The 57,671-nt window shown below is 65.6% G+C and carries 43 protein-coding genes and 1 tRNA gene (1 of these 44 cut by a window edge); 37 read left to right on the top strand and 7 right to left on the bottom strand.

What is annotated here, in order from left to right:
• Positions 1-168: 168 nt before the first annotated feature.
• The 19 genes from LZ017_RS10995 to LZ017_RS11085 all read left to right on the top strand — a co-directional run bounded on the left by LZ017_RS10995 (position 169) and on the right by LZ017_RS11085 (position 26,613).
• Entirely contained in the window at positions 169-1,830 is a 1,662-nt protein-coding gene (locus tag LZ017_RS10995; protein ID WP_241396863.1) for a 3-(methylthio)propionyl-CoA ligase, read from the top strand.
• A gap of 84 nt (positions 1,831-1,914) precedes the next feature.
• On the top strand, positions 1,915-3,162 hold the full coding sequence (locus tag LZ017_RS11000) for a branched-chain amino acid ABC transporter substrate-binding protein (RefSeq protein ID WP_241396864.1): 1,248 nt from the start codon (positions 1,915-1,917) through the stop codon (positions 3,160-3,162).
• A 202-nt stretch (positions 3,163-3,364) separates the two neighbouring features.
• On the top strand, positions 3,365-4,324 hold the full coding sequence (locus LZ017_RS11005; RefSeq protein WP_241396940.1) for a branched-chain amino acid ABC transporter permease: 960 nt from the start codon (positions 3,365-3,367) through the stop codon (positions 4,322-4,324).
• Between the two features lie 4 nt (positions 4,325-4,328).
• Positions 4,329-5,699 (top strand): branched-chain amino acid ABC transporter permease, encoded by a 1,371-nt coding sequence (locus LZ017_RS11010; RefSeq protein WP_241396865.1) that lies wholly within the window; start codon positions 4,329-4,331, stop codon positions 5,697-5,699.
• Positions 5,696-6,481, top strand: a complete 786-nt coding sequence (locus LZ017_RS11015; RefSeq protein WP_241396866.1) for an ABC transporter ATP-binding protein — start codon at positions 5,696-5,698, stop codon at positions 6,479-6,481. The genes LZ017_RS11010 and LZ017_RS11015 overlap by 4 nt, the downstream gene beginning before the upstream one ends.
• A 21-nt stretch (positions 6,482-6,502) precedes the next feature.
• Positions 6,503-7,198, top strand: a complete 696-nt coding sequence (locus LZ017_RS11020; protein WP_241396867.1) for an ABC transporter ATP-binding protein — start codon at positions 6,503-6,505, stop codon at positions 7,196-7,198.
• A gap of 164 nt (positions 7,199-7,362) precedes the next feature.
• Entirely contained in the window at positions 7,363-9,459 is a 2,097-nt protein-coding gene (locus tag LZ017_RS11025) for a 3-hydroxyacyl-CoA dehydrogenase NAD-binding domain-containing protein (protein ID WP_241396868.1), read from the top strand.
• Positions 9,460-9,472: 13 nt separating this feature from the next.
• Positions 9,473-10,648, top strand: a complete 1,176-nt coding sequence (locus LZ017_RS11030) for an acetyl-CoA C-acyltransferase (RefSeq protein ID WP_241396869.1) — start codon at positions 9,473-9,475, stop codon at positions 10,646-10,648.
• Positions 10,645-11,076, top strand: coding sequence for a PaaI family thioesterase (locus LZ017_RS11035; RefSeq protein ID WP_241396870.1), 432 nt, complete (start codon positions 10,645-10,647; stop codon positions 11,074-11,076). The genes LZ017_RS11030 and LZ017_RS11035 overlap by 4 nt, the downstream gene beginning before the upstream one ends.
• A 317-nt stretch (positions 11,077-11,393) precedes the next feature.
• Positions 11,394-13,058, top strand: a complete 1,665-nt coding sequence (locus tag LZ017_RS11040; RefSeq protein ID WP_241396871.1) for a methyl-accepting chemotaxis protein — start codon at positions 11,394-11,396, stop codon at positions 13,056-13,058.
• A gap of 93 nt (positions 13,059-13,151) precedes the next feature.
• Positions 13,152-14,972: an acyl-CoA dehydrogenase gene (locus LZ017_RS11045; protein WP_241396872.1), complete on the top strand. Its 1,821-nt coding sequence runs from the start codon at positions 13,152-13,154 to the stop codon at positions 14,970-14,972.
• Positions 14,973-14,986: 14 nt separating this feature from the next.
• Positions 14,987-15,778: an SDR family oxidoreductase gene (locus LZ017_RS11050; protein ID WP_241396873.1), complete on the top strand. Its 792-nt coding sequence runs from the start codon at positions 14,987-14,989 to the stop codon at positions 15,776-15,778.
• Positions 15,779-15,818: 40 nt separating this feature from the next.
• The gene (locus LZ017_RS11055; protein WP_241396874.1) at positions 15,819-16,301 is read left to right on the top strand and encodes a PaaI family thioesterase; all 483 of its coding nucleotides are present in this window, start codon (positions 15,819-15,821) and stop codon (positions 16,299-16,301) included.
• A 306-nt stretch (positions 16,302-16,607) separates the two neighbouring features.
• Positions 16,608-19,376, top strand: coding sequence for a TonB-dependent receptor domain-containing protein (locus LZ017_RS11060; protein ID WP_241396875.1), 2,769 nt, complete (start codon positions 16,608-16,610; stop codon positions 19,374-19,376).
• Positions 19,377-19,775: 399 nt separating this feature from the next.
• Positions 19,776-22,613 (top strand): TonB-dependent siderophore receptor, encoded by a 2,838-nt coding sequence (locus LZ017_RS11065; protein ID WP_241396876.1) that lies wholly within the window; start codon positions 19,776-19,778, stop codon positions 22,611-22,613.
• Between the two features lie 186 nt (positions 22,614-22,799).
• A complete protein-coding gene (locus LZ017_RS11070) occupies positions 22,800-23,819 on the top strand; it encodes an NADP-dependent oxidoreductase (protein ID WP_241396877.1) in 1,020 nt (339 codons plus the stop codon).
• A gap of 8 nt (positions 23,820-23,827) precedes the next feature.
• Positions 23,828-24,274: a GNAT family N-acetyltransferase gene (locus LZ017_RS11075; protein ID WP_241396878.1), complete on the top strand. Its 447-nt coding sequence runs from the start codon at positions 23,828-23,830 to the stop codon at positions 24,272-24,274.
• 57 nt (positions 24,275-24,331) lie between these two features.
• Entirely contained in the window at positions 24,332-25,228 is an 897-nt protein-coding gene (locus LZ017_RS11080; protein ID WP_241396879.1) for an SDR family oxidoreductase, read from the top strand.
• Between the two features lie 68 nt (positions 25,229-25,296).
• Positions 25,297-26,613 carry a TIGR03862 family flavoprotein gene (locus LZ017_RS11085; RefSeq protein ID WP_241396880.1) on the top strand — a complete coding sequence of 439 codons (1,317 nt, stop codon included), beginning with the start codon at positions 25,297-25,299 and terminating at the stop codon, positions 26,611-26,613.
• On the opposite strand, the gene LZ017_RS11090 is transcribed toward LZ017_RS11085, so the two are convergent.
• Entirely contained in the window at positions 26,589-27,239 is a 651-nt protein-coding gene (locus LZ017_RS11090) for a TetR family transcriptional regulator (protein ID WP_241396881.1), read from the bottom strand. The genes LZ017_RS11085 and LZ017_RS11090 overlap by 25 nt on opposite strands.
• A 44-nt stretch (positions 27,240-27,283) precedes the next feature.
• On the opposite strand from LZ017_RS11090, the gene LZ017_RS11095 reads away from it, so the two are divergent.
• The 15 genes from LZ017_RS11095 to LZ017_RS11165 all read left to right on the top strand — a co-directional run bounded on the left by LZ017_RS11095 (position 27,284) and on the right by LZ017_RS11165 (position 45,275).
• Positions 27,284-28,927: an acyl-CoA dehydrogenase family protein gene (locus tag LZ017_RS11095; protein ID WP_241396882.1), complete on the top strand. Its 1,644-nt coding sequence runs from the start codon at positions 27,284-27,286 to the stop codon at positions 28,925-28,927.
• Between the two features lie 29 nt (positions 28,928-28,956).
• A complete protein-coding gene (locus tag LZ017_RS11100) occupies positions 28,957-30,468 on the top strand; it encodes a class I adenylate-forming enzyme family protein (RefSeq protein ID WP_241396883.1) in 1,512 nt (503 codons plus the stop codon).
• Positions 30,469-30,551: 83 nt separating this feature from the next.
• Positions 30,552-32,882, top strand: coding sequence for a Tex family protein (locus LZ017_RS11105; RefSeq protein WP_241396884.1), 2,331 nt, complete (start codon positions 30,552-30,554; stop codon positions 32,880-32,882).
• A 178-nt stretch (positions 32,883-33,060) separates the two neighbouring features.
• Positions 33,061-35,268, top strand: coding sequence for a TonB-dependent siderophore receptor (locus LZ017_RS11110; protein WP_241396885.1), 2,208 nt, complete (start codon positions 33,061-33,063; stop codon positions 35,266-35,268).
• A gap of 1 nt (position 35,269) precedes the next feature.
• Positions 35,270-36,370 carry a patatin-like phospholipase family protein gene (locus LZ017_RS11115; RefSeq protein ID WP_241396886.1) on the top strand — a complete coding sequence of 367 codons (1,101 nt, stop codon included), beginning with the start codon at positions 35,270-35,272 and terminating at the stop codon, positions 36,368-36,370.
• Positions 36,371-36,475: 105 nt separating this feature from the next.
• Complete coding sequence (locus tag LZ017_RS11120; protein ID WP_241396887.1) at positions 36,476-36,991, top strand: glycine zipper 2TM domain-containing protein; 516 nt, start codon at positions 36,476-36,478, stop codon at positions 36,989-36,991.
• Positions 36,992-37,256: 265 nt separating this feature from the next.
• The gene (gene thrS, locus LZ017_RS11125) at positions 37,257-39,176 is read left to right on the top strand and encodes a threonine--tRNA ligase (protein ID WP_241396888.1); all 1,920 of its coding nucleotides are present in this window, start codon (positions 37,257-37,259) and stop codon (positions 39,174-39,176) included.
• A 93-nt stretch (positions 39,177-39,269) separates the two neighbouring features.
• The gene (gene infC, locus LZ017_RS11130; protein WP_308194070.1) at positions 39,270-39,815 is read left to right on the top strand and encodes a translation initiation factor IF-3; all 546 of its coding nucleotides are present in this window, start codon (positions 39,270-39,272) and stop codon (positions 39,813-39,815) included.
• A gap of 256 nt (positions 39,816-40,071) precedes the next feature.
• A complete protein-coding gene (rpmI, locus tag LZ017_RS11135) occupies positions 40,072-40,275 on the top strand; it encodes a 50S ribosomal protein L35 (RefSeq protein ID WP_029001830.1) in 204 nt (67 codons plus the stop codon).
• A 25-nt stretch (positions 40,276-40,300) separates the two neighbouring features.
• Positions 40,301-40,657, top strand: coding sequence for a 50S ribosomal protein L20 (gene rplT / locus LZ017_RS11140; protein WP_241396890.1), 357 nt, complete (start codon positions 40,301-40,303; stop codon positions 40,655-40,657).
• Positions 40,658-40,762: 105 nt separating this feature from the next.
• Positions 40,763-41,806 (top strand): phenylalanine--tRNA ligase subunit alpha, encoded by a 1,044-nt coding sequence (pheS, locus tag LZ017_RS11145; RefSeq protein ID WP_241396891.1) that lies wholly within the window; start codon positions 40,763-40,765, stop codon positions 41,804-41,806.
• Positions 41,807-41,877: 71 nt separating this feature from the next.
• Positions 41,878-44,301, top strand: coding sequence for a phenylalanine--tRNA ligase subunit beta (gene pheT / locus LZ017_RS11150; protein WP_241396892.1), 2,424 nt, complete (start codon positions 41,878-41,880; stop codon positions 44,299-44,301).
• Positions 44,302-44,311: 10 nt separating this feature from the next.
• Positions 44,312-44,677 (top strand): integration host factor subunit alpha, encoded by a 366-nt coding sequence (locus LZ017_RS11155; protein WP_241396893.1) that lies wholly within the window; start codon positions 44,312-44,314, stop codon positions 44,675-44,677.
• A gap of 34 nt (positions 44,678-44,711) precedes the next feature.
• Complete coding sequence (locus tag LZ017_RS11160) at positions 44,712-45,164, top strand: MerR family transcriptional regulator (protein ID WP_241396894.1); 453 nt, start codon at positions 44,712-44,714, stop codon at positions 45,162-45,164.
• A 34-nt stretch (positions 45,165-45,198) separates the two neighbouring features.
• Positions 45,199-45,275 (top strand) — tRNA-Pro (locus LZ017_RS11165).
• Positions 45,276-45,396: 121 nt separating this feature from the next.
• Here LZ017_RS11165 and LZ017_RS11170 read toward each other — a convergent pair.
• From LZ017_RS11170 to LZ017_RS11185, 4 genes are all read right to left on the bottom strand, one after another.
• On the bottom strand, positions 45,397-46,341 hold the full coding sequence (locus LZ017_RS11170) for a DUF932 domain-containing protein (RefSeq protein WP_374109910.1): 945 nt from the start codon (positions 46,339-46,341) through the stop codon (positions 45,397-45,399).
• 619 nt (positions 46,342-46,960) lie between these two features.
• Positions 46,961-48,145 carry an inovirus-type Gp2 protein gene (locus LZ017_RS11175; protein WP_241396896.1) on the bottom strand — a complete coding sequence of 395 codons (1,185 nt, stop codon included), beginning with the start codon at positions 48,143-48,145 and terminating at the stop codon, positions 46,961-46,963.
• 355 nt (positions 48,146-48,500) lie between these two features.
• On the bottom strand, positions 48,501-48,698 hold the full coding sequence (locus tag LZ017_RS11180; protein WP_241396897.1) for an AlpA family transcriptional regulator: 198 nt from the start codon (positions 48,696-48,698) through the stop codon (positions 48,501-48,503).
• 102 nt (positions 48,699-48,800) lie between these two features.
• Entirely contained in the window at positions 48,801-49,634 is an 834-nt protein-coding gene (locus LZ017_RS11185; protein WP_241396898.1) for a hypothetical protein, read from the bottom strand.
• Between the two features lie 343 nt (positions 49,635-49,977).
• Here LZ017_RS11185 and LZ017_RS11190 point away from each other — a divergent pair, with 343 nt between their 5' ends.
• The gene (locus LZ017_RS11190) at positions 49,978-51,996 is read left to right on the top strand and encodes a site-specific DNA-methyltransferase (protein WP_241396899.1); all 2,019 of its coding nucleotides are present in this window, start codon (positions 49,978-49,980) and stop codon (positions 51,994-51,996) included.
• Positions 51,993-54,362, top strand: coding sequence for a DEAD/DEAH box helicase family protein (locus tag LZ017_RS11195; protein WP_241396900.1), 2,370 nt, complete (start codon positions 51,993-51,995; stop codon positions 54,360-54,362). Before LZ017_RS11190 ends, LZ017_RS11195 begins: the two co-directional genes overlap by 4 nt.
• A 61-nt stretch (positions 54,363-54,423) precedes the next feature.
• Here the strand turns inward: LZ017_RS11195 and LZ017_RS11200 are convergent, their stop codons facing one another.
• Positions 54,424-55,878 (bottom strand): site-specific integrase, encoded by a 1,455-nt coding sequence (locus tag LZ017_RS11200; protein WP_241396901.1) that lies wholly within the window; start codon positions 55,876-55,878, stop codon positions 54,424-54,426.
• A gap of 312 nt (positions 55,879-56,190) precedes the next feature.
• The gene (locus tag LZ017_RS11205; RefSeq protein WP_241396902.1) at positions 56,191-57,318 is read right to left on the bottom strand and encodes a substrate-binding domain-containing protein; all 1,128 of its coding nucleotides are present in this window, start codon (positions 57,316-57,318) and stop codon (positions 56,191-56,193) included.
• Positions 57,319-57,512: 194 nt separating this feature from the next.
• Between LZ017_RS11205 and LZ017_RS11210 the strand changes: the two genes are divergently transcribed.
• A protein-coding gene (locus LZ017_RS11210; RefSeq protein WP_241396903.1) for a formate dehydrogenase subunit gamma crosses the window boundary here: on the top strand, positions 57,513-57,671 show its beginning. It continues 327 nt past the right edge of the window; the window shows 159 of its 486 coding nt (coding positions 1-159); it begins with the start codon at positions 57,513-57,515; its stop codon lies beyond the right edge, outside the window.

Raw genomic sequence — 57,671 nt, forward strand, 5'->3', positions numbered from 1 at the left:
GCTTTGTCGGGTGGCCCGTGGCGGCGCCCGTGTAATCCCCTATGCCAACGGCCGCCCAGCGTCACTAGGGTGACGCCAGGAGCGTCGGACCGGCCAGTAAACTGGTTCGCAGACGGCGAGGCCGCAGGGGCGGACCAGCCGGACAAGACAAGATCGAAGGAGACCTCGATGGCACTGATGGGCCAGATGATGACGATGCCGCTGCTGATCTCTTCGCTGATCCAGCATGCGGCCCGCCACTCGGGCGACACCGAAATCGTCAGCAAGCGCGTCGAAGGCGATCTTCACCGCTACACCTGGGCCGACGCCGAACTGCGGTCTCGCAAGCTGGCCCAGGCCCTGGCGCGGCTGGGGCTGCAGCCCGGCGACCGCGTCGCGACGCTGGCCTGGAACGGCTACCGCCATCTGGAGATCTACTACGGCAGCTCCGGCTCCCAGCTGGTCTGCCACACGATCAACCCGCGCCTTTTTCCGGAGCAGATCGCCTGGATCGCCAACGACGCGCAGGACGCGGCGCTGTGCTTCGACCTCAGCTTCCTGCCGCTGATCGAGAAGCTGGCGCCGCAGATGCGCAGCGTGCGCCACTTCGTGCTGATGACGGACCGCGCCCACATGCCGGCGCAGTCCAGCATCCCCGGCCTGCTGTGCTACGACGAGCTGGTCGAGGCCGAGGACGGCCACTACACCTGGCCGGTGTTCGATGAGAACTGCGCCTCCAGCATCTGCTACACCTCGGGGACCACCGGCAACCCCAAGGGCGCGGTGTACAGCCACCGCTCCTCGGTGCTGCACGCCTACGCGTCGGCCATGCCCGATGCGATGGACTGCTCGCGCCGCGACGTGATCCTGCCCGTCGTGCCGATGTTCCATGTCAACGCCTGGGGGCTGCCCTACAGCTGCGCCGCCGTGGGTGCCAAGCTGGTGTTCCCGGGGCCGCATCTGGACGGCAAGTCGCTGTACGAACTGTTCGAGGCCGAACAGGTCAGCTTCAGCGCCGGCGTGCCGACGGTGTGGCTGGGTCTGCTCAATTACGTGCGCGGCCAGGGGCTGAAGTTCAGCAGCTTCAAGCGCACGGTGATCGGCGGCTCGGCCTGTCCGCCGGCCATGCTCAAGACCTTGATGGACGACTACGGCGTGGAAGTGATCCACGCCTGGGGCATGACCGAGCTGTCGCCGCTGGGCACGCTGTCCAAGCTCAGCGCCAAGCAGCTGCAGCTGCCCGTCGAGGAACAGCGTCGGCTGCTTGAGAAGCAGGGCAAGGCGATCTACGGCATCGACATGGCCATCGTCGACGACCAGGGTCAGGCCTTGCCCTGGGACGGGCGCAGCGCCGGCAACCTGGTCGTGCGTGGCCCCTGGGTGATCGCCGGCTACTTCGGCGCCGAGCGTTCGCCGCTGATCGCGGTGCGCGGCGAGGACGGCCGCGATGCGGGCCTGTGGTTCCCCACCGGCGACGTCGCGACGATCGACGCCGACGGCTTCATGCAGATCACCGACCGCAGCAAGGACGTGATCAAGTCCGGCGGCGAATGGATCAGCTCCATCGACCTGGAGAACATCGCGATGGCCCACCCGTCGGTGCACGAGGCGGCGGTGATCGCCGTGCCGCATCCGCGCTGGGACGAGCGGCCGCTGCTGGTGGTCGTCTGCAAGCCGGGCTGCCAGCTCGGCCGCGAGGAGATGCTCGCCTTCTACGAGGGCCGCATCGCCAAGTGGCAGATCCCCGACGACGTGGTCTTCGTGCCCGAGATCCCGCACACCGCCACCGGCAAGATGCTCAAGCTGAAGCTGCGCGAGCAGTTCAAGGACCATCGCTTGCCGGCCGGCTGAGCGCCGCTCCCGGTCCCGGGAGCCCGCGTCCCCCTCGTTTTTGCGTTCTTTCGCCTTGCCCCACAAAACCATCAGGAGACAAGCATGAGCAAGACCAGCAAGACCGTATTCAAACCCCTGGCCCTGGCCGCGCTGCTGGCGCTCTCGGCGGGCTTGAGCCATGCCCAGAAGGGCGAGACGGTGAAGATCGCCTGGATCGACCCCTTGTCGGGCCTGATGGCGCCGGTGGGGCAGAACCAGGTCAAGAGCTTCCAGTTCTTCGCCGAGAAGTTCAACGCCAGCAATCCGGCCGGCGTGAAGTTCGAGATCATCCCGATCGACAACAAGCTCAGCCCGGCCGAGTCGCTGAACGCGCTGAAGTCGGCGATCGACCAGGGCGTGCGCTATGTGACCCAGGGCAACGGCTCCGGCGCGGCGTTGGCGCTGATCGACGCGATCAACAAGCACAACGAGCGCAACCCGGGCAAGGAGGTCGTCTACCTGAACCATTCGGCGGTGGACCCCGACCTGACCAACAGCAAGTGCAGCTACTGGCACTTCCGCATGGATGCCGACACCTCGATGAAGATGGAGGCCATGACCACCTTCATGAAGGACCAGCCCGACATCAAGAAGGTCTATCTGCTGAACCAGAACTATGCGCACGGCCACCAGGTGGCGCGCTATGCCAAGGAAATGCTGGCGCGCAAGAGGCCCGACGTGCAGATCGCCGGCGAGGACCTGCACCCGCTGGCCCAGGTGCGTGACTTCGCGCCCTATGTGGCCAAGATCAAGGCCAGCGGCGCCGACACCGTGATCACCGGCAATTGGGGCTCGGACCTGGCGCTGCTGATCAAGGCGGCCAACGAGGCCGGCTACAACGGCAAGTTCTTTACCTACTACGCCGGCGTCACCGGCACGCCCACCGCGCTGGGCACCGGATCGGCCGGGCGCGTCTACCAGATCGCCTACAACCACTACAACATGGGCGGCCAGATGCAGAAGTGGCAGGAAGAGTTCCAGAAGAAGTTCGACGCCGACTTCTACACCGGCAGCGTGATCCATATCTACACCCTGCTGGGCGAGGCGATGGCCAAGGCCAAGAGCACCGACCCGGTCAAGGTCGCCGCCGTGCTGGAGGGCCTGAAGGCCAAGAGCTTCAACGGCGACGTCGAGGTGCGCAAGGGCGACCACCAGCTGCAGCAAACCCTGTTCCTGTCGGTCTGGCAGAAGACCGATGCGAAGAACAACTACAGCGCCGAGAAGACCGGCATGACCTTCGTGCCGGTGCGGACCTTCGAGCCCTACGTGTCCAGCACGCCGACCTCCTGCCAGATGAAGCGGCCCGGCTGAGGTCGCCTGCCGCCGCCCTTGGGCGGTGGTACGCACGCCCAGGCCGGGGCGGGCTCCGGCCTGGTGTTAACTTGAGGACTTCGCTGCCGTACCGGCGCCGCGCGGCACCGGTGGGGCGCGCTTTTCCTGCAGCGATGCTTGCGACGTGGACCAAATCCTGATCAACCTGCTCAACGGCCTGTCCTCCGGACTGCTGCTGTTCATGCTCAGCTCGGGCCTGACGCTGATCTTCAGCATGATGGGCGTGCTGAACTTCGCCCATGCCAGCTTCTACATGCTGGGCGCCTATTTCGCTTACACGCTGACTGGGCTGGTCGGCTTCTGGCCGGCGCTGCTGCTGGCGCCGCTGCTGGTCGGCGGCCTGGGGGCGCTGTTCGAACGCGGCGCACTGCGTCGCGTGCACAAGTTCGGCCATGTGCCGGAGCTGCTGATCACCTTTGGCCTGTCCTATGTGATCCTGGAGCTGGTGCAACTGGTCTGGGGCCGCGTGGCCGTGCCCTTCGGCCCGCCGCCGCTGCTGCAGGGCGCGGCCTTCACCATCGTGCAGAGCCCCACGAGCGGACTGAGCCTCGTCGCCGGCGATGCCGCGGCCTCGCTGTGCGCCGCGGCGATGTGCTCCAAGTTCCCGCTCACGCGCGCCTTCGTGATGCTGATCGCGCTGGCCATGCTGGCCGGGCTGTGGCTGATGCTGACGCGCACCCGCGTGGGCCTGGTGATCCAGGCGGCGCTGACCCATCCCGAGATGGTCGAGGCCCTGGGGCACAACGTGCCGCGCGTGTTCATGCTGGTGTTCGGCAGCGGCTGCGCGCTGGCAGCGCTGGCGGGCGTGATCGGTGGCATCACCTTCGTCACCGAGCCGGCGATGGCCACCATCGTCGGCTCCATCATCTTCGTCGTCGTGGTCGTGGGCGGCGTGGGGTCGCTGGCCGGCGCCTTCGTGGCGTCCATCCTGATCGGCCTGCTGCAGACCCTGCCACTGGCGGTCGACGGTTCGCTGATCACGCTGCTGAACCGGCTGGGCGTGGCGGCAGGGCCGCAGACCCCGGGCTATCCGCTGCTCAAGCTCAGCCTGGCCCAGGTGGCGCCCATCCTGCCTTATCTGCTGATGGTGCTGATCCTGATCTTCCGCCCCAAGGGCTTGCTGGGTACCCGCGAGGACTGACGCCATGAACGAGATCGCGATGACGGACGCCGAGCGGCGGGCGGCCCAACGCGCCGCGCGCCGCGCGGCACGGGCGCGCCATGACCGCGCCCACGAATTCCACTTCAAGCCCTGGAACGTCGGACGCTGGCTGATCTGGAGCCTTTTCGCGCTGGTGCTCATCGTGGCGCCGCTGCTGTGGACCAGCTCGCTGGCGCAGACCATGCTGTCGCAGATGGGCATCGCCATCATTGCCTGCCTGGCCTACAACCTGCTGCTGGGGCAGGGCGGCATGCTCAGCTTCGGCCATGCGGTGTACAGCGGGCTGGGCGCCTATCTGGCGATCCACACGCTGAACCTGGTGTCGGCCGGACAGCTGGCGCTGCCGGTGAGCCTGGTGCCGCTGGTGGGCGGCCTGGCCGGGCTGTTCTTCGCCGCACTGTTCGGCTATGTGTCGACGAAGAAGTCGGGCACGCCCTTCGCGATGATCACGCTGGGCCTGGGCGAGCTGATCTGGTCGATGTCGCTGATGCTGCCCGAGTTCTTCGGCGGCGAGGGCGGCATCTCGGGCAACCGCGTGGCCGGCCAGCCCTGGCTGGGCATCAGCTTCGGCCCGCAGATCCAGGTTTACTACCTGATCGCGCTCTATTGCTTCGTCTGCACCGCGCTGCTGTACGCGCTGACGCGCACGCCGCTGGGACGCATGCTCAATGCGGTGCGCGACAACCCCGAGCGCGTCGAGTTCATCGGCTATGACACGCAGTGGGTGCGCTTCCTGGCCTTCATGATCTCGGGCTTCTTCGCCGGCATCGCCGGCGGGCTGTCGGCGCTGAACTTCGAGATCGTCACCGCCGAGGTGGTGGGCGCGGCCCGCTCGGGCGCCTACCTGCTGTTCACCTTCCTGGGTGGCGCCACCTTCTTCTTCGGGCCCATCATCGGCGCGGTGCTGATGGTGGTGGCGCTGGTGCTGCTGTCGGAGCTGACCAAGGCCTGGCTGCTCTACCTGGGCCTGATCTTCCTCTTCATGGTGATGTACGCGCCGGGCGGCTTCGCGGCGCTGATCATGATGAACCTGCGCGTGGCCGCCTTCGGCAAGCTGCGCCAGATCTGGACCGCTTACCTGGGGCTGGGCGCCACCGGTGCCACCGTGCTGCTGGGCGGCTCGGCCATGGTGGAGATGGTCTACCACCATCAGCTCAACGAGGCCCTGGGCCCGCAGATGAGCTTCATGGGTGCGAGCATCGACAGCATGGGCGCCAACGCCTGGTTTGGCGCGGTCTTCGTGCTGCTGACGGGGCTGGGCCTGTTCGAGCTGGCGCGCCGTCATTTCAAGCGCGAATGGGACCAGATCCAGGAAGAGATCGAAAAAGAGATCAAGCGTCGGGAATCGCTATGAGTGAATTCGCCCTGCAACTGCAGTCGGTCCGCAAGAGCTTCGGCAAGAGCGAGATCATCCGCGGCGCCGAGCTGGCCGTGCGCCCCGGCGAGCGCGTCGCCATCATCGGGCCCAACGGTGCGGGCAAGTCCACGCTGTTCAACCTGATCAGCGGCCGCTTCGCGCCCAGCAGCGGCGAGATCCGCCTGTTCGGCGAGCGCATCGACGGACGCAAGCCTTATGAGATCAACCGACGCGGGCTGTCGCGCAGCTTCCAGGTCTCCAACCTGTTCAACCGGCTGTCGGTCTTCGAGAACATCCGTTGCGCGCTGCTGTGGTCCATGGGCTGCCGCTATGCCTTCTGGAAGTTTCTCGCCGGCCTGGACGAGGTCAACGACCGCGCCGAGGAGCTGCTGGAGATGATCAAGCTGGACAAGCGCCGCGACGTGCCGGCGATGAACCTCAGCTATGCGGAAGGGCGGCAGCTGGAGATCGGCATCACCATCGCCGGCGGTGCCAAGGTCATCCTGCTGGACGAACCCACCGCGGGCATGAGCAAGAGCGAGACCAAGCGCTTCATCCAACTCATCCGCGAGGTCACCGAAGGCCGCACCCTGCTGACCGTGGAGCACGACATGGGCGTGGTCTTCGGGCTGGCCGACAAGATCGCGGTGCTGGTCTATGGCGAGGTGATCGCCTTCGACACACCCGACGCGGTGCGCGCCAATGCGCGCGTGCAGGAGGCCTATCTGGGCTCGGTGCTGGCCGAGGCTCAGGCCGCCGAGGCCGCGGCGGCCAGTTGAAGCCGGGAAGGACACGCGAACATGCTGAAGCTGGACAACCTGCATGCCTTCTACGGCAAGAGCCATGTGCTGCACGGCGTCACGATGGAAGTGCGCCCGGGCGAGATCGTCGCGCTGCTGGGCCGCAACGGCTCGGGCCGCTCCACCACGGTGAAGACGGTGATGGGCCAGGTCGACGGCACCGGCTCGGTGAACTGGGGCGGGCAGGAGCTGCTGGGCCGCAAGGCCTACGAGATCGCCCACCTGGGCCTGGGCTATGTGCCGGAGAACCGAGACATCTTCCCCAAGCTGACCGTGCACCAGAACCTGCTGCTGGGGCAAAAGGGCGGACGCAAGAAGGGGCGCTGGTCCTTCGACGACATGTACCAGATGTTTCCGCGCCTAAAGGAGCGCCAGCACACCGAGGCGGGCGTGCTGTCCGGTGGCGAGCAGCAGATGCTGACGCTGTGCCGCACGCTGATGGGCGACCCGGACCTGATCATGATCGACGAGCCCACCGAGGGCCTGGCACCCAAGATCGTCGAGCTGGTGGCCGAGTACCTGAAGGCGCTCAAGCGCCGCGGCATCGCGGTGCTGCTGGTGGAGCAGAAGCTGGCCATCGCGCTGGAAATCTCCGAGCGCTGCTATGTGATGGGCCATGGCCGCATCGTCTTCGAGGGCACGCCCGCCGATCTGCGCGCCAACGCCTACATTCGCAAGGAATGGCTGGAGGTGTGAGCGCCGGCCCGCGCCGCCCACCCGCCCGCTTGTCACGGCAGGGACAGCTGCTCGCCTTGATCGCTGCCTAGAATCGAACGATCGTTCTTTTTGGCGTGACGCCCCGGCCGGGCGTGGCGCCGGCCCGACCCCTGCGGTCCCCATTCGCACCGGAAGGAAGCACCATGAGTGCCAGCTACGAAGTCCGCGGCCCGGTGGCCGTGATCACCCTGAACAACCCGCCCGTCAACGGGCTGGGCTATGCGACCCGCAAGGCCGCGGCCGAGGCGGTGGAGCAGGCCGAGAACGACCCGGTGGTGAAGGCCATCGTGCTCACCGGCGCGGGCAAGGCCTTCTCGGGCGGCGCGGACATCCGCGAGTTCGGCAGCCCCAAGGCGCTTGCCGAGCCCAATCTGCTGTCGCTGATCGCCCGCGTCGAATCCTGCACCAAGCCCATCATCGCCGCGGTGCACAGCGTGTGCATGGGTGGGGGGCTGGAGCTGGCGCTGGGCTGCCATTACCGCGTCGCAGCGCCGGGCGCCAAGATCGCGCTGCCGGAGGTCAAGCTCGGGCTGCTGCCGGGAGCCGGCGGCACGCAGCGGCTGCCGCGCGCCCTGGGCGTGGAGCCGGCGCTGAACATGATCGTCAGCGGCGAGCCCGTGCTCAGCGAGCAGCTCGCCCAGGTGCCGGGCCAGGTGCTGTTCCAGAAGATCATCGAGGGCGACCTGCTCGAAGGCGCGATCGCCTATGCGCTGGAGGTGGCCGACAAGCGCCCGCTGCCGCGCGTGCGCGAGCTCAAGGCCAGCCATCCCGAGGCCCAGGCCTTCTTCCAGTTCGCGCGCAACACGGTGGGCGCGATGAGCAAGAACTTCCCGGCGCCGCTGCGCTGCCTGGAGGCGGTGGCGGCGGCGGTGAACCTGAAGTTCGACGAGGGTATGCGCGTCGAGCGCGAGGGCTTCGCGCACCTGATGCACACGCCGGAATCCAAGGCGCTGCGCCATGCCTTCTTCGCCGAGCGCGCCGCCAGCAAGATTCCCGATGTGCCCGAGGACATGCCGCAGCGCGCCATCCAGAAAGTGGCGGTGATCGGCGCCGGCACCATGGGCGGCGGCATCAGCATGAACTTCCTCAACGCCGGCATCCCGGTCGTGATCCTGGAGATGAAGCAGGAGGCGCTGGAGCGCGGTGTCGCGACGATACGCAAGAACTACGAGGCCCAGGTCAAGAAGGGCAAGCTCAAGGAAGACAAGTACCAGCAGCGCATGAGCCTGCTGTCCACCACGCTGAGCTATGACGAGATCGGCGATGCCGACATGGTCATCGAGGCGGTGTTCGAGGACCTGGCCGTCAAGGAGCAGGTCTTCAAGAAGCTGGACGCGGTGATGAAGCCCGGCGCCATCCTCGCCACCAACACCTCGACGCTGGACGTGGACAAGATCGCCGCCTTCACGCAGCGCCCGCAGGACGTGATCGGCACCCACTTCTTCAGCCCGGCCAACGTGATGAAGCTGCTGGAGGTGGTGCGCGGCGCCAAGACCGCGAAGGACGTACTGGCCACCGTGATGGCTCTGGGCAAGAAGATCCGCAAGACCTGCGTGGTCTCGGGCGTCTGCGACGGCTTCATCGGCAACCGCATGATCGAGCAGTACAGCCGCCAGGCCGGCTTCCTGCTGGAGGAGGGCTGCACGCCGCAGCAGGTGGACAAGGCGGTGGAGAAATTCGGCTTCGCGATGGGGCCCTTCCGCATGGGCGACCTGGCCGGCAACGACGTGGGCTGGTACATCCGCAAGCGCCGCTATGTCGAGAAGCCGGAGCTGCGCTATTCCAAGACCGCCGACCTGTTGTGCGAAATGGGCCGCTTCGGCCAGAAGACCGGGGCCGGCTGGTATGACTACCAGCCCGGCAAGCGCGATGCGATCCCGTCCAGGACGGTGGTCGAGATGATCGAGATGCATCGCGCCGCGCAGGGCATCACGCCGCGCAAGATCAGCGACGAGGAGATCGTGCAGCGCCTGGTCTTCTCGCTGGTCAACGAGGCCGCGCGCATTCTCGAGGAAGGCATCGCGCTGCGCGCGTCCGACATCGACATGGTCTACCTCACCGGCTACGGCTTCCCGCTGTGGCGCGGTGGCCCGATGTGCTACGCGGACACGGTGGGCCTGTACAACGTGGTGCAGGCGATGAAGCGCTTTGCCAAGAACCCGCTGGACGACGCCAAGTTCTGGGAGCCCGCGCCGCTGCTGGCGCGCCTGGCCGAACAGGGCAAGGGCTTCAACGACTGAAAGGGATAGAGCGATGAGCAAGGCAGTGATTGTTTCCACCGCGCGCACCCCGCTGGCCAAGAGCTGGAAGGGCGCGTTCAACATGACCCATGGCGCCACGCTGGGCGGCCATGTGGTGAAGGCCGCGGTCGAGCGCGCTGGCGTGGAGGCCGGCGTCGTCGAGGATGTGCTGATGGGCTGCGCCACCCCCGAGGGGGCCACCGGCAGCAATATCGCGCGCCAGATCGCGCTGCGCGCCGGGCTGCCGATCACGGTGTCCGGCGTGACGGTGAACCGCTTCTGCTCCAGCGGCCTGCAGACCATCGCGATGGCGGCGCAGCGCATCATCGCCGGCGAGGGCGATGTCTACGTTGCTGGCGGCGTCGAGAGCATCTCCTGCGTGCAGAACGAGGCCAACCGCCACATGATCCAGGAGAGCTGGCTGATGCAGCACAAGCCCGAGATCTACTGGCCCATGCTGCAGACCGCCGAGAACGTGGCGCAGCGCTACAAGATCCCCAAAGAGCGCATGGACCACTATGGCGCCGGCAGCCAGCAGAAGGCCTGCGCGGCGCAGGCGGCGGGGCTGTTCAAGGACGAGATCGCGCCCATCACCGTGACCATGGGCGTGGCGGACAAGCTGAGCGGGCTGACCACGCGCGAGCTGACCGTCGCCGTGGACGAAGGCCTGCGCGAGGGCACGACCTACGAAGGCATCAAGGACATCCGCACCGCCATCCCCGGCGGCGTGGTCACGGCGGGCAACGCCAGCCAGTACAGCGACGGTGCGGGTGCCTGCGTGGTCGTCAGCGAAGCCTATGCCGAGAGGAAAGGCCTGAAACCGCTGGGCCGCTTCCTTGGCTTCGCCGTTGCCGGCTGCGAGCCTGACGAGATGGGCATCGGCCCGGTCTTCGCGGTGCCCAAGGTGCTGGACCGCCTGGGCCTCAAGGTCGGCGACATCGACCTGTGGGAACTCAACGAGGCCTTCGCCGTGCAGGTGCTGTACTGCGCCGACCGGCTGGGCATTCCGATGGACCGGCTCAACGTCAACGGCGGCGCGATCGCGGTTGGCCATCCCTATGGCGTGTCCGGCCAGCGCCTGACCGGCCATGCGCTGATCGAAGGCAAGCGGCGCGGCGCCAAGCGCGTCTGCGTCACGATGTGCATCGGCGGCGGCATGGGGGCCGCCGGCGTGTTCGAGGTGCTGTGAGCGCCTCTCCCATCGACCTGGAGACGCTGCGCGGCTTCTTCCGCAGCGCGCCCTTCATGGTCGACCTGGGCGTGGAGCCGCTGGCGGTGGAGCCCGGGCGCGTGCGCACCGAACTCCTGCTCCAGCCGCGCCACCGCCAGCACACTGGCGTGGTCCATGCCGGCGTGATGATCGCGCTGGCCGACCACAGCATGGGCGCGGCGGCCCAGACCCAGGCCCCGGCGGGGCGCTGGGTGCTGACCGCGGAGCTCAAGAGCAGCCTGCTGCGCGGCGCCGACGGCGAGCGCCTGGTCTGCGAGGCCTGGGTGTTGAAAGCGGGGCGCAGCCTGAGCTTCACCGAGGCCGAGGTCCATGCCGAGCAAGGCGCGCGCCGCGTGCTGGTGCTCAAGGCGTCGGCCACCATGGCGCTCACCGCCGCGGCGGACTGAACGATCAACGCTTGGCGCGCTCCGTGCGCTAGTTCACGTTCGCGGTCGCCGCGTCGTTGCACGGTGGCCACCCGCCGCCACCTCCGCTTGGCGCTTCTGTACGCTCAAGTCCTGCCTGCCCCGTGAAGGGCTCCGACCGGAGCCATTCCGTGCACAGCGGCCGCCTGCACGCCCTCGTCACGAGGGCAGCACACGCGGTACAGCCTCCAGGGAGTCGTCCGGCACGAACCGGCACGCAGCATCAAACGAACGCTCCACCCGGCCCATGGGCGGGACGTCGCTGCAGTTTCCTTTCGGATCTCCCAGGAGTGGTGGCGATGAAGATGCACTTGGACCGGGTCTTCCAGACCCTGATGGGATTGACGGCGCTGCTGACCGTCTTGCTGGTGGCCTGCATCGTGAAGGTCTTGAGCCTCAACCAGGAGAGCAGCGCCATCACGGCGCGGCGTTTCCAGTCCTACCTGCTGGCGGACGAATTGCGCCAGAGTTCTGACGATCTGACCCGACTGGCGCGCACCTATGTGGTCAGTGGCGATGCCAAGTGGGAACAGCAGTACTTCGAGGTGCTGGACATTCGCAACGGCAAGAAGCCCCGTCCTGCCCACTACGAGCGCATCTACTGGGACTTCCGCGCCGCCGACCAGACGCCCTCGGGCATCGAATCGGCCACGGCGCTGAGCGAGCTGATGCGACAGGCCGGCTTCACCGATCAGGAGTTCGCCAAACTGGAACAGGCGAAGAAGAACTCGGACGACCTGGTGCGCACCGAGACCATTGCGATGAACATGGTCAAGGGCCTCTACGACGACGGCCGAGGCGGCTTCACCAAGAAGGCAGAGCCCGATCGCGACAAGGCGAGCGCCATGATGCATGACCTGGCCTACCACCAGTACAAGGCCAGGATCATGGAGCCGGTCAACGAGTTCCTGATCATGCTGGATGGCCGTACGGCCGGCGAGGTCGCCCATGTGGAGGCGCGCCTGCAGCGCTGGGTGGTTGCCGCGATCGTCGTGGCGGTGATCCAGGGCGTGCTGCTGATCAGCACCATCCTGTGGGCCTACCGCGGCATCCGCAGCGCCTTGAACCGGGTGCGGGAGGCCGCGCAGGCGGTGGCCAGCGGCGACCTGTCGCAACGGGACGAAATGGCCTGGAGCAACGACGTGATCGGCCAGCTGATGCAGGCGGTTCAGGAGATGCGCCAGCGCCTGGCCCGGACGATCTCCGGGATTCGCGATACGGCACAGAGCATCGCGCAAGGCAGCACGGAGATCGCCGCGGGCAACACCAGCCTGTCGCAGCGCACCGAGGAGCAGGCCGCTAGCCTGCAGCAGACCGCCGCGACGATGGAACAGATGAACGCCACCGTGCGCAACAGCGCGGAAGCCGCACGCCAGGCCGCTCAGATGGCCGGCCAGGCCCGCGAAGCCGCCGAACGTGGCGGCCAGCGCATGGGCGAAGTGGTCAGCACGATGGGGGAGATTGCCGCCCGCTCCGGCCGCATCGCCGACATCATCGGCGTGATCGACGGCATCGCCTTCCAGACCAACATCCTGGCCTTGAATGCCGCGGTGGAGGCGGCGCGGGCCGGCGAGCAGGGGCGTGGCTTCGCAGTGGTCGCCAGCGAGGTGCGCAGCCTGGCCCAACGCAGCGCCGAGGCGGCGAAGGAAATCAAGCAGCTGATTCACAGCAGCGTCGAGAAAGTCGAGGCGGGCACCCGCCTGGTCGATGACACCGGTTCCGGCATGGACGACCTGGTGCGCCAGGTGCGGCAGGTGGCCCAACTCATCGGCGACATCTCCGCCGCGACGGGCGAGCAGTCCGATGGCATCGGCCAGGTGAATCAGGCGGTGTCGCAGCTGGAGTCGGTCACGCAGCAGAATGCCGCGCTGGTCGAACAGAGCGCTGGCGCTTCCGACAGCCTGCAGCGACAGGCGGGCGCTCTGCGCGACGCGGTCTCGGTCTTCCGCTTGCAAGGCGCTTGACGGGCAAGGGCGTGCCCGGGGCCCGCCTGTAGCCTAGATGACAGCAAGGGGCTCGGGCTTGCGCGAACATCCGCTCCTCATCGAGGATGGTTCATGCGCAAGACCCTGGAATTCCTGCTCTACGACTGGCTCAAGGTCCAGACCCTGGCCGAGCGCGAGCGCTTCGCCGACCATTCGCGCGAGACCTTCGACGCGGTGCTGGACACCTGCGAGCGCATCGCGCGCGAGAAGTTCGCCCCGTTCAACCGCCTCGCCGACACGCAGGAGCCGCAGTTCGACGGCGAACGGGTGCAGCTGCCCGAGTCCACGCGAGCCGCGATGGCGGCCTATGTGGAGTCCGGCATGCTCAGCGCGGCCCAGGACTATGCCGACGGCGGCATGCAGCTGCCCTGCACGGTGGAGATGGCGGCCAACGCCTTCTTCAGCAAGGCCAGCGTGGCCATGGGCGGCTACGCGATGCTGACCAACGGCAATGCCAATCTGCTGATGGCCCATGGCAGCGAGCGGCAGCGCGAGGTGTTCGCGAAGAACGAATTCGCCGGCCGCTGGTTTGGCACCATGTGCCTGTCCGAGCCGCAGGCCGGGTCCTCGCTGTCCGATGTCGCGACGCGGGCCGAGCCCGATGGCGACGACCATGCGGCCGATCCGCTGGGGCCGCGCTACCGGCTGCGCGGGCACAAGATGTGGATCTCCGGCGGCGAGCACGAGCTCACCGAGAACATCGTGCACCTGGTGCTGGCCAAGATCCCGGACGCCGACGGCCGGTTGCCACCGGGCGTCAAGGGCATCTCGCTGTTCATCGTGCCCAAGCAGATGGTCGACGCGCAGGGCCGGCTCACGGGTGAGCGCAACGACGTGGCGCTGGCCGGGCTCAACCACAAGCTGGGCTACCGCGGCACGACCAACTGCCTGCTGAACTTTGGCGAGGGTCGCTTCCAGCCCGGCGGGCGCGCCGGCGCGGTGGGCTATCGGGTCGGCCAGCCGGGCGAGGGCCTGCGCTGCATGTTCCACATGATGAACGAGGCGCGCATCGGCGTGGGCCTGGGCGCGGTGATGCTGGGCTATGCCGGCTACGAGGCCAGCCTGGACTACGCGCGCCAGCGTCCCCAGGGCCGCCCGATGACGGCCGCCGGCAAGGACGCCAGCCAGCCGCAGCGGCCCATCATCGAGCATGCCGACGTGCGCCGCATGCTGCTGGCGCAGAAGAGCTATGTGGAGGGCGGCCTGGCGCTGGAGCTGTTCTGTGCCCGCCTGGTCGACGAGCAGCACACCGGCTCGCCGGCGCAGTCCGAATCGGCGCGGCTGCTGCTGGAAGTGCTGATCCCGATCGCGAAGAGCTGGCCCAGCGAGTGGTGCCTGGAGGCCAATTCGCTCGCGATCCAGGTGCTGGGCGGCTACGGCTATACGCGCGACTTCCCGGTGGAGCAGTACTGGCGCGACAACCGGCTGAACATGATCCACGAGGGCACGCATGGCATCCAGGCACTGGACCTGCTGGGCCGCAAGGTGGTGATGGACGGCGGCCGCGCGCTGATGGCGCTGGCCGCGCGCATCAACGAAACGGTGCAACGCGGCGCGCAGGTGCCAGGTCTTGCCGAGGCGGCCACCCAGCTGGGGGCCGCGCTGGCCGCGGTCGGCGGCGCGACGAAGAAGGCCTGGTCCACCGCGCAGCCCGAGGAGGCGCTGGCCAATGCCACGCCCTATCTTCAGGCCTTCGGCCACCTGGTGCTGGCCTGGCTGTGGCTGGACGTGGTGCTGGCGCTGGCGCCCGAGGACGTCGGCGACTTCGCCCAGGGCAAGCGCGCGGCGCAGCGCTACTTCTATGCCTACGAGCTGCCGCGGATCGGCGCCTGGCTGGACGTGGTGGCGCGTCGCGAGGCGCTGACCCGCGAGATGCGGGACGCCTGGTTCTGATCAAGGAGACAACGATGAGTGCACGTGTACAGGAATTGTTCGACCTCAGCGGCCAGGTGGCCCTGGTGACCGGGGGCTCGCGCGGCCTGGGGCTGCAGATCGCCGAGGCGCTGGGCGAGGCGGGCGCCAAGCTCATGCTCAGCTCGCGCAAGGCGGCCGACCTGGAGGAGGCGGTGGCGCATCTGCAGGCGCGCGGCATCGACGCGCGCTGGGTCGCCGCCGACGCCGCCGACGAGGCGCAGGCGCGCGGCATCGTGGCGCAGACGCTGGAGCGCCTGGGGCAGATCGACATCCTCGTCAACAACGCCGGTGCCACCTGGGGTGCGCCGGCCGAATCGCATCCGATCGAGGCCTGGGACAAGGTGATGAACCTGAACGTCCGCAGCCTGTTCGTGATCAGCCAGGAAGCGGCGCGCCTGAGCATGATTCCGCGCCGCCATGGCCGCATCATCAACGTCGCGTCCATCGCCGGGCTGGCCGGCAACACCGGCGCGATGAAGACCATCGCCTACAACACCAGCAAGGGCGCCGCGGTGAATTTCACGCGCGCGCTGGCCGGGGAGTGGGGCGAGCATGGCATCACCGTCAATGCGCTGGCACCGGGCTTCTTCCCCAGCAAGATGACTCAGGGGCTGCTGGCTGCCGTCGGCGAGGAGAACATGGCCGCCCATGCGCCGCTGCGCCGCATCGGCGACGACGAGGACCTCAAGGGCGCCGCGCTGCTGCTGGCCAGCCGAGCCGGCAAGCACATCACCGGACAGATCCTCGCGGTGGACGGCGGCGTCAGCGCGGTGCACGGCGCCTGAGGCCGTTCCGGACGGGGCCCGAGCAGGGGACAATCGAGTCATGAGCACGCCGTCCCCGCTGAAGTTTCCGGTCCACATCCCCTTCGTCGAGCAGTTGGGCTTCGAGCTGCATAGCGTCGGCGATGGTGCCGCGGAGCTGCGCCTGGACCTCAAGGAGGCGCACCTGAACTCCTGGGAAGTGGCCCATGGTGGCGTGCTGATGACGCTGCTGGACGTGGCCATGGCGCACGCGGCGCGCAGCGTCCACCGCCGCGATCATGCCGACGGCACCGACTGGGGGCCGGGCGTCGTCACGATCGAGATGAAGACCAGCTTCATGCGCCCCGGCGAGGGCGAACTGCGCGCGATCGGCCGGCTGCTGCACCGCTCCACCACCATGGCCTTCTGCGAAGGCTCGGTGCTGGGCGAGGACGGCAAGCTCTGCGCCCATGCCACCGGCACCTTCAAATACCTCAAGGCCCTGCCGGGCCGCGGCCGCAGCCTGAAGTCGCTGCGTTCGGCGGACGGGTCGGCCCCCACCTGATCGCGGTGTGGCCCGGCTCACCGGACGTTGCTACGACGCAACTAATCCGGTGAGGACGTGCCGTTAGAGATGCGTGCTAACCCGGCATGACATGCCTCAAGTGCCAAAAACTCTCGAAAAAACAAGAGCTTGTGCAGCTGTATCGCGGGCGGCATCCGTCCGATCGTGCGCAGATGGGGTTTCCCTAGGCGCTATACGCCCCTGATGAACGCAAGATGTGCCGCCTTCCATCGGATCGGGCGCCATCCGCCCGTTGATGGAAACCACATCCGGTTTACCGACCTTTCCAAGAGAGGAAATCAACACATGTTTAAGAAGACACTGATCTGCCAAGGTGTCCTGCTGGCCTTGGGCGCTGGCATGATGCTGCCGGCGCAGGCCCAACAGCAACAACAGCAACAACAGCTGGAGCGCGTGGAAGTGACGGGCTCGTCGATCAAGCGGCTCGATTCCGAGACCTCACTGCCCGTTCAAGTCATCAATCGGGCCGAGATCGCACGGACTGGCGCGCAGTCGGTGACCGAACTGATCCAGAACCTGCCGGCGATCCAAGGCTTCACCCAAGCGTCGCAGTCCGTCGGCGGTGGCGGCGGTGGCTTCTCGGGTGCGTCCGTGCACAGCATTGGCGAGACCCGTACCTTGGTGCTGCTGAACGGCCGCCGCGTGGCGACCTGGGCCGGCCAGACCCTGACCGGTTCGGGCGCTGCGATTGACCTGAACAGCATTCCGCTGTCCGCCATCGAGCGCGTGGAGCTGCTGACTGACGGCGCGTCGGCCGTCTATGGCACCGATGCCATTGCCGGCGTTGTGAACTTCATTCTGCGCAAGGATCTCACTACCGGCGAAGCCTCGCTGAATTACTCCAGCCCACGTGGCTCGGTGGGGCAGAACACAACCGCGTCTTTCGTCAAGGGCTTCGGCGACGTGGCCAAGGATGGCTACAACGCGATGGTCGCCTTCTCTGCTGACCGTCAAAAGCGGATGAAGGCCACCGACCGTTCGTTCGCGAAGACAGGCGTGATCCCGTTCAGCAACAACGGTACGAACTACATCTTTTTCAATGGTTCGATCCGCAGCGTTCCCGCGAACTACGAAACTTATAACGGGACGACGGGGCGCGATGTGCTTGGCAACCCGTATTACGACAAGAATGGCAAGTGTCCCGAAGACCATGTCTATCGGGGCGGTGCATGCCGTTTCGACTATACGACCACTATTGAGATCCTGCCCGAATCGCAGCGCGACAGCGTGTTCGGCAGCTTTACCAAGGCTTTGGGAGAGCACACCCTGAGCCTGGACGTGGCGTACAACCGGTTCACGCTCACCTCGCGCATCGCACCACCGCCGGTGGACATGCTGATTCCGGTAGGCACCGCGCTGTACAACAAGTACATGCCCGGTGGCACCAACGTGTTGGATCCCGGATCGACCTATGGCGATGACCTTTACGCTTACTGGCGCGGGATGGACGTGGGCAACCGCGTGACGCAGGATCGCACGACCGCATTGCATACAGCGATATCCCTGACCGGTACGCTGGGCGGCTGGGACTATGCGTCCGCGTTCACGCACTCGCAGAACAAGTGGGTGGAATCTCATCTAGGCGGCTGGCTGCTGCAGAAGGAGCAGGACGCCGCGATCCAGTCGGGCGCTTTCGATCCCTTCCTGGCTCCGGGGCAGCAATCCACCGCCGGCCAGCAGGCTTTGGCCGGCATGCAGCACCGCGGTGTTTTCAAGACCGAGAAGTCCACGCTCGATGCCTTCGAGTTCCGCGCCTCACGCGAAGTCTTCAAATTGGGGGATCGCGCTGTACAGGTCGGTACCGGCTTTGACCTGCGCCGCGAACGGGTGAAATACGACCCCAGCGACGTGGCTAAGGGCATCGTCAACAACATCGCCGGCGATAGTTCGCAGGAGGTGCCTTACGACGTGAAGCGCAACATCTGGGGCGTTTATGGCGAGGTGCTGGTGCCGCTGGCCAAGCAGTTCGAGGTGAACGGCTCGCTGCGCTACGATCATTACGACGACTTCGGCAACACGACCAACGCCAAGCTGTCGGCGCGCTTCCAGCCGAGCAAGGAAATGCTGTTCCGCGCGTCCGTGGGTACGGGCTTCCGCGCACCTTCCGTGCCGCAAGTTTCGGCGGGCCGCCAGCTCTACGGCGTGTCGGGCAATACCTACAACTGCCCGACTGCTGCGGAAACTGCGCTCAAGGCCATCGATCCATTGGCGAAGTGCCGTCCTAGTGGCAGCCAATATGAAGTTCTCGCCAGCGGTACGCCGGACCTGAAGCCCGAGAAGTCTCTGCAATGGACTCTGGGCGCCCGCTTCGAGCCGCTGCCATCGCTGTCCGTGGGCGCCGACATCTGGGCGGTCAACATCAAGGACCGCATCAGCCAGCTCAGCGAAGAAGTCGCAATGGCCGACCCGGCGAAGTACCTGAAGAACTTCTCCATCTTCGTCGACCCGGGTACGAAGAATCACTATGTCGCGCTCTACCTGCCCAACGAGAACATGGGCAAGGAACGCTACCGCGGCGTGGACGTCGATGCCAAGGTGAACTTCAACATGGGGATTGGGCGGCTCACGAGTTCGCTGAACTGGACCCATCTGTTCTCGTACGACTATCAGCGCATCAAGGATGGCCCGTGGTTCTCCAACCTGGGTGCCTACAACGATGGGGCGGTCACCTTCCGCAACATCCTGCGCCTGACCAACGTGCTGAAGACGGGAGCGCTTGAGAACACGCTGACGCTGAACTACAAGTCGGGCTATCTGGACCAGCCTTGCGATGCCGCGAACTGCGGGCTGGTGCGCCTGGCGAAGCCGGACGGCACCGCGGGTGCCGTGGTTGACATGCTGGACCACCGCGTGTCCAGCTACACGACGGTGGACTGGCAAGGCCGCTACGAATTCAACAAGGCCCTGACCTTCACGCTGGGTGTGTTCAACGTCTTCGACCGCAACCCCCCGCTTTCTCTGAAGACCAGCGGTGGCCACCAGTTGGGCTATGACAACCGCTACACCGATGCCCGTGGCCGTACTCTGTACCTGGGTGTGCAGGGACGGTTCTAAGCGCTTAGGCACACTGCGGGCCCGCCGCAGTAACGCTTGACTCGAGAGGCCGCTGCTGACGCAGCGGCCTTTTTTTGTCTTCTGGGGAGGGCGATCCTGCGCGCCGCCCATGCACCGGCGCCCGATGGCCTGCCGCGGGCTTCGGCCTGACCGCGCCCTCCTGCTTTCTCGCGGACCCGGGGGCGCCTGACATTCGAGGGGCATCGCTTCCGCCTCCATGGCGCAGGACTCCCCCGGGGAGATCGGACGTGTTTGTTTCGCATGGGCATGACGCTTGCCTGCGCGCGATTGCGGGACTGCGGGACTGCGGGACTGTGGCCTTGGGCTGCGGCGGGCTTGGCTCGCCGTTGCAAGAAATACATGCGATCCGCTCACCTTCTTAGAGAGAGGAAGTTCCCCATGCTCAGAAAAACACGGCCTGGCCAGGGCTTCCTGCTGGCGCTGGGCACTATTCCGATGCTGCCGGCAATTGCGCAGCAGCAGTTGGAACGCGTGGAAGTCACAGGCTCGTCGATCAAGCGCGTGGCTGCCGAGAGCGCGCTGCCGATCTCGACTCTTACCCGGGAGGAAATTTCCCGCACCGGGGCCACCACGGTGCAGGACCTTGTGGGGCTGCTGCCCTCAAGCTTCGGCGGCGGGGTGGTGTCCAACAACGTCGGAGTCACCGGCGGTGCTTCGACGGCCAACCTGCGCGCGCTGGGCGAGAAGTACACGCTGGTGCTGCTGAACGGTCGCCGCATCGCGAACTTCGCGTTCGGCAACAACCCGGTGGACCTCAACTCCATCCCGCTGTCGGCGGTGGAGCGAGTCGAGGTGGTGCGTGACGGTGCCTCGTCCACCTACGGCGCCGACGCCGTGGCCGGCGTGATCAACTTCATCCTGCGCCGCGACTACCAGGGCGCGGAAGTCAGCTGGGCCGAATACAAGTCCGACCACGGCGGCGGCAATGTCAGCAACCTCAGCGCGGTGGCCGGCTTCGGCGACCTGGGCCGCGACCGCTTCAACGTCATGGTGACGGCCGGGCGCGAGCAGGTCGAGCCGCTGAAGGCCACGCAGCGCAGCTTCGCCGCCACGGCCGTGCGTCCGGACCTGGGCATCAACAAGTCCTCGCCGCGCAACGGCATCCCCAACCTGAACTTCACCGACACGCTGGGCAACAAGTACACCGGCATCAACCCGCTGCGCTACAACGGTTGCCAGGGCCCCGAGTTTGGCCTGACGACCTATGGCTTCCCGGCCAGCCCCACGCAGTGCGGCACCGACTATGTCAAGTTCATCGACCTGGTGCCCGAGCAGCAGCGCACCAATGCCACCGGCCGCGCGGTGCTGCAGCTCAATGCGGACAACCAGCTGATCTTCGAGGGCATGCTCAACCGGGACCGCCAGCAGTCCTACTACTCGCCGGCACCCTACACCGATCCCACCAAGGTCGCGCCCTATCCGGTGACGGGCCGCTTCTATCCCAAGAGCATCACGCTGCCCAAGGGCATGACCCTGCCCAAGGGCTATGTCATGCCGGACGGCAGTGTGCTGGCGGCCGACACGGTGCTGGCCTCCGACATGGCGGTCACGCCCACCGGCCCGATCCGCGGCAACTGGCGCACGGTGGCCGGCGGCGGCCGCTCGGACATCACCGAGACCCAGACCCAGCGCTACATGCTGGGCGCCAAGGGCATGCTGGCCGGCTGGGACTACGACACCGCGATCACCTATTCGAAGAACAAGGGCGAGATCTTCTTCGGCCCCGGCAAGTTCAGCTATGCCAAGCTGCAGCCGCTGCTCGTGTCCGGCGAGATCAACATCTTCGGCCCGCAGGACGCCAAGAGCCAGGCGCTGCTGAACTCCGCGCTGCTGACCGGCCAGCGCCAGCAGGCCGCCGTGTCGCAGTCCACCGAGTTCGACTTCAAGATCTCGCGCGAAGTCTGGGAATTGCCCGCCGGCGCCGTGGCGATCGCGCTGGGCGCCAACATCCGCAAGGAGAAGCTGGACCAGGTTTCCGACCCGGTGCTGGAGTCCGGCGATGAAGTGGGCGGCAACGGCGCCGTTCCCACGGTGACCAGCGGCCGCAAGGTCTACGGCGTGTTCGGCGAGGCCGTGGTGCCGCTGATCAAGAACCTGGAGTTGAACCTGGCGGCCCGCTACGACAACTACAAGAACGACTTCGGCACCAGCTTCAGCGCCTTCAGCCCCAAGGCCAGCCTGCGCTATCAGCCGACCAAGGACCTGGTGCTGCGTGGCTCGGTGGCCAAGGGCTACCGCGCGCCGACGCTGTATGAAAACCTGCGTCCGCTGACCACCTCCAACAACACTGCGGCCAACTGGAGCGATCCCATCCGCTGCCCGGGCGGCGTGCCCATCACCGACACCATCAACCCGGTGAATGACGTTGTCGACGAGTGCCAGGTGCAACTGGCTTCGGGCCTGTCGGGTGACCGCAATCTGAAGCCGGAGAAGTCCAAGCAGTACTCGCTGGGCGTGGTGTTCTCGCCGATCACCGACATGACCCTGGGCCTCGACTACTGGAACGTCGACATCAAGGACCCCATCGTGCCGAAGTCGGAGATCCAGGTTCTGAGCGATCCGAATCGCTACAAGAACTACATCTACCGCTTCGATCCGAGCAAGGGTGACAACGAGCCGGGCGGCTTCAACCAGCCGATCGCGGGCAGCCAGAACAAGGACTTCCCGATCGCCTATGTCTATCTGCCCTACGAAAACACGGGCAAGACCTATGCGTCCGGCCTGGACTTCAGCGCGTCCTACCGCCTCAAACTGGCGGAGATCGGCACCGTGGGCTTCAACTTCGACGGTTCGCTGTTCCTGACCCATGGCTATCAGTACACCGGCCTGGACAAGACCTCGGACCTGGGCAAGTTCAAGGACTTCGGGGCCGTGCCGCGCTGGCGCCATGCGCTGACCATGATCTACAGCCGCTCGATGTTCGACGTCTCGCTGACCAACAACTTCACCAAGGGCTACGAGGACTACACCGATCCGACGGCCGTGGGCGCGAGCTATCCGCTGGTCCGCAAGGTGGGCAACTATTCGACCTGGGACACCCAGCTGACCGTGCGTCCGACCAAGGCGCTGACGCTGAACTTCGGCGTGAAGAACCTGACCGACCAGGAGCCGCCGTCCTCGCGCAACTCGCTGTACTTCCAGGTCGGCTACGACCCCAAGTACACCAACCCGATCGGCCGCCAGTTCTACGGTCGCCTGAGCTACAAGTTCTTCTGATCGGAAGCGCTTGAGCAGACAAGGCCGCGCCTCGGGCGCGGCCTTTTTCATTGGGCGACGCACGAGGGTGGCGTCGCATGGTTTGAAATCGAACGATCGTTCTTTTTTGTCACCCGAGCGACGCCAGGGCCAAGGTGGCCATGGTTCAATCGCGACGCCAGCCTCTAGCTTCAGGAGACCCCAGCGATGACTGCTGTAAATCGTCAGATCCTTCTCGCCTCCCGCCCCAGTGGCGAACCCGGTGCGGACAACTTCAAGCTCGTCGAGGCGCCCTTGTCCGAGCCCGGTCCCGGCCAGGTGCTGGTGCGCAACCACTACCTGAGCCTGGATCCCTACATGCGCGGCCGCATGAACGAGGGCAAGAGCTACGCGCAGCCCCAGCCGCTGAACGAGGTGATGATCGGCGGCACGGTGGGTGAGGTCGTGGCCTCGCGCAACGAGCACTTTCAGGTCGGCGACAAGGTCGTGGGCATGGGGGGCTGGCAGGAATACCAGCTCGTGGACGCCAGCCAGCGTGGCGTGCTGCAAAAAGTGGACACCACCCATGTGCCGCTATCGGCCTACCTGGGCGCGGTGGGCATGCCCGGCGTGACCGCCTGGTACGGGCTGGTGAAGATCATCGCGCCCAAGGCCGGCGAGACCGTGGTGGTCAGCGCCGCCAGCGGCGCCGTCGGTGGCGCGGTGGGTCAGCTGGCCAAGGTGCGCGGCGCGCGCGTGGTGGGCATTGCGGGCGGCGCCGACAAATGCCGCTACGTGGTCGACGAGCTGGGCTTTGATGCCTGCATCGACTACAAGGAACACCGCGACCTGAAGTCGCTGTCCGGCGCGCTGAAGACCGCCTGCCCGGAGGGGGTGGATGGCTATTTCGAGAACGTTGGCGGCATGATCCTCGACGCGGTGATGCTGCGTGCCAATGCCTTCAGCCGCGTCGCGATGTGCGGCATGATCGCCGGCTACAACGGCGAACCCATCCCCATGGCCGCGCCGCAACTCATCCTGGTGAACCGCATGAAGATCGAAGGCTTCATCGTTTCCGAGCACATGGAGTTGTGGCCCGAGGCGCTGAAGGAGCTGGGCACGCTGGTGGCCACCGGCCGGCTCAAGTACCGCGAGAGCGTGGCCCAGGGGCTGGAGAACGCGCCCGAGGCCTTCCTGGGCCTGCTTAAGGGCCGGAACTTCGGCAAGCAGCTGGTCAAGCTGATCTGAACGTGGCCGTGCTGAGCTGGTCTTGCGAACGCCTGGAGGGCCTGGGGTCGCTGGAGGTCTTCGAGCTGCTGAAGTTGCGCGCGATGGTTTTTGTGAGCGAGCAGCGCTGCATTTACCAGGACCCCGATGACACCGACCCCGAGGCCTGGCATCTGCGCGGCCGCGACGCGCAGGGCCGGTTGGCCGCCTATGCGCGTCTCTACCGCGATGCGCGCGTCGGCCCCAAGATCGGCCGTGTGCTGACCGCCCCCTGGGCGCGCGGCGCTGGCCAGGGCCGTGCGCTGATGCACCAGGCGCTGCGGGACTGCGCGCGCCTGTGGCCGGGCGAGGCCGTCACGCTGAGCGCCCAGGCCCATTTGCAGCATTTCTACGCGGCGCTGGGCTTCGCTGCCATCTCCGAGGTCTACGACGAGGACGGCATTCCGCACATCGACATGCGGCGCCCGGCGGCCTGAACCCCAAGCCGGCCGGCGCGGGGAGTGCGCTGGCCCGACGACAAGAGGAGAAACTCGATGAAGAACTATCAAGGCAAGGTCGCGGTGATCACCGGTGCCGGCTCGGGCTTCGGCCTGGAGGTGGCGCGCATCGCCGCGCGGCGCGGCATGAAGCTGGTGCTGGTGGACGTGCAGGACGATGCGCTGCAGAAGGCCGCGGCCGAGTTCGCCGGCCATGAGCTGCTGGTGCGCCGCGTGGACGTCGCCAAGGCCGAGTCGATGGAGGCGCTGGCTGCGGCGGTGCAGGAACGCTTTGGTGCCCCGCACTTCGTCTTCAACAACGCCGGCGTCGGTTCCGGTGGGCTGATCTGGGAGAACAGCCTGGCCGATTGGGAGTGGGTGCTGGGCGTCAACCTGATGGGCGTGGTCCACGGCGTGCGCCTGTTCACGCCCATGATGCTGGCCGCCGCCGAGGCCGATCCGGCCTGGGAGGGCCACATCGTCAACACCGCGTCGATGGCCGGCATGCTGAACCCGCCCAACATGGGCGTGTACAACGTGTCCAAGCACGCGGTGGTGTCGCTGAGCGAAACCCTTTATCAAGACCTGTCCCTGGTCAGCGATCAGCTGCACTGCTCGGTGCTGTGCCCCTATTTCGTGCCCACCGGCATTTCGCAAAGCCATCGCAACAGGCCTGGCGAGTTCGCCGCCGGCAAGCCCAGCAAGAGCCAGCTGATCTCGCAGGCCAGCATCGACAAGGCGGTGACCTCCGGCAAGGTCAGCGCGGCCGATGTGGCGGCGATGGTCTTTGAGGCGATGGACCAACAGCGCTTCTACATCTTCAGCCATCCGCAGGCCCTGGCCGGCGTGCAGACGCGGCTGGAGGACGTGATGCAGCTGCGCAATCCCACCGATCCATTCAAGGACAAACCCGAGATCGGCGCGTCGCTGAAGGCGGCACTGCGCCAGCGCTGAGTCGCGTGGGCGGACGGCGCGAGGGATCTGGCACACTGCCGGCCCCTGCCGCTGTTCCGCCATCCGCCATGAGTGCCACCGAAACCCTGCAAGCCGTCGTGATTGGCGGCGGCCCCGCCGGCCTGATGGCGGCCGAGCGGCTGGCCGCGGCCGGGCTGCAGGTGGACTTGTTTGACGCGATGGCCTCGGTGGGGCGCAAGTTCCTGCTCGCGGGCAAGGGCGGGCTCAACCTGACGCACTCCGAGGCGCGGCCGCGCTTCGACAGCCGCTATCACGAGCGCGCCGACGCCGTGGGGCGCTGGCTGGACCGCTTCGACGGACCGGCGTTGCGCGCCTGGGCGGCGGCGCTGGGCATAGACACCTTTGTCGGCAGCTCGGGCCGCGTCTTTCCGACCGACATGAAGGCCGCGCCGCTGCTGCGCGCCTGGCTGCACCGGCTGCGCGCGTCGGGTGTGCGGCTGCACATGCGCCACCGTTGGCTGGGTTGGGCCGGCCAGGATGAGGGCGGGGCACCGCCGCAGCCCGCCGCGCTGCGCTTCCTGACCCCGGACGGCGAGCGCCGCGTCCATGCCGGCGTCGTCGTGCTGGCGCTGGGTGGGGCCTCGTGGCCGCGCCTGGGCTCGGACGGCGCCTGGGTGCCGCTGCTGCAGGCGCGTGACCAGGCCGTGGCCCCGCTGCGCGCCGCCAACTGCGGCTTCGACCTGGGGGCGCGCCGTGACGGGGTGGAGGGCGCCGGCTGGAGTCCGTTCTTTGTCGAACGTTTCGCGGGCCAGCCGGTCAAGCCGGTGGTGCTTCGGGTGACGGGGCCGCAAGGCGAGGACTTCGCGCGCCAGGGCGAATTCGTGATCACGGCCACCGGCATCGAAGGTTCGCTGGTCTATGCGGCCGCGCATCTGATCCGCGACACCATCGCCGCCCGCGGCGAGGCCGTGGTCCACCTGGACCTGCTGCCGGCGCGCGATGCCGACTGGGTGGCGCGCGAGGTGGCGCATCCGCGCGGCTCGCGCTCCATGGGCTCGCACCTGAAGAGCCGCCTGGGCCTGGAGGGGCTGAAGGCGGCGCTGCTGCACGAGGTGCTGTCCAAGGAGGCCCATGCCGACACCGCGCAGCTGGCGCGCACCATCAAGCACCTGCCGCTGCGCCTGACCGCGGCGCGGCCGGTGGCCGAGGCGATCAGCACCGCCGGCGGCCTGCGCCTGGAGGGGTTGGACGAGGCACTGATGCTGCGCTCGCTGCCCGGCGTCTTCGCGGCTGGCGAGATGCTGGACTGGGAGGCACCGACCGGGGGCTATCTGCTCACCGCCAGCATGGCCAGCGGCTGGGTGGCGGGTGAGGGCGCGGCGCGCTGGCTCGCGGCCGCTCAGTCCAGCGCCGCGTCCAGATAGGCCTGGAGCGCGCGCCGCAGCTCGGCGCGCAAGGCCGCGCGGTCCAGCCCCGGGCCTTGCGTCAGCAGCGCCTGCGTGACGGCGCCATAGACCAAGCAGTGCGCCATGCGGGCCACCGCGGCGCGACGCAAGGGGTTCGCCAGCGCCGGGAGCAGCGCGCTCGCCCACAGCGCCACGAAGTCCTCGTAGTGCTTGTTGTAGGCCTCGGGGCTGGACACCTCGCGCTCCAGGCGGAACAGCGCGGCCCAGGCCGGCGCGTCGTCCATCACGGCCTGGATCTGATGGTCCAGCATCGCGGTGACGCGCTCGTCCAGCGGCTGCCCGGCATGAGCGGCGATGGTTTGCGCCAGCCCCTGGCCCAGCGCCTTGACGCGCAGGTGGATGGTGAGCGCCGCCAGCGCCTTCATGTTGGCGACGTACTCGTAAAAAGTCCCCACGCCCACGCCGGCGACCGCCGCGACCTCGCGCACCGTCACCGCGGACAGCGATCCGCGTTCCAGCAAAACCCGAACAAAGGCCTGCTGCAGCGCCAGCGAACTGGCCTGTGCCCGCGACTGGCGCGGTCTGCGGCGCGTGGCCGCGGCCGACTTGGCGCGCGACGAAACCCGAACATGGTCGGAGGACATTTTTCCTAGACTTTTTGCCTACCCATGCACACGAGGAGACCGCCATGGACTGGCAGACCCACGAGGTGAGCAACCAGGTCGACGAACTGGATCACTACCACCTGCTGAACACCGACCCCGCGTTGGCGGAGGCCCTGGACCAGGCCGGCGCCCAGGCGTTCGTGCCGCAGCTCTCGGACTATGCCGCGGAACTGGGCCAGCCCGAATCCTATGCGCTGGCGGAGCAGGCCAACAGCCATACCCCCGAGCTGCAGACGCACGACAAGCGCGGGCGGCGCATCGACCGGGTGGATTTCCATCCGGCCTGGCACCGCCTGATGACGATGCTGCGCCGCCAGGACCTGGTCGCCATGCCTTTCCGCGACGAGGCACCGGGGCGCTGGAGCGCCTGGGCCGCCGGCTTCTACCTGCATGGCCAGGTGGAGTCCGGCACGCTGTGTCCGGCGACCATGACCCAGGCCAGCATCCCGCTGCTGCGCAAGGAGGCCGCGCTGTGGGAACAGCATGGGAGCCGGTTGCTGAGCCGCGAGTATGACGAGCGCGACCTGCCGCTGCAGGACAAGCGCGGCCTCTGGGTGGGCATGGGCATGACCGAGAAGCAGGGGGGCTCGGATGTGCGCGCCAACACCACGCAGGCGCTGCCGCTGGGCGCGGGGGGGCGCGGCGGCGAGTACCTGCTGCGCGGCCACAAGTGGTTCGTGTCCGCGCCGATGTGCGATGCCCACCTGGTGGTGGCCAAGACGCCGGATGGCGCGCCCGGCTGCTTCTTCGTGCCGCGCTGGCGGCCCGACGGCACGCGCAACGCGGTGCGCCTGCAGCGCCTCAAGCACAAGCTGGGCAACCGCAGCAATGCCAGCGCCGAGGTCGAGTTCCAGGACGCCTGGGGCGTGCTGATGGGCGAGGAGGGGCGCGGCATCCCAACCATCATCGAGATGGCCACCTACACGCGGCTGAACTGCGTGGTGGGCAGCGCGGCGCTGATGCGTCAGGCCCTGGTGCAGGCGCTGCATGCCACGCGCCACCGGCGCGCCTTTGGACAGCGCCTGGCGGACCTGCCGCTGATGCGCGCCGTGCTGGCCGATCTGGCGCTGGAGAGCGAGGCCGCGCTGCGCCTGTCCATGCGCCTGGCGCAGGCCTTCGAGCGCCAGCACCTGCCCGCGGAGCGCGCGTGGATGCGCCTCATGACGCCGGCCGCCAAGTTCTGGGTCTGCAAGCGCGCCATCGAGTTCTGCGGCGAGGCGATGGAGGTGCTGGGCGGCAATGGCTACATGGACGACGGCCTCCTGGCACGGCTCTACCGCGAGGCGCCGGTGAACTCCATCTGGGAAGGGTCGGGCAACGTGATGTGCCTGGACCTGATGCGCGCGGTGGCGCGCGAACCGCAGGCCTTCTTCGGCCTGCTGGACGAGCTGGGCGCCTCTCTGGACGGCGGCCCGCGCGCCGAGCTGCAGGGGCTGCGCGAGATGCTGGCCCAGCCGCCCGCGCAGCTGGAGGCCCAGGGCCGCCGCGTCGCCGAACGCCTGGTGCTGCTGGCCCAGGCCGCGCTGCTGCGCCGCCATGCGCCGGGTTTTGTCGCCGACGCCTTCGCGGCCAGCCGGCTGGATGCGCGCTGGGGCCATGTCTATGGCGGGCTGCAGGCGGTCGGGCTGCCGGTGGAAGACCTGCTGCAGCGCGCCTTCCCGGCCTGAGCGGCGGCACGCACGAGGAGACAGGACAGATGGACTTTCTTTCGGTGTTCGATGGCAATGCGCGCAAGACGCCCGACCATCCCTGCCTGCGCGTCCAGGGGCGCTCGATCAGCTACGCGCAGCTGCAGGCCGCGTCCTACCGCGCCGCGCGGGTGCTCGCCGCGCAGGGGCTGGGGCCTGGCGACCGGCTGGCCCTGGTGTGCTTCAACACGCCGGGCTTTCTGATCGCACTGCTGGGCGCCTGGCGCCTGGGCGCGGCCGTGGTGCCGGTCAACCACAAGCTGCAGACGCCCGAGCTGCGCCATCAGCTCCGCCACAGCGGCGCGCGCCTGTGCCTGGCCGACGCGGCACTGGCGCCGCAGCTGCAGCCGCTGGCGGCGCTGTGCCCCATGCTGTCCACCGAGGGCGCGGTGGCGGGCTGGGGTGATTTCGACGCTTTGTGCGCGGCGGCGCCGGAGCAGGCGCCGGCCTTGCCGCCGGTCGACGAGAACGCGCTGGCCGAGCTGCTCTACACCTCGGGCACCACCGGCCTGCCCAAGGGCTGCATGCTGGGCCACCGCCAGGTGCTGCTGGCGGCCATCACGGCGGCGCTGGCGCTGTCCATCACGCGCGCCGAGCGCACGTTGATGGCCATGCCCATCTGGCATTCGTCGCCGCTGAACAACTGGCTGCTCGGCACGCTGTACATGGGCGGCACCGCCGTGCTGCTGCGCGAATACCACCCGCAGCACTTCCTGCAGGCGGTGCAGGACGAGCGCGTCACGCTGTACTTCGGCGCGCCGGTGTCCTACTTCGCGCCGCTGCAGCGGGTGGCGGACTTCGCCGCCTTCGACCTCTCCAGCGTGCGCGCCTGGATCTATGGCGGCGGCCCGATCGGCGCGGAGCAGGCGCGCCAGCTGATGCGCGCCTACCGCAGCGAGCGCTTCTTCCAGGTCTATGGCATGACCGAAACCGGCCCGGTGGGCACCACGCTTTATCCGGAGGAGCAGATTGCCAAGGCCGGCTCGATCGGCCGCAGCGCCTTGCCTGGCGTGGACCTGCGCCTGGTGCGCGACGACGGGCGGGACGCGGCGCCTGATGAGACGGGCGAGATCTGGCTGCGTGCCGGCAGCGTGATGCAGGGCTATCTGGACGACCCCGAGGCCACCCGCAACGCCTTCGCCGATGGTGGCTGGTACCGCAGCGGCGATCTGGCCCGCCGTGACGAGGACGGCTATCTGTTCATCGTCGACCGCAGCAAGGACATGATCGTCACCGGCGGCGAGAACGTCTATTCCAAGGAGGTGGAGGACCAACTGGCCACGCATCCGCAGCTGGCCGATGTGGCCGTGGTCGGTCGCCCGCACCCGGAATGGGGCGAGACGGTGGTGGCCCATGTCGTGGTCCGCCCCGGCGAATCGCTCAGCGAGCAGGCGCTGAAGGACTTCCTGGCCGAGCGGCTGGCGCGCTACAAGATTCCGCGCGAGTTCGTCTTCGCCGACGCGCTGCCGCGCACGCCGACCGGCAAGCTGCAGAAGTTTCTGCTGCGCCGCCGGCCTTAGGCAGGGCCAGCCGGCCTGGCGGGCCTGGCGGGCCCGCCCTATGGCAAACTCCGCCGCTTCGTGTTTTTAGCGGTCTCCCGACCTTGGACAAGATCCTTCTTCAGATTGCCGCGGAGCTGGGCGTGCGCCCGGCCCAGGTGCAGACGGCGGTCGAGCTGCTGGACGGCGGCGCCACCGTGCCCTTCATCGCCCGTTACCGCAAGGAGGCCACGGACGGTCTGGACGACACCCAGCTGCGCGAGCTGGAAGTGCGCCTGGCTTATCTGCGCGAGCTGGAAGAGCGCCGTGCCGCGGTGCTCAAGAGCATCGAGGAGCAGGGCAAGCTGACCCCCGAGCTGCGTGCCGCGGTGGAGGCCGCGCCGACCAAGCAGGAGCTGGAAGACCTCTACCTGCCCTACAAGCCCCGGCGCCGCACCAAGGGCATGATCGCCCGCGAGGCGGGGCTGGAGCCGCTGGCGGACCGGCTGTTCGCCGACCCGTCGCTGGACCCGCTGGCCGAAGCCGCGGGCTTCGTCAATGCGGAGGCCGGCTTTGCTGACGCGCATGCCGTGCTGGATGGCGTGCGCGACCTGCTCTCCGAGCGCTGGGCCGAGGACGCGCAGCTGATCGGCAAGCTGCGCGAGTGGCTGTGGGAGGAAGGGCTCTTCCAGTCCAAGCTGATGGAGGGCAAGGACGAGAACAATCCCGACATCGCCAAGTTCCGCGACTACTTCGATTACTCGGAAGCCATCAAGACCGTGCCCTCGCACCGTGCGCTGGCGGTGTTCCGCGGTCGCACCCAGGAGTTCCTGGACGCCAAGCTGGTGCTGGACGAAGAGCTGGTGCCGGGCCAGCCCGGTCTGGCAGAAGGCCGCATCGCCCGCCACCTGGGCTGGAGCCATGCCAAGCGCGCGGCGGACGAGCTGATCCGCCGCACCATCGCCTGGACCTGGAAGGTCAAGCTCTCGCTGAGCCTGGAGCGCGACCTGTTCTCGCGCCTGCGCGAAGAGGCCGAGAAGGTGGCGACCCGGGTCTTCGCCGAGAACCTGCGCGACCTGCTGCTGGCCGCGCCGGCCGGCAAGCGCGTGGTGATGGGGCTGGACCCCGGCATACGCACCGGCGTCAAGGTGGCCGTGGTCAGCGATACCGGCCGCGTGCTGGACACCGCGACGGTCTACCCGCATGAGCCCAAGCGCGACTGGGAGGGTTCCCTCCACACCCTGGGCCGGCTGTGCGCCACCCATGGCGTGAACCTGATCGCGATCGGCAACGGCACCGCCAGCCGAGAGACCGACAAGCTGGCCGGCGACCTCATCAAGCGCATCCAGAGCCTGGCCCCCGGCACGCTGATCGAGAAGGTCGTGGTCAGTGAGGCGGGAGCGTCGGTGTACTCGGCCTCCGAGTTCGCCTCCAAGGAACTGCCCGAGCTGGATGTGTCGCTGCGCGGTGCCGTCTCCATCGCGCGCCGGCTGCAGGACCCGCTCGCCGAGCTGGTGAAGATCGACCCCAAGAGCATTGGGGTCGGCCAGTACCAGCACGACGTCAACCAGAGCGAGCTGGCGCGTACGCTGGACGCGGTGGTGGAAGACTGCGTGAACTCGGTGGGCGTGGACCTGAACACCGCGTCGGCGCCGCTGCTGGCGCGCGTCTCCGGCCTGTCGGGCAGCGTGGCCAATGCCATCGTGCGCTGGCGCGACGCCCATGGGGCCTTCAAGAGCCGGCAGCAGCTGCTGGACGTCACGGGCCTGGGCCCCAAGACCTTCGAGCAGGCCGCGGGCTTTTTGCGCATCCGCGATGGCGAGAACCCGCTGGACCTGTCCGGTGTGCACCCGGAGACCTATCCGGTGGTGCAACGCATCCTGGACCACCTGGGTCGCCCCCTGGCCGAGGTGATGGGCAAGGCCGACGTCATCCGCGCGCTGCGGCCGGAGGCCTTTGCCGACGAGCGCTTTGGTGCCATCACCGTGGGCGACATCCTCGCCGAGCTGGAAAAACCCGGCCGCGACCCGCGTCCGGACTTCAAGGTGGCGCGCTTCAACGAGGGCGTCGAGGACATCAAGGACCTGAAGGAAGGCATGGTGCTGGAAGGCACGGTGTCCAACGTCGCGCAGTTCGGCGCCTTCGTCGATCTGGGCGTGCACCAGGATGGCCTGGTCCACGTCAGTCAGTTGTCGAACAAATTCGTCAACGACGCGCGCGAGGTGGTCAAGACCGGTGACATCGTCAAGGTCAAGGTGCTCGAAGTGGATCTGGCGCGCAAGCGCATCTCGCTGACGATGAAGCTGGACGCGCAGGCGCCGCGCGGCGGCGCGGGCAAGGGCGACAACAGCTTCCGCCCGGCCTCGCGGCAGGAGCGCGGACGTTCGGCGCCCGCCGCGCCGCCCGCGGGCGGCGCGATGGCCGCCGCCTTCGCGAAGCTGCAAAACCGGCGCTGAAACCTCGCCGCGGCCGGTTCTGTGCGCCCTGCGCGCGCAGGGCCGCGGCGCTCGCCGTTGGCGCCCCCATTTTTGCGTTTGGTCGCATCTGTTGCGACGGGCCGGGAGGGCCTGGCTATCGTGCCGCTCCAGTGCCGGGAAGCGCCCGGTGCGCCGATGGAATCAGATGGAGTCTGGATTGAAACCGAGAACCCTTGCCGGAACCTGCGTCCCGCTGTGCCTGCTGACCGCCGCCCTCAATGCCGCCTGGGCCCAAGACGTCCCCCCGGGCGTGGGCAGCGAATCCGCGTCGCGTGCGGGTGGCAACCGGCTGGACCGCGTGGAGCTGAACTCCCGCCAGCAGAGCGACACCGAGCTGCGCCGCAAGTCCCAGGTGGCCAAGCAAATCTATGGCCGTGACGAACTCGACAAGTACGGCGACACCAGCGTGGCCGATGTGCTCAAGCGCCTGCCGGGCGTCAACGTGGCCGGCGGCGCGCCGCGCATGCGTGGGCTGGGCGCGGGCTACACGCTGATCCTGATCAACGGCGACCCGGCGCCGCCCGGCTTCCAGCTGGACCAGCTCAATCCGGCCCAGGTGGAACGCATCGAAGTCACCAAGGGGCCGACGGCCGACAAGAGCGCGCAGGCCGTGGCCGGCGCGATCAACATCATCCTCAAGGACGCCCCGCGCGTGTCGCAGCGCGACCTGCGCCTGGGCCTGGGCTACAACGTCGACCGGCCCACGCCCTCGGCCACCTTCACGCTGGGTGAGAAGCTGGGGCCGGTGTCGGTCTCCGTGCCGGTGTCGGTGTTCGAGTGGCGCAGCCTGAACGAGTCCGTGACCGAACGCTACGCCAAGGGCACGGACGGTCAGCCCTCCAGCATCACGCAGCAGGGCGAGGTGCTGAACTGGGGCCATGGCTTCAACACCGCGCCGCGCATCAGTTGGCGCCGCAACGACGACGAGACGCTGAACTTCCAGGGCTTCGCGCAGAAGGGCCAGTGGAACAACCGGGTGCGTTACAACAATTCGCTACCCGTGGGCATGCCCAATCCCGAGGACGATGCCGACAACAAGGGCAGCTGGCGGATGCTGCGCGGCAACCTGCAATACAACAACCGCTTCAGCGACAGCCAGAGCATCGAACTCAAGGCCGGCATCCAGGACGCCCGGGGCACGTTCAACAACCTGAACCTGCGCAGCGGCTTGCCCCGCGTTCATTCGGTGGGCGACAACCAGGACCGCAGCCTGACCCAGGCCGGCAAGTACAGCCAGCTGCTGGGCGAGGACCACAGCCTGGCCGTGGGCTGGGACCTGGAATGGCGTAAGCGCGACGAGACCCGGACCACGACGCTGGCCAATGGCCAGAACCAGCTGCCCGACTTCGACGGCGAGCCCTTCGGCGCACGCATCGAGCGCCAGGCCTTCTTCGTGCAGGACGAGTGGGAGGTGTCGCCGCAGTGGTCCACCTACCTGGGTCTGCGCTACGAGCGCATCGCGACGAGCAGCCGCGGTGGCAGCGAATCGGTGCGCAACGTCTCCAGCGTGCTGACGCCGCTGTGGCACATCAATTACAAGCTGGACCCCAAGGGTCGCGACATGATCCGCGCCAGCCTGACGCGCAGCTACAAGGCACCCGATCTGGGCGCGCTGCTGTCGCGCTATGCACTGAATGGCAAGTATCCCGACTCGAGCGTGACCAACGAGGAGCTGTCGCCGGACCGCGTGGGCAATCCGCTGCTCAAGCCCGAACTGGCCACCGGCCTGGACATCGCCTACGAGAAGTACATGAACGGCGGCGGCATGTTCAGCGTGGGCCTGTTCCATCGCCGCATCACCAACCTGATCCGCAACGCGGTCACGTTGGAAACCCCCAGCTTCGCGAGCGCGCCGCGCTGGGTGTCTCGGCCGGTCAACTTTTCGCGCGCGCAGACCAGCGGCCTGGAGCTGGAGCTGAAGGGCCGTGCCAATGAGCTGATGCCCGCGCTGTTCGACCCCAAGACCGCGCTTAACCTGCGCGGTTCGGTGAGCTTCTATCATTCGCGTGTGGATGCACTGGAAGGCCCCGACAACCGCCTGGACGGACAGCAACCCTGGTCCGGCAACCTGGGCCTGGACTACCGCTTCAGCAGCATGCCGCTGCTGGTCGGCGGCAACCTGAACTTCACGCCGGGCTACACCACGCGTCAGACGCAAGGGCAGTGGCTGGACCAGTCGCGCAGCCGCTCCATCGATCTGTTCGCGCAATGGATCTTCAACCCCAAGGCTTCGATGCGACTGTCGGTGGGCAATTTCGCGCCGCTGGACGGGCAGTCGGTCACGCGCCTGAGCGCCGGCGATTTCACGCGCACCGAGCGCAGTGGCCGCAGCTGGGTGGGCCTGGGGCTGGAGCTCAAGCTCTGACATGACGGGCGGACGCGCGCTGCAGATCCTCGCGGGCCCGAAGGCGCGCGAGCGCCTGCGCCAGCAGGGGCTGCGCGCGTCGGACGTGCGCGTGATCCCGGCGGCCGCGGGCGGACCCAAGGGGCTGGTGCTCAACGCGCTGGACCGCTTTCTGTTCGGCCATTGGTTGCCCGCTGCGGCGCAGCCGGGGCGGGAGCTTCATTTGCTGGGCGCTTCCATCGGCGCCTGGCGCATGGCCACCGCCTGCCTGACGCGCAACCCGGACGATGTCGAACGGGAGTTCGAACGCCTGGCCCAGGAGTACGCCCACCAGCGCTACGACAGCGCGCCGGGCCGCATGCCGGACGCCACGGCGGTGACGCGCGGCTTTGCCGCCAAGCTCGACGAGGTCTTTGGCGGACGCGAGCAGGTGATGCTGTCGCACCCCTCGCTGCGGCTGCATGTCTTCACCTCGCGCGGCCGGCATCTGCTGCGTCGCGAGGGGCGCCTGCGCACGCCGCTGGGCTATGCGGGGGCGTTCGCCGCGAATGCGTGGTCGCGCTCGGCGATGGGGGGCTGGCTGGAGCGGGTGGTGTTTTCCGATCCGCGCGCGCCGCTGCCCATGCCCTTGCATGACTACCGCAGCCGCCAGGTCGCGCTGGACCCCGGCAATCTGCAGGCGGCGGTGCTGGCCAGCTGCTCCATCCCGTTCTGGCTCCGGGCGGTGCACGACATTGCCGGCGCGCCGGCCGGCGCCTACTGGGACGGCGGCATCACCGACTACCACCTGCACCTGAACTACGCGGCGATGGTCGGCGAGGGCCTGGTGCTGTACCCGCATTTCCAGCGCGAGGTCATCCCCGGATGGCTGGACAAGGGGCTCAGGCATCGCCACCGGCCCAGCGGCTTTCTGGACAACGTGGTGCTGCTGGTGCCCGATCCGGACTGGGTGCGGCAGCTGCCCAACGGCAAGCTGCCCGACCGGGCGGACTTCCAGCGCTACGGCGACGACATTCAGGCGCGCGCGCGCGCCTGGCTGCGCGCGGTGCGCGAGGCGCAGCGCCTCGCCGACGAGTTGGCCGAAGCCTGCAACCGGCCGCATCTCGACGTCTTGCCGCTGTAGCCGCGGGTAAGCATCGGTAAGACCCCGCGGCCCGGGCCAACCGACGGCCTCCCTGGTGCGTTGACTGGGGGCGCCGTCCGGTTCGCGAGGGCGCTGGAGTGTCTTATGCGAGGCTGGATCTGGATTCCCGTCACGGCGCTGGCCCTGTCGCTGGGCGGTTGCGCCCATCACCATCGTTCGAGTGCTTACGGTTCGTCCTATGAGCCCGCCTATGGTGGCGCGCCCTACGGCTCTTCCTACGGGTCTGGCTACGGGGGCTATGCCTACAGCGCGCCGGCGCAGCAGGGCCGGGTCCAGGCGATTGAGGCCGTGGGCGACGGGCGTGGCAGCCAGGCCAGCGGCGCTGGCGCGCTGGTGGGCGGCGTCGTCGGCGGCGTGCTGGGCAACCAGGTCGGACGCGGCAACGGCCGGGCGGCGGCGACGGTGATTGGTGCGTTGGGCGGCGCGCTGATTGGCAATGAGATGGAGCGCCAGCAGTCGGCCCCGCGCGGCGGCCGCTACCGCGTCTGGGTGCAGACGGCCGACCGCGAGCAGGTCGCGTTTGAGGTCGAACGGCTGGACGGGCTGCGGGTGGGCGACCCGGTGCGTATCGTCAACGGCCGGTTGGAGCGCGGCTACTGATCACCGGTTTCCGGCGCCGTGGCGCTTCCCGTACAATCGGCGCCTCTTCCACCAACAAGGACCGGGAAAGGCGCATTGGTTATGACACCGCGGACTACGACCCCTTTCTGTGAGGTTTGATCGGCCGCGGCTTGTTGCGCTCAGTTTCTGACGTCCGCTGGAATTCCCAGCACCCACAAAGCGCGGCAACCGGCCGCGCTTTTTGCTTTCTGGGGATGCCCTTGCTGCGCGATGCGGCGCCCCCGCTGACTCCGGAGTTCTTCCCATGATTTCGATTCAATTGCCCGACGGCTCCAAGCGCGAGTTCGCGCAGCCGGTCACGGTGGCGGAAGTTGCCGCCTCCATCGGCGCCGGCCTGGCCAAGGCCGCGCTGGCCGGACGCGTGGGGTCGGGCGAGTCCGCCCGCCTGGTGGACACCAGCCACCTCATCGACGCCGACACGCAACTGGCCATCGTCACCGACAAGGACGCCGACGGCCTGGAAGTCATCCGCCATTCCACGGCCCACCTGCTGGCCTATGCGGTGAAGGAGCTGTTCCCCGAGGCCCAGGTCACCATCGGTCCGGTGATCGAGCACGGCTTCTATTACGACTTCGCCTACAAGCGCCCGTTCACGCCCGAGGATCTGGCCGCCATCGAGAAGAAGATGGCCGAGCTGGCGAAGAAGGACGAGAAGGTGGTGCGCAGCGTGCTGCCGCGCGATGAGGCGGTGGCCTATTTCAAGGGCCTGGGCGAGCATTACAAGGCCGAGATCATCGCCTCCATCCCGCAGGGCGAGGATGTGTCGCTCTATGCCGAGGGCGGCTTCACCGACCTGTGCCGCGGCCCGCACGTGCCTTCGACGGGCAAGCTCAAGCATTTCAAGCTGATGAAGGTGGCCGGCGCCTACTGGCGCGGCGACCACCGCAACGAGATGCTGCAGCGTGTCTACGGCACGGCCTGGGCCAGCAAGGAGGACCTGCAGAAGTACCTGTTCATGCTGGAGGAGGCCGAGAAGCGCGACCACCGCAAGCTGGGCCGCGAGCTGGACCTGTTTCACATCGACGAGCACGCGCCCGGCGTGGTGTTCTGGCACCCCAAGGGCTGGGCGATCTGGCAGGAAGTCGAGCAGGCCATGCGCCGCGTCTACCGTGACAACGGCTACCAGGAGGTCAAGGGCCCGCAGCTGCTGGACAAGACCCTGTGGGAGGCCACGGGCCACTGGGACAAGTACCGCGACAACATGTTCACGACCGAGTCGGAGAAGCGCGACTACGCGCTCAAGCCGATGAACTGCCCCGGTCACATCCTGATCTTCAAGCACGGCATCAAGAGCTATCGCGACCTGCCGCTGCGCTTCGGCGAGTTCGGTCAGTGCCACCGCAACGAGCCCACGGGCGGCCTGCACGGCATCATGCGCGTGCGCGGCTTCACGCAGGACGACGGCCACATCTTCTGCACCGAAGACCAGATCCTGGCCGAGTGCGCCGCGTTCACGACGCTGCTGCAGAAGGTCTACAAGGACTTCGGTTTTACCGAGATCGTCTACAAGGTCGCGACGCGGCCCGAGAAGCGCATCGGCACGGACGATTACTGGGACCGCACCGAGCAGATCCTGATGGACAGCCTGCGCCAGTCCGGCGTGGAGTTCCAGATCGCCCATGGCGAGGGCGCCTTCTACGCGCCCAAGATCGAGTACGCGCTCAAGGACGCCCTGGGCCGCGAATGGCAGTGCGGCACGATCCAGATCGACCACAACATGCCGCAGCGCCTGCAGGCGGAGTTCGTGGACGAGGACGGTCAGCGCAAGACCCCGGTGATGCTGCACCGGGCCATCGTCGGCAGCCTGGAGCGTTTCATCGGCATCCTGATCGAGCAGCACGCCGGTGCACTGCCTACCTGGCTGGCGCCGGTGCAGGTGGTGGTGGCCAATATCACCGATGCGCAGGCGGATTACGTCGCGGAAATCGCGAATTCACTGCAAAAACAAGGAGTTAGGGTGGTGAGCGATTTGCGCAACGAAAAGATCACGTATAAAATCCGCGAGCATTCCCTGCAAAAGGTGCCGTTCATCCTCGTCGTTGGCGACAAGGAAAAGGCGAATGGCGCTGTGGCAGTGCGCGCCCGTGGCAACCAGGATCTGGGCGTGATGTCCTTGGCGGACTTCTCCATGAAGCTCTCCGAGACCATCGCGAACAAGCTCTGAGTCTGTGCTCAGAGCAGGCCTGTGTCGGGCGCGCTTTGCTTTGTTCATCTTGATGGGGCCTGTTGCCTGGGCCCCCGCTGAAAGGTAAATACCATCGCTACGTTTGCTGACCGTCGTGCGATTCCTGAGCGCAAGCACAGGTTGAACCGCGAAATCACCGCCCCCGAAGTCCGTCTGAATGGTCCCGAGAACGAGCCGATCGGCATCGTGAGCATTCAAGAAGCGCTGCGCATGGCCGGTGAACTGGACGTGGACCTGGTCGAGATTGCTGCCACGGCGAGCCCGCCGGTGTGCCGCCTGATGGACTACGGCAAGTTCAAGTACCAGGAGCAGAAGCGTGCTGCCGAGGCCAAGGCCAAGCAGAAGGTGATCGAGGTCAAGGAAGTCAAGTTCCGCCCCGGCACCGACGAAGGCGATTACCAGATCAAGATGCGCAACCTGCGCCGCTTCATTGCAGAGGATGGCGACAAGGGTAAGGTCACGCTGCGCTACCGCGGCCGCGAGATCACGCACCAGGACATTGGCATGCGCATGCTGGAGCGCATCCGTGACGAACTGGCGGATGTGGCGGTCGTCGAGCACATGCCCAAGCTCGAGGGTCGTCAGATGATCATGGTGTTGGCGCCCAAGAAGCGCTGATGTCGTGACGCCCCTGGCCCGCGGGATACACGGGCCCGCCCCCGAGGGGGCGCAAATCCAAGCGGGTCATGGCCCGCTTGGATTTGCAAACTGGCTGCTCTTCGGGGTGGCCCGGCGAGCGGCAGAAATGCCCTGCGCTGTTGCAAGGTTCAAGCCCGTCGATCTGGTCGTCGGCGGGCTTATTAGTCTCCTGCAGGCACCGCAAGTGCTGCGAACCCCGCAGCCGCCTGGAGGGACGTATGAAGAAGGAGCAGTCATGCCCAAGATGAAGACCAAGAGCAGCGCGAAAAAGCGTTTTCGCGTTCGTCCGGGTGGCACCGTCAAGCGCGGTCAGGCGTTCAAGCGCCACATCCTGACCAAGAAGACCACGAAGAACAAGCGCCAGCTCCGCGGCGCCGCGAACGTGCATGAGACCAACATGGGCCACATCGCCGCGATGCTGCCTTTTGCTGGTCTGTAATCCCACGAACTGAAGGAGATACAACATGCCTCGCGTCAAACGTGGTGTTACCGCACGTGCTCGTCACAAGAAGGTCCTGGCTCTGGCCAAGGGCTTCCGTGGTCGTCGTAAGAACGTCTTCCGCATCGCCAAGCAGGCGGTGATGAAGGCGGGCCAGTACGCCTACCGTGACCGCCGTGCCAAGAAGCGCGTCTTCCGTCAGCTGTGGATCGCCCGTATCAACGCGGCGAGCCGTGAGCTGGGTCTGACGTACAGCAAGTTCGTGGCCGGCCTGAAGAAGGCCCAGATCGACATCGACCGCAAGGTCCTGGCCGATCTCGCCGTCAACGATCCTGCTGGTTTTGCCAGCATCTTCGCCAAGGTGAAGGCCGCTCTGGCTTGATGATCGTCCAGCATCCTGGCTTCGGCCGGGGTGCCCCGTCATCGTTCAAAGGCCGACACCTCGGTGTTCGGCCTTTTCTTTTTTCCGCATTCCATCCGTCGCGCCGTGAACGATCTTTCCACCCTGCTGCACAGTGCTCGCGAGGCCTTCGAGGCCGCGACCACGCCCGCCGATCTTGAAAACGCCAAGGCCAGGTTCCTGGGCAAGAGCGGCCAGGTGACCGAGCTGATGAAGGGCCTGGCGGCCCTGTCGGTCGAGGAGAAGAAGACCCGCGGCGCCGAGATCAACCAGCTCAAGCAGGGCATCGAGGCGGCGCTGAGCGCGCGCCGCCAGGCGCTGGCCGACGCCGAGCTGGAAAAGCAGCTCAAGGCCGAGGCGCTGGACGTGACCCTGCCCGGCCGCAATCGCGGAACCGGCGGCCTGCATCCGATCACGCGTGCGATGGAGCGCATCGAAGCCATCTTCGGCTCGATGGGCTTCGATGTCGCCGACGGTCCGGAGATCGAGACCGACTGGTTCAGCTTCTCGGCGCTGAACAACCCGGAGAACCATCCGGCGCGCTCGATGCAGGACACCTTCTACGTCGACATGAAGGACGAGGAGGGGCGCTGGTTCAACCTGCGTCCGCACACCAGCCCGATGCAGATCCGCTACGCGCAGGCGCATGCCCGCCGCTATGCCGGGCAGGCCACCATGCCCGAGATTCGCGTCATCGCGCCGGGCCGCACCTACCGCGTGGACAGCGACGCCACGCATTCGCCGATGTTCCACCAGGTTGAAGGGCTGTGGGTGGGCGAGAACATCAGCTTCAAGGACCTGAAGGCGGTCTACCTGAATTTCATCACCGCCTTCTTCGAAACCGACGCGCTGCAGCTGCGTTTCCGCCCCAGCTACTTCCCGTTCACCGAGCCCAGCGCCGAGATCGACATCATGTTCGAGTCCGGCCCGCTGAAGGGGCGCTGGCTGGAGGTGTCGGGCGCCGGCCAGGTGCATCCGCAGGTGATCCGCAACATGGGCCTGGACCCCGAGCGCTACATCGGCTTCGCCTTCGGTTCCGGCATCGACCGGCTGGCCATGCTGCGCTATGGCGTCAACGACTTGCGCCTGTTCTTCGAGGGCGATTTGCGCTTTCTGTCGCAGTTCAAGTGATGCACCGCTGAACCTCACAGCCCGCCACGCCTGTCCCGAACACGCCCGAATAGACGCCTGAAGAGAGTCCCATGCAATTCCCCGAGTCCTGGCTGCGATCCTTCTGCAACCCGCAGCTCACCACCCAAGAATTGGCCGACCTGCTGACCATGTCCGGCATGGAGGTCGAGGAGCTGCGCCCCGCCGCGCCCCCCTTCACCGGCATCGTCGTCGCCGAGATCCTGGAAGCCGAGCCGCATCCCAACGCCGACAAGCTGCGTGTCTGCAAGGTCAACGCGGGCGGCCCGGAGCCGCTGCAGATCGTCTGCGGCGCGCCCAACGCGCGCGCCGGCATCCGCGTGCCGCTGGCCACGATCGGCGCCGAGCTGCCGCCCGGCGAGGACGGCAAGCCCTTCAAGATCGGCAAGGGCAAGCTGCGCGGCGTCGAGAGCTTCGGCATGCTGTGCTCGGCGCGCGAACTCAAGCTCAGCGACGAGCATGGCGGTCTGCTGGAACTGCCGGCCGACGCCCCGGTGGGCGAGGACATCCGCCGCTTCCTGAACCTGGACGACCAGATCTTCACGCTCAAGCTCACGCCCAACCTGGGCCATGGCCTGAGCCTGTACGGCATCGCGCGCGAGCTGTCCGCGCTGACCGGCGCACCGCTGCAGACGCCGGCGATCGAGCCCATCGCCACCGGCTTCGCGGACACGCTGCCGGTGCGCATCGAGGCTGCGGATCTCTGCGGTCGCTTTTCGGGCCGCATCATCCGCGGCGTGAACACCCAGGCCCGGACTCCGGCCTGGATGGTGGAGCGGCTGGCGCGCTGCGGCCAGCGTTCGGTGTCGCCGCTGGTGGACATCTCCAACTACGTGATGTTCGAGTACGGACGACCCAGCCACATCTTCGATCTGGACAAGATCGCCGGCGGCCTGGAGGTGCGCTGGGGCCGCAAGGGCGAGACGCTCAAGCTGCTCAACGGCAACACCATCGAGGTGGACGAGCAGGTGGGCGTCATCGCAGACGAGAAAGGCCTGGAGTCGCTGGCCGGCATCATGGGCGGCGACGCCACTGCGGTGTCCGACGCCACGCGCAACATCTACGTCGAGGCTGCGTTCTGGTGGCCCGAAGCGGTAATGGGGCGGGGCCGCCGCTACAACTTCTCCACCGACGCCGGGCATCGCTTCGAGCGTGGCGTGGATCCGCAACTGACCGTGGAGCACATCGAGCGCATCACGCAGCTGATCCTGGAAATCTGCGGTACGCCGCAGACGCAATGCGGCCCGGTCACCGATCAGGTCACCCAGCTGCCCGAGCGCAAGCCCTTGCAGCTGCGCGTCGCGCGCGCGGCCAAGGTCATCGGCATGCCCGTCACGCAGGCCGAGTGCGCCGGCGTGTTCCGCCGCCTGGGCCTGAGCTTCAGCGAAGGCGAGGGCACGATCACCGTCACGCCGCCGAGCTGGCGCTTTGACCTGCAGATCGAGGAAGACCTGATCGAGGAAGTCATCCGCGTGCTGGGCTATGGCCGCCTGCCGGCCACGCCGCCGGTCGCGCCAGTGGTGGCCAAGACGCGCTCCGAATCGCGCCGCGGAGTGCATGCGCTGCGCCATGCGGTGGCGGCGCGCGACTATTTCGAAACCATCAACTTCAGCTTCGTCGAGGAGCGCTGGGAGCGCGAACTGGCCGGCAATGCCGAGCCCATCCGCCTGCTCAACCCGATCGCCGCGCCGCTGTCGGTGATGCGTACCAGCCTGATTGGCAGCCTGGTCCAGGTGCTGCGCCACAACTTGGCGCGCAAGGCCGCGCGCGTGCGTGTCTTCGAAATCGGTCGCGTCTTCCTGCGCGATGCTCGCGTGCAACAGGGCGATGCGAGCGTGAACGGCATCGCCCAGCCGCTGCGCCTGGCCGGCCTGGCCTATGGCCCCGCGGATGCGCCGCAATGGGCGGCGCGCGAGCGTGCCGTCGACTTCTTCGACGTCAAGGGCGATCTGGAGGCGCTGTTCGCTCCGCGCGTGCTGAGTTTCGAAGCCGCCGAGCATCCGGCCCTGCATCCGGGCCGCAGCGCACGCGTGCTGCTGGACAGCATCGCGATCGGTGTGGTCGGCGAACTGCACCCCAAGTGGCGCCAAGGCTACGAGCTGCCGCAGGCGCCCGTGGTGTTCGAGCTTGAACTCGATGCCGTGCTGGCGCGCAGCCTGCCGCAAGGCCAGGCCGTGCCGCGTCAGCAGGCGGTGCAGCGCGATCTCGCGCTGATCGTCGGCGAAGCGGTGACGCACGACGCGCTGATGCAGGCCATCGCGGACAGTGGCGAGAGCCTGGTACGCTCGGCGCGCCTGTTCGACGTCTTCAAGCCCGCACAGCCCACGGCCGAGATGCCGGCGGGCGAGCGCAGCATGGCAGTCCGCCTGGAACTGCGGGATGACGAGAACACGCTGACCGACGAACGCATCGAGCAGGCGGTGGCCAAGGTGGTCGCGAGCCTGGGCGAGCGGCTGGGGGCGCGTCTGCGCGGCTGAGGAGCATGGAATGACTGAGGACGATCTGAAGGACCAGGCCCGCGTGCTGCTGGGCAGCCTGGAGACGCCGACGCTGACCAAGGCCGAACTGGCCGAGCTGCTGTTCGACAAGCTGGGTCTCAACAAGCGCGAGTCCAAGGACATGGTCGAGGCCTTCTTCGACATCATTCACGAGAACCTCGCCCAGGGGCAGGAAGTGAAGCTTTCGGGCTTTGGCAACTTCAACATCCGCCGCAAGGCGCCGCGGCCCGGGCGCAACCCGCGCACCGGGGAGGCGATCCCGATCAAGGCCCGCAATGTCGTGACCTTCCATGCGAGTCACAAATTGAAAGAGGCCGTGCAGAGCGATGTGCCCGCCGGGAAGGACTTCGAGTAGAGTCTGACCTCCCCACCTGAAGCCCTTGATTTCGATGGACAAAGCGCTTCCAGCCATTCCCGCCAAACGCTACTTCACCATTGGTGAGGTCAGCGAGCTGTGCGGCGTGAAGCCCTATGTGCTGCGCTACTGGGAACAGGAGTTCACGCAACTCAAGCCCATGAAGCGGCGCGGCAACCGGCGCTATTACCAGCACCACGAGGTGCTGCTGATCCGTCGTATCCGCGACTTGCTGTACGACCAGGGCTTCACCATCAGCGGCGCGCGCAACCAGCTCACCGAGGCCGGCCATGCCGCCGCCGCGGCGCAGGAGTTCCATGCCGAGGCGATCGAGGCGGCGCGCCAGGACAGCCACGCCTATGTCGAGCGTGCCATCGCGGCCGACGTGGGGCAGGGCGCGGCCCATGCCTCGGTGCCGCTGGACCGGCTGTCCCTCGGGCAGGTCCGGCAGGAATTGCTGGCGATTCGCGAGACACTTCTTGCGTAGCCTTCAAAAATTGGTATAGAATCTATTTCTTCGTCGGGGTGTAGCGCAGCCTGGTAGCGCACTTGCATGGGGTGCAAGGGGTCGCGAGTTCGAATCCCGCCACCCCGACCAAAAATAAGAAGAGAAATCAAGGACTTAGAAGCTTCGGCCTCTAAGTCCTTTTTCCTTTCTGGGCTCACTGCCTGCATCAGGTCTAAACCCAGGTCTAAACCGGCAGCAGGCTAGGCGCATGTCATGCCACCAACTGCAGCGCCTGTGACAACGCCCGTTCCTTGATGACCGCACCTTGGCCGAACCACGCACTGTCTAGACGGTATGCGTTGCTGCGTGCGCGACGGTGATGATCCACGAACTCCGTCACAGCGTTCACAAGGCCCCAGGCGGTGCCTTTGCTGGCCTGCAGCTCTGCGCCCTTTCCCTGACCGTCGAACAGCGCCTGAACGTGCTTCATGGCCCGTTCCTGCCGTCCGATGGCACCGGCATCCTGTGACATCGTTGCGGGAGCGAGCACGAGACGTATGAACTTGCTCGCCTCTTGATCAAGCACCTTGCGCTGCGCCAACTCACGCATCTGCAGCATGAAACCGTCCCACTGCGACACCAGGAGTCCCATCTGACGTTTCACCTTCTGTGCATCGAAGACTGTTCGGTGTGAGACCTTGATTGCAGCCTCGGTGTCCCTCAGAGCCATGGCGAGCGTGTTGTTGCAGACAACACGAATACTAGTGGGCGTCGCCGTGGTCGCCAGCGTGCCATCGCACGACGAGGCTAGCAGCACATAGCCGCGAACAGAATCGCTGCCCATCAGCGCCGTTTCCTTGCCTGTGCGAGCCAGGGCCCAGAATCGACGCCCCTCCTTTAGCGTGCCCGCGCTTTCCAGCTCGAAATCCGCTGCTTCGGTGAGATCCCGAAAAAAGGCCAGCGCATCAAGGGGTTGGACGATCTGGTACCGGGCGCCGACCACGGAAAGGGCCAGGTGCGTATCGCTGCGATATAGCACCTGCTGATCTTCGAATGAAAGCAGTTCTTGCTCGTCACGCGCCGGAGCCTGGTAGCGCACGGGAGCGGCACAGATGCTCCAGTCCATCCCCGCCTGCGTCGCCCACACCTCCAGCGGCTGACGCGGTGCCAGGCGATTGCCCAGGCCGTGCCACGGCGTTGCGCCGACGTATGCCATCTGCGTGATTCCATGAGTCATTTGCGATTCCTTTGATTGATTGAACTGACGACCCACAGCACAATGGGCCGCGCCTCCAAACAGGAGGGCGGCCCTTGTGCGAGGGTGTCTGAATTGATTAAGCGAACAAACGCCGAACTGACGGGGTCGGACGGCTCACTGACTACCGTGGTGGATCCTCAAGGGGCGTCAGTGGAAAAGCTGTGACCACAACGCTGGCATTCCATGTTGTCGAGCCACTGGTTATCGATGACCTCGCCGACACGACGGCCGGCATAGCCGCCCGAAAGACCGCCACAGAGCGCGCCAATGACTGCGCCAGCCAGTCCCCCTACCAGCAAGCCCACAGGGCCTCCTACGGCCCCTACAGCTCCTCCTAGGCGCGCTCCTGAAAGCGCACCAACCGCACCGGCGACCGTGCCGCCTACGGTGCCGACGTTCCCGCACAGCAGTTGTGCTCGGTCGAGTGCCACGACCTGGCCCGATTTGCATCGCGGACAAATCAAACTCATGAATAACCTCCAAAAAGTGGTTGCATAGATCGAATCAGGCAAAGGATGCGCGATATTTGCGACATCCCTCGCGCCTCATCAGAAAAAATATATGCAACTGAAAACTTCTAGGAAGGGATGCTCAGGTCAATTTGGGCGGAGGTTTGGCCCAATTGGCCTCGCATATGGCTTTTCACGGGCCTGCCACGCTTGGTTTTCGAGAGGGTGGGCGTCTTTCCTTTCCCAAAACAGCGGAAACCCTCGATTTTCATGAACTGCTCAGACTTGGTCAGGTACCGGACGGCACGAATCAAGTTCTGGCGCTTCTCGTGGTCATCTCGATCGATCATGCCAAGGGCTGGATAAAGGTAGCCACTCCGGTTGCGGTGACAACTAAAGTAGTAACCTTTGCCGTCCGTAACCTGCTCCCAGTATTTTCCGACCTCTTCGGCAATAAAGGCGTGCTGTTGATGCTCCGAGCCATCGAGTATCAAAAGCAGATGGATGTGCGGCCCTCGTGAGTGGCCATCTTCGAATTTTCGGATAAATCCAAGCTTAGCCTTGCCGTATTTGGTGTGCCTGAAGTTGTTCAGGAACCTTTGCATGTGACCAGCCATTTCATCGTATGTCAGCGTTGGCAGAACCTCTTTTCTGAAGTGCAAATCAACCCGGATAATCAGCAGACGCTTCTTCCATTCAAAGAGGGTGTTGATGTAATCGCACCCAGCCTGAAAGTTTCGCTCTGACTGAATCTTTCTATCAGCTTTGCGCTGCTGGAATCTGCGAGATTTCAGCCCTTTTCGGAGGGTCTGCAGAAGCCGGTTGATCGCTTCGCCTGCGGGCATGCCATAGAGGTGAGATGGCGATGCATTTGCATTCATCCAGGGCTGGACAATTTGGCTCAATGCATTGCACTCAAGCGGAAATCCAAGCTCGTTGCAGGCGCTGATGAACAGCTCGATGTTCTCGCTGTAACGGATGCCTCGTACTGGCTGGAATTGAGCGGTACGAAGGAAGGTGAGGCAACGCAACCCGAAGGCCGTGCCGTAGCTGGTCTTCTTGCCGTGCTTAGAGGTGCGGGTTGCATAAGCTTTGGCATCAGGGTGCTTGGCGATGTATTCGATGAAATTGTGAATTTCGGCCAGGCGGCGCACGTCGGCCGCTTCCTCTGTCACCTCGATGCGCGTGCCCTCGCCATCGTGGTGTGTGATGGTCTCCTCGAAGTGAGCGGCACTGAGATCCAAGAAGTCAGGATTGTCAATCAGTCGGGGCCATAAGCCATGGGTGAGGATTGGTTTGAAGGGGGCTTTCATTATCGGTATTCATGATTTGCAGCAAAGGGTGTCGGGTGTTACGAGCACGGCGATCTAAGGTTTTACAGTTGTGGCCGTTGAACGGCACGCTGCCAATCCCTGTTGTTCTTCAATACCTTGAATAACATTAATAACCCGAATTCGTCACTCGCTATCTTTGCCTGGATGTCTGACGAAGGAGTGCCGCCGATACCCACGTTTCTTGAGCAACTGCTGCACTGACGTGCCAACGAATTACGCCAGCTAGCAGAGTGCTTCGACCCCTCCAGGCGAGCCAGGTGCCTGGAGGTCCGAAGCAGTTCAAATTGGGCTAGTGCGTACAGGGCGGCTGGGCCAGTGTGTAAGCGCTCTGCACTCATGTAGCGCGCTGGCGAGACTCCAGCCAGGCATGCAGTTCATCAGAACGCCAGCCGACCGCAGCAAGGCCGAGTCGGATCGGGCGAGGAAAGGTCGGGTCGTAGTGATCGCCGCCCATCTTGAGCTTGGCATAGATGGAGGAGCGGCCGAGGCCAGTAGCCTTTTTGACGGCAGGGAGTCGGAGGATAGTAAGCATGGCGCTAGGGCGTTGCAGTGAAGGTGACTCCACTGTGCCCAGGCCCGCTCAGTCTGTGGGCGCTTCTCGAAAACGCGTCCGTTTACGTCCGCTTCCGTTTCTTCACTGCCTGGCCGATCGCCTTGCCAAGGCTTCAGCACGTCTGTCCAAGCGTTTTCGCAACGCTTCCCGTGTCAGCTTTTCGACGGCCCCATCGGAGCCTTCGTAGCTGATGGTGTGCTTGGGGAGCGCACGTCGCGCTGAATCAGCGTCTTCGCTGTCGTAGCTAAGGCCATGATGACTCTCGATTGCCATCCCGACAAGCACGGGCCAGACTTCGGCCAGGGCCATACTGCCATGGCAAGCCTCGACGGCCGCCTCGATGGCTGCGTCAAGTGAATTGCGGTGAGAGAGCTTCCCGAACATATGCGCCGCCGCTGCGCGTGAATCAGTCACCTCGAACCCACAGCGTTCAAGATACCTCTTGGCTTGCAGTATCGGTAAGACTGCCCCAGGGTGATTGGCCGGTACATGGCCCGATCCCACCAAAGTCAAATCACCAGCTTCGATGGCGCTGCGAATAGCCTTCAGCTGTTCAATGCGAGCAAGATCACGAGACTGAGTCTCTATTTTGGAGTCCTTCCCAATCCTCAGAACGGGCACCCATTCGAGCTTAGGATTCAGCTGTTTGAACTTGCGGAGGAAGGCATCTTGCTGATACTTGCTCATGGCGCCATGAACTGCCGGAAGTTCGGCGAGTTGGCCCGCGATCAGAAGCTTTTCCGATTCAGTGAGGTACTGCTCAAAAGTCGTGCGCCGCGCCTTACCGCCGTTCTGTGGATCTGGACAGTAAAGGGTTGCGGTTCTGGTGCGGATGCATTCCATTCCTTCCTGGGTGACGCGTGACGGCACCATGGACTGCGCGATCAAAGCCGCAAGGTCGCTTGGACTGATCACATCGCACTCGGGAAGACTAATTTTCGTCACATCTGGGGCCCACCTTCGGTTGCTCAGGCCGCTGGGGAATAGGCAGGCCAGCGATTACCACGATTACATCCCGTCGCAGGCAATGCCACGATGGCCACTCGGAGGCCAAAGCCTACACGGTCGCGAGATCGACACGACGTGTGAGCTGATCCAGGCGAATCACTGCTACGCTTGGAGGGTTTGGCTTGCGCCAAAACACTGGATGGAATTACAGTGAACACCGTAGGCCATGGCGTGGGCCACAGTCCTTGCCGTGGCTTTGCTATGAACAGTGATGGCCCTGGTGGGCCACCTTTAGAACGAGAGACCCAGGATGGCATACGAGCAGCTGACACGCGGAGATCTGATCCGCTTGCTCGAACAGCACGACGCAGAGCGCGCCGAGGCGGGCAAGGACGGCATCATCATGTCGTACACGGGCCGCACCGCCCCTTGGCAGATCATCCGCCAGGTCAAGCCCAAGCTCACGAAGATCAACCAGCGCCTCTCCGTGGGCGACTCGCTGGCGCAGGGGCAGAACATCATCATGGACGGAGAAAACCTCTCGGCCATGGTGACGCTTTACAAGTACCGTGGGCAAGTCGATCTGATCCTCACCGACCCGCCGTACAACACCGGCGAAGACTTCCGCTACAACGACAAGTGGGACAAGGATCCCAACGACCCCGATTTGGGCGATCTTGTGCCGAAGGAGGATGGCTCGCGCCATTCGAAGTGGCTACGCTTCATGACACCCCGCATCTGGATGATGCGCGACATGCTGAAGCCGGGGGGCGTTATCGCCATCTGCATCGATCATCGCGAGCTGTACCGGCTGGGCATGCTCATGGACGAAGTGTTCCGAGAAGAGAACCGCATCGGCATCATCAACTGGCAAAAGGCCTACTCGCCCAAGAGCGACACGGGTGGAAAAAAAGGCGGTCTTTCGACAGCGACTGAGTACGTGTTGGTCTATGCCAAGGACCTAGAAAAGGCCAAGACTCGGCTGCTTGAGCGCACTGAAGAAATGGACGCGCGCTACCAGACGAGCATCGATGGTGATCCGAATGAGTGGAAGTCAGGCGATGCGTCCGGCCCAAATGCCGCAACACACCAGAAGATGGTCTATGGCATCCAAAGCCCGTTCAACGGCAAGATGTTCTATCCGCCCGAGGGCCGTTGCTGGGCCAACGAAAAGCGGAGCATGAAGGCTTGGCTTGAGGAATGGGGCCACGAGTATCAGGAGAAGTGGATCGATGACGGAAATGAAGTTGTCGAGAAGGCCACCGGCAAGACCGTGAAGGTCAAGGCACTCGTGTTGAAGGGAACCAAGTTTGAGGAAGGCGTTTGTGTATCCAGTGCCGCAATCCTGGGCAAGGCGCGCGGAGCAGCACAAGCGAAGCTCGCGGCGGGCACTTGGCCTCAGCTGTATTTCGGCCAGTCTGGTGAGACCGGTCCGCAACTCAAGCGCTATCTCAAGGACGTGAAAAAGGGCAAGGTGCCCCTGACGTACTGGGCGAACGAGGACTATGACGTCCCCTTCGACATCGGTCCGCAATCGTGGGATCACGAAGAGTCCGGCCATAGCCAGACCGGCGTTACGGAGCTGGATGCTGTCGTGGGTAAGGGGCACAACTTCAAGACGGTTAAGCCACTGAAGCTCATTTCCAAGATCATCCAACTATGGTGCAAGCCTGATGGAATCGTTCTGGACCCGTTCGCCGGGTCTGGCACTACGGGCCACGCTGTACTTGAGTTGAACAAGGTAAGCGGTGCGGAGCGGCGCTTCATCCTGATCGAACAGGGCAATGACGAGAAGGGCGATCACTATGCCAAGTCGCTGACTGCCGATCGCATTCGCAGAGTGGTCAAGGGCGATTGGAAGTCCGGCAAGTGCGAACCGTTGGGTGGCGGCTTCCAGTTCATCGAACTGAAGCGCCAGCAGGTGGACGCCGCAGCGGTCAACGCCCTGCAACGGGAAGAGATGATCGACCTGCTGTTGACGAGCCACTGGGAAAAGTCGGACCGCGCTAAAACTTCCCTGACGCGCTTCCTGCCGGAAGTGGAAAGTCGTCGCTTCCTCTTTGCCACCAACAGCCGCAATGAAGGCTTCTTCTTGATCTGGGATGGCGCCGACCACCCCTCCAATCTGAATCGCGACACGTTCAAGGCAATCGTTGAAGAGGCCAAGAAGCACGGCCTCATGGATCGCTACCACGTGTATGCCTCTGTTGCGACCTATTCCGGCCGCACTGTTGAGTTCTACAAGATACCGGACAGGGTGCTCGAACACATAGGCTTCAACACGCGCGCAGACGCATACAACAACGAGACCGAGACCGATCAGGTATGAAAGAAATCAAGTTTCAGAACGACGCAGCGGTTCAGATCGCGCGTCGCTACGCGTTCTTCGCCAACCATGAACTACGTGGCTACACGCGCAAAGCGGCCGATCCGTTTTTTCAGGCTCTCGGTGCGCTGACCGGTGCTGGCAAGACGCCCATTCTTGCGGAGACAGTCACGTTGATCCGCAATGAGCTTCAGGGCGAGCCAATTGTCTTATGGATGTCTAAGGCCCGCTCGGTCGTCACCCAGACATACAACAACTTCAATGGCGGCAAGTACGCGCCGCTGGTTGAAGGCTTTCAGGTCTGCGCTGTCAGAGATTTGCAGCCGAAGATGCTGGAGGACGGTGGCACGCCGCTGCTGGTGATGACTACGACGGGCCTGTTCAACAACAAAGACCAGGGAGAGGGCGACCTGCGGATCTATCGCACAGCCCAGGACAGCCAGGGTGGCAAGTCCATGTGGCAACGTCTGATCGACCGCAATGACGGCACGGGACGGCGCCCTCTCATCATCGTGTACGACGAAGCGCACAACCTGTCTGAACAGCAGACCGAAATCTTGCGCGAACTTCAACCGGAGGTTTGGCTCCTGGCCAGCGCCACCATCAAGCTTCCCACCAAGTTTCATGACCTGGTCATCCAGCCGACGAAGAGCTGGGTTGCCAGGTGCTCAGGTGAAGCAGAGGCATTTCAGGCGCTAGGCGCAACCAAGGATGGCGTGCCTGATCCTGATTCATGGATGACCACGCTGGTAGACAGTCAGAAGGTGGTTGACGCGGAGCTGGTGAAGAAGGCCATCAACTTCGACGGCACCACCTCGCCCATGGAGACCTGCCTTGACAGGCTTATGGAACGGCGCGCAGCGATACAAAAAGAAATCTCGGACCGGGGCTTGCGCATCAAGCCCAAAGCCATCTACGTCTGCAAGACAAACATCGCAGACGACGGCTTGCCTGACGACCCGACGAAGCCATTCAACTTGCGCCAAGCGCCGCCAATTCGCATATGGCGCTACTTGGTGGAGGCCAAGGGCATCGACCCGTCCACCATCGCGATCTACTCTGATCTGAAGTTCAGCGATGCCACCAAGCCGGACGAGGTAGTTCACTTTTCCAGAGGAGACGACGACTTCGATAGGTTCCATGAGGGGAACTTCGAGCACATCATCTTCAATCTGTCGCTGCAAGAGGGGTGGGACGACCCGGAGTGCTATTTGGCCTACATCGATAAGTCCATGGGCTCATCTACGCAGGTTCAACAGGTCATCGGGCGCGTGCTGCGCCAACCGCACGCGACGCACTACAACAGTGAGCTCTTGAACTCGGCCCACTTCTTCTTGCGTGTGGATAAGAAGAGTGTGTTCACCCAAGCTCTCGATCTGGTGAAGGCCAAACTTGACCAGGAAGGCGCTCCTATCGCCATCTCTTCGTCGTTCTCGGGAGGGACCAGTCCGGCCGCAGTGGAAGTCTTACCGCGCGATGACCTCTTGGCACCACTTCACAGCATCTACGTGCTGAAGGAAGAGGCAAAGATTGCCGTGGACCAACTATTGAACCAGTTCACCACCTATGCCGAAGGTGGCATTGATGCAATCGGTACAGCTGAGTCCGCCACGGCCGTAATCAGGGTCAGTGACAAGACTGGAGCAGCCGGCGAACCGGAGTGGAAGGACGGTGGGCATACCAACCCTGTTCGATTGCGTTGGCTGCTGTCTTTGGCTGTGCGGTCTTGTGCGCCACAGGCCAGCAAAATCATCGCAGCGAGTGCCCCGAAATTTGACGTACGGGTCCAGGTGCGCAGCAACGCTGAGACGGCTGTGAAGGAGTTGGCAGAGAAGATCGGCAAAGCCTACTACGAGCTTTCAGAGCTGGTTTACGAGGACACCGATCCGTTCGTGTTCGGCCCCATGCGCGTGGTGAAAGACGGAGCCGTCAAGTTCAACAACAGCTTGTATCCGCAGTACGGCAAGCTGGACACCGAGGAGGCTGCTTTTGCTCGGGGACTGGATGCTGCGGGCGTGACATGGCACCGCAACCCTGTGTCGGGAGGATGGTCGATCCCGCTGTTGACGCCTGGCGACACGGCCAACTTCTTCCCGGACTTTTTGGCCTGGAAAGGCAACAAGGTCTTCGCGATAGACACCAAGGGGAAGCATCTGCTTACCGACGCTCTGATCCGCAAGATGTTTGACATCGGTGACGGCGATAGGTCCCGCGTGCACGTCCGCTTCGTGGTGAAGGGGAAACAGGACACGCTCAACGGCCGAACTGTCTCCAAAGACGGCTACACAGTCTGGCGGGTGAAGAACAACCAAACCGTTCCAGTCTACAAAGACACTATGGCCAAAGCGGTGGCCGAATGCCTGAGGTGATTAGATTGGGCAGCCTCTGACGACAGGACGGCGGCTTACCCAAAGAATTGCCGCCGTCGGCTTACGCCCGTCTGATGGCAAAGGGAACCACATTCGGACTGTCCAACAAAGTCTCGATGCGCTCCCCCAGCCTGTTCCACGCGTCGCGCTTTTCGGTGGCGTAGTCATGATGAAGGTAAGCGCGGCGGACACGCCCGCCAGCGAGAACGTGGTTCTGGCAACGATCGATCACATCGAGCGACACACCCAGCTGCTGCATCATGGTCGCGCCGGTTCGGCGCAAGTCATGCGGCGTCCACTCCCCCGCACGCCCATCGGACAGTACCAGCGAGTTGTCATGCTTGCGATGCGTCAAAGGCCCAGCTCGCTTCTTGAACTGAGTCTGTCGGTCGCCGATCTGCTTGGACACGCTCTTCACGCATACATGTTGCGCGGGCTCTTCTCCTGCAGCCGCGCGCGCCGGGAAGCAAAACGGAGTGTCCCCTGTCAGCGCATGCAACTCCTTGAAATGCCGCAGAGCGAAGGGCGATAGGTAGACCTTCAACTCGACGCCGGTTTTGGTGTTCTCACGTGGGATCGTCCATTCACCGGCCAACAGGTTCAGGTGCTCCCATCGGCTCATCAGCAACTCGCCAATCCGGCAGAGCGTGCCAAGGCAGATCCAGAGCGCTAGCTGTGTTTCCCGCTTTAGTGGGCGGTCCACGCTGTATTTCGTGCCGGCTGGCGCTGCGGCGTAGTTGGATTCCATGTCTGCAAGCTTGGTCCGCAGTTCGCGCAGTTCGTCGGCCGACAGCACGCGATCGCGTTCCACGTCTGGATTGCATCCATGCGGCAGCAACTTGCTCAGCTCGACCAATTTCGTCGGGTTGCCCTCGACCATGAGGGCTCGCCAGGGCTTGCGATCTTCAGCCCACGCAAACAGTTGCACCATATCGGCGTGAATCCGAGAGGCCATGCGGTAGGTGCCACGACTGATGATCGCTCGCAGAACGCCGCGGATGTCGGCCTCCTCTATCGAACTGACTGCCTTGTCTCCAATCAGCGGCAGCACGTCCTTCTCGAAGCTGCGCCGCAATTCGGCATTGCCGTCTGCACGCTTCACGCCATCCTGCATCCATGCATCGAACATGGCGCGCACAGGCAGGTTCTCGGCCTCCTTCCGTGCGGCCTCGGCGATGGTCGCCACGATCTTGGCTTGAGCCTCAATCTTGGCGGCTCGCTTGGCATCGGTAGGCTTGATGCCTTCTTTCACGAGCGCGCGTGCTCGATCGCGTTCTGCGCGGATCGCCTCCAGGGTTGAGACGGGCCAAGTGCCGCAGTAGAACCACGTCACCTTGCCTTCCCACTTGAAGGCGTAGCTGAAGTGGACCGAAACGTGATCGCCGCTTCCACCACGAACGGTTCCCACCAGACCGTCGCCGTCAGCAAGCTTGTCGCCCTTCCATTCCGGCGAGATTGCTTCCAGTTCTTTGACGGTCCAGCGGCGTCCCTTGCCTTGGCGCGGATAACGGGTCATCTAGAGTCTCCAGGTCTAAACCGAGATCTAAACCGGGAGGCGGCTTTCGCCGCATCTCAGTGGACCTCGTCAAACGGTTGATGAATTGTAAGTCATTGATTTAATTAACAAAACATCATCCACAGAAGTCCACGCATGTCCAGTCCAATCCGGCTCTTAATGACATGGAGTGCAAGGGGTAGCGAGTTCGAATCCCGCCACCCCGACCATTTATAAGAAGAGAGAACGGCTTGGATACGTGAGTATCCAAGCCGTTTTTCTTTGTGCCATCTCCGGACGCATTACCGGGCGGCGTGGCGGACAGGCCCGCCCTCAGTCCCGTGCGCCCTGTGTCCGTGCAGGGTCGCTGTGCGGTGCCGGCTGCGGCGGGCGCTCGCCGAAGGCCTCGTGCAGCGGCGTCAGCCGGCCGCTGTGGCTGGCGTCGTAGCCCGGCAGGGTGTTCAGCAGCGCGCGCAGCGCCGGGTCGCGCAGCGCGGCCAGCACGGTCTGCATCTGCGCGCTGCGCCCCAGTTCGCCACGGCACAGCAGGAAGTAGCGCTCGCTGGCGATGGGGACGAAGTCCAGCTTGAACTGGCGCGCCGGCGGTTCCAGGCCGAAACCCACGTCGGCCATGCCGCTGGCCACATAGGCGGCGACCGCGGCATGCGTGTACTCGCCCTGCTCGAAGCCGACGATGCGCTCCGGCGCCACGCCCTGCTGCTTCAACAGTCCTTCCAGCAACAGGCGCGTGCCCGAGCCCACCTGGCGGTTGATGAAGCGCACCTGCGGTCGTGCCAGGTCGGCCAGCGCGAACAGCTCCTTGGGGTTGCCGGCGCGCACCATCAGGCCCTGGCGCCGTGTCGCGATGTCGATGACCTGGAGGTCCAGCGACTCATCCAGCCAGCGCGCGTAGTGCTCCAGCGCATGGGTCTGCATGCTGCCCAACGGGATGTGCAGGCCCGCCGCGTCGCAGTCGCCCTCATGCAGCGCCGCCAGTGCCGCGGCGCTGCTGGCGTAGCCGAACTCCAGGCGCAGTCCGTCCTGCTGCAACCGCTCGATCAGGCGCTCGATCGCAAAGCCATGGCTGGCCTGGATGCGCAGTGCCGGCGCGCTGGCGCTGAGCGTGCGCTGCAGCTCGCCCGCCAGCTCGGAGGCCAGCGAGTCCAGCACCGGCTTGAGCCGCGCCTGGATGCGCCGGTCGGCCCAGGCGATCTTTTCGCCCAGCTCGGTCAGCGTGGAGCCCTTGCCGCGCGCCATGTGCAGCAACTGGCTCTGGAAACACTGCTCGCCCTGGCGGACCAGGTCCCAGGCATGGCGGTAGGACAGCCCCAGGGCCTTGGCCGCCAGCAGCAGGCTGCCGCGCTCGTGCACCTGCACCAGCAGCTCGATCAGCCTTGCGGGCAGGGCAGGGCCGTCGGGGTCCTGGATGGTCCAATGGGGGCGGATCGAAACCTGTTTCATGGCCGAGGGGTTCAGGGTTCCTGCTTATGAGCTGCGCTTCCGATGCATAGGCGTGTGCAGCGCATATTGCGCGCCGGACCCGCTGCCGCGACCATTGTCATGCGAGGCCGGTCTTCGGAGTGGATTTGTCCGCCGGGTCCGAGCCTCGCCCTCATCTTTGTCCCCAGTCCACGGCCTTCGCGGCCGCAGCATCCATGCCCGCCACCGCCAGCCCCGCCAGTCTCGAGCTCCCTCCCGGCCGCCTCGAGGCACTGATCGAGACCCATCGCCACCAGCCCGGCGCCCTGCTGCCTTTGCTGCACGCGATCCAGGACGAGCTCGGCCACATCCCCGACGCCGCCGTGGCGCCGATC

Source organism: Pelomonas sp. CA6, from assembly GCF_022549225.1.
Classification (GTDB): domain Bacteria; phylum Pseudomonadota; class Gammaproteobacteria; order Burkholderiales; family Burkholderiaceae_C; genus Roseateles.

Coding starts and splice junctions, on each gene's coding strand:
- LZ017_RS10995 (WP_241396863.1), top strand. CDS start 169: ATGGCACTGATGGGCCAGATGATGACGATGCCGCTGCTGATCTCTTCG.
- LZ017_RS11000 (WP_241396864.1), top strand. CDS start 1,915: ATGAGCAAGACCAGCAAGACCGTATTCAAACCCCTGGCCCTGGCCGCG.
- LZ017_RS11005 (WP_241396940.1), top strand. CDS start 3,365: ATGCTCAGCTCGGGCCTGACGCTGATCTTCAGCATGATGGGCGTGCTG.
- LZ017_RS11010 (WP_241396865.1), top strand. CDS start 4,329: ATGAACGAGATCGCGATGACGGACGCCGAGCGGCGGGCGGCCCAACGC.
- LZ017_RS11015 (WP_241396866.1), top strand. CDS start 5,696: ATGAGTGAATTCGCCCTGCAACTGCAGTCGGTCCGCAAGAGCTTCGGC.
- LZ017_RS11020 (WP_241396867.1), top strand. CDS start 6,503: ATGCTGAAGCTGGACAACCTGCATGCCTTCTACGGCAAGAGCCATGTG.
- LZ017_RS11025 (WP_241396868.1), top strand. CDS start 7,363: ATGAGTGCCAGCTACGAAGTCCGCGGCCCGGTGGCCGTGATCACCCTG.
- LZ017_RS11030 (WP_241396869.1), top strand. CDS start 9,473: ATGAGCAAGGCAGTGATTGTTTCCACCGCGCGCACCCCGCTGGCCAAG.
- LZ017_RS11040 (WP_241396871.1), top strand. CDS start 11,394: ATGAAGATGCACTTGGACCGGGTCTTCCAGACCCTGATGGGATTGACG.
- LZ017_RS11045 (WP_241396872.1), top strand. CDS start 13,152: ATGCGCAAGACCCTGGAATTCCTGCTCTACGACTGGCTCAAGGTCCAG.
- LZ017_RS11050 (WP_241396873.1), top strand. CDS start 14,987: ATGAGTGCACGTGTACAGGAATTGTTCGACCTCAGCGGCCAGGTGGCC.
- LZ017_RS11055 (WP_241396874.1), top strand. CDS start 15,819: ATGAGCACGCCGTCCCCGCTGAAGTTTCCGGTCCACATCCCCTTCGTC.
- LZ017_RS11060 (WP_241396875.1), top strand. CDS start 16,608: ATGTTTAAGAAGACACTGATCTGCCAAGGTGTCCTGCTGGCCTTGGGC.
- LZ017_RS11065 (WP_241396876.1), top strand. CDS start 19,776: ATGCTCAGAAAAACACGGCCTGGCCAGGGCTTCCTGCTGGCGCTGGGC.
- LZ017_RS11070 (WP_241396877.1), top strand. CDS start 22,800: ATGACTGCTGTAAATCGTCAGATCCTTCTCGCCTCCCGCCCCAGTGGC.
- LZ017_RS11080 (WP_241396879.1), top strand. CDS start 24,332: ATGAAGAACTATCAAGGCAAGGTCGCGGTGATCACCGGTGCCGGCTCG.
- LZ017_RS11085 (WP_241396880.1), top strand. CDS start 25,297: ATGAGTGCCACCGAAACCCTGCAAGCCGTCGTGATTGGCGGCGGCCCC.
- LZ017_RS11090 (WP_241396881.1), bottom strand. CDS start 27,239: ATGTCCTCCGACCATGTTCGGGTTTCGTCGCGCGCCAAGTCGGCCGCG.
- LZ017_RS11095 (WP_241396882.1), top strand. CDS start 27,284: ATGGACTGGCAGACCCACGAGGTGAGCAACCAGGTCGACGAACTGGAT.
- LZ017_RS11100 (WP_241396883.1), top strand. CDS start 28,957: ATGGACTTTCTTTCGGTGTTCGATGGCAATGCGCGCAAGACGCCCGAC.
- LZ017_RS11115 (WP_241396886.1), top strand. CDS start 35,270: ATGACGGGCGGACGCGCGCTGCAGATCCTCGCGGGCCCGAAGGCGCGC.
- LZ017_RS11120 (WP_241396887.1), top strand. CDS start 36,476: ATGCGAGGCTGGATCTGGATTCCCGTCACGGCGCTGGCCCTGTCGCTG.
- thrS (WP_241396888.1), top strand. CDS start 37,257: ATGATTTCGATTCAATTGCCCGACGGCTCCAAGCGCGAGTTCGCGCAG.
- rpmI (WP_029001830.1), top strand. CDS start 40,072: ATGCCCAAGATGAAGACCAAGAGCAGCGCGAAAAAGCGTTTTCGCGTT.
- rplT (WP_241396890.1), top strand. CDS start 40,301: ATGCCTCGCGTCAAACGTGGTGTTACCGCACGTGCTCGTCACAAGAAG.
- pheT (WP_241396892.1), top strand. CDS start 41,878: ATGCAATTCCCCGAGTCCTGGCTGCGATCCTTCTGCAACCCGCAGCTC.
- LZ017_RS11155 (WP_241396893.1), top strand. CDS start 44,312: ATGACTGAGGACGATCTGAAGGACCAGGCCCGCGTGCTGCTGGGCAGC.
- LZ017_RS11160 (WP_241396894.1), top strand. CDS start 44,712: ATGGACAAAGCGCTTCCAGCCATTCCCGCCAAACGCTACTTCACCATT.
- LZ017_RS11170 (WP_374109910.1), bottom strand. CDS start 46,341: ATGGCATACGTCGGCGCAACGCCGTGGCACGGCCTGGGCAATCGCCTG.
- LZ017_RS11175 (WP_241396896.1), bottom strand. CDS start 48,145: ATGAAAGCCCCCTTCAAACCAATCCTCACCCATGGCTTATGGCCCCGA.
- LZ017_RS11180 (WP_241396897.1), bottom strand. CDS start 48,698: ATGCTTACTATCCTCCGACTCCCTGCCGTCAAAAAGGCTACTGGCCTC.
- LZ017_RS11190 (WP_241396899.1), top strand. CDS start 49,978: ATGGCATACGAGCAGCTGACACGCGGAGATCTGATCCGCTTGCTCGAA.
- LZ017_RS11195 (WP_241396900.1), top strand. CDS start 51,993: ATGAAAGAAATCAAGTTTCAGAACGACGCAGCGGTTCAGATCGCGCGT.
- LZ017_RS11200 (WP_241396901.1), bottom strand. CDS start 55,878: ATGACCCGTTATCCGCGCCAAGGCAAGGGACGCCGCTGGACCGTCAAA.
- LZ017_RS11205 (WP_241396902.1), bottom strand. CDS start 57,318: ATGAAACAGGTTTCGATCCGCCCCCATTGGACCATCCAGGACCCCGAC.